This is a genomic window from Psychrobacter submarinus, assembly GCF_904846685.1.
GTDB lineage: Bacteria > Pseudomonadota > Gammaproteobacteria > Pseudomonadales > Moraxellaceae > Psychrobacter > Psychrobacter submarinus.
Genome location: NZ_CAJHBQ010000003.1, coordinates 1 through 57671, shown reverse-complemented (window position 1 = coordinate 57671; position 57671 = coordinate 1). Strand labels below are relative to the sequence as shown.

Sequence of the window (57671 nt, the reverse complement as noted above, 5' to 3'; positions counted from 1 at the left end):
ATCGAATCGCCTAAAAAATAGTCGCTGTCAGTGCCATGGTCGAATGTTCAACACGCCCTAGCTATAATAAAACAGGAAACAGGCTACGCAGAGCATTGACGATGATTTCGATAGAAACAGCTGCTAATAACATACCCATAATTCGGCTCATAATATTGAGTCCGGTATCGCCTAATAAGCGGCTAATCCGGCCTGCTGCCATCAGCGCTAAATAACAAAAGATACTGATCAGTAAGCCGGCGATAAGAATAGCGGATATCTGCAAAATACCAGACACTTGCGATGAGTAGATAATAACCGTTGAGATACCGCCGGGCCCAATCATCATCGGAATGGCGAGTGGTACCACCGCCGCGGCTGTCGTTGGCGGTGCGTCTTGCACATGATCGACATCGAAGTTCTCTTGATCAGGCTTAACGGGATTACCCTCACCGTTCATCATATTAAGGGCAATTAAAAACACCAAGATACCGCCTGCCAGCTGAAACGAGCCGATGGAGATGCCCAAAGCTTTTAGTAGAGTCTCCCCCACTACGGTAAAAAAACTAATAGTAATAAAAATAGTCAAACAAGCGATGCGCGCGACTTTGCGGCGGTTCATCATCGAATAACCGCGCGTCAAATCCAAAAACAAGGTCAAGGCGCTAAAAGGATTAATCAGCACCAAAAAAGCTAAGATAATTTTGATAATTTCAGTATTCACGGCGCGCTCGCTTGTTTTGGATAAACATCGGGCAAAAGATAAGGCCATCGTGCGATTGCAGCGATGACCCCGTGTATTTTTGATGTCATTATTATAGCATGGCAAGAGAGGCGAATTAAATCACTAACTGCCTTTAAGTGTTTCATTTTAAGATATTAATTTAAGGCATCGCTAGTCGCTTAAGCGCTAAAATCCAGGCCAATATCTAGCGCCGTCGTGCTATGCGTCAGATAGCCCATAGCAATAAAATCCACTCCGGACTTTGCTGCTGCTTGCACGGTCTCAGGTGTGATACCGCCAGAAGCTTCAGTCTGCGCGCGGCCTTGGCACATCACTACCGCTTCGCTCAACGTATCAGGACTCATATTATCGAGGAGTACTAAACTGACACCCGCGTCTAATGCCAGCTGCAACTGCTCTAAGGTATCGACCTCCACCTCAATCGGGATGAGATGACCGGCAAAGTCTTGCGCTTGCTTAATAGCCGTTTGGATATCGCCGGCTATCGCAATATGGTTATCTTTGATCAAAATCGCATCATCTAAGCCTAAACGATGATTTCGGCCACCGCCGCAGCGTACGGCATACTTTTGTAATGTGCGTAGCCCTGGAATCGTCTTGCGCGTACAAGTGATTTGCGCCGGATACTCAGCGACGCTATCGACGATTTGCTGCGTGGCAGTCGCGATACCGCTCAGATGGGTCAAGAAATTTAAAGCCGTACGCTCCGCAGTTAATAAATGCCGTGCATTACCGCTGACGATAGCGAGCACACTACCAGCGGCGACGCGCTCACCATCGTGAATTTGAGCGACAAACTCTATCTGCTCATCAACTGCAGCAAACGACAGCCTCGCGACATCCATACCGCAAATCACCCCTGCTTGCCGCGCCCGAATCTGTAGCTGTGCTTGCCTCTCAGCGGGAATGGTCGCTTGCGAGGTCACATCGCCGCGCCGACCTAAATCTTCTACTAGTGCTGCTTGTACTATTGGCTCAAGCAGTACTTTATCTAGCGCCGGCTCTAAGTGAGTGTTCATCGTTTGGTTTATCCTCTGCTTAAAAAGAATCAAGTCTCTAAACGCTTATGAGGCGCTAATTACTTAAACTCAAAATGAGCATAAATATAGCGTAATGTGCTTTTATTTTCAATAAAAAGTTTTTAAGGTAGAAATTGACTTGGGTAAAAGTTACTAAAATTACTAAAGTCACTTGGGTAGACAGTCACTTGGGTAGACAACCACTTGAGCAATGAGTAAAGAGTAAAGAGTCACTTACGCTTCGGTAGTTTACTATCCATAAGCAGACTTTGTAGTTCGATATCATGGCAAAACCGATAGAGCTTCGCCGGACGGCCGCGCTGAGCGCTACTGCTCTCTCCAGTAGGCATGACAAGGTTTTGCGACTCTAGTAGACGCCGGAAGTTCTGTTTGTGCAGCCGCATACCCGATAGCGCCTCGACGCTTTGTTGCAGGTGCGATAAAGTGAAGCTATCTGGCATCAGACCAAAGATAAGTGGACGATATTCTATCTTGGCGCGGAGCCTTGAGATGGCGGTAGCAATGACGCGGCGATGGTCATAATACATCGGCAAGCCTATCTGTTGTGACCAATTAGCAGCGAGCCTATTGGGCTGATAATTCGGCGCTTCTGGTACTAAGTCCGCTTCATAGAGCATCTCATAACGCAGCAGCACATGCTCTGCTACCCAGTCGATTGTGTCTGCTTCATCAGCGTTCGCTCCGTTTTTATGGCTCTCGCTAGTTTGACTGACGCCCCAACATAGCCCGATACGCTTATGCCGTCTTTGCCGGATAGCCTCATCTTCTGCGCTATCGGCCCACATATATAGCGCCGGTAGGATTAGATTGGTAATAATATCCGGCGTACCTGTTAAGTGGTTTTCCCACGGAAAATAATCATACCAATCCTGCCAGCTCGCTTGGCTCTGCGCTTGCTTGGCCTGCTGCTCTTGTACTAAACCTAGGTAGCTGACATAGACCAGCGCATGACCATCTTCATTACGCCTATTGGTATCGACGAAGGTATAGAGCTGCTCCAAATACCCTAGCGGCTGCTGCGTTTGCTCCTCCACCCATTGCCGCACGCCAGCTTGCAGCGAGCGATGCAGCGGCATCAAAGGGCCATTCGGTAACAGCTTACCTTGATCAACAGTGAGCACTTGCGCGGTATTATCAGTGATAGTTATCAGTACCGCCACGACCTCAGTAGTGCCGCTACCTTGTTGATGCGCGTGTGAATAGGACAACGTCATAGTGTTATATTTTTACCCTTTAATCATCTTTGTTTATAACTTCCATCGAGCACTAATGCCAATATGCCAATGTCCTGCAAATGAATGGTTAACCTCTAGCAGTATAACGCGATTTGCTGACTATCCTAGTCTCAGGTTGTAATTCTATCGCTCAAAATGAGTGCTCATCTACAGACTACAGAACCACTCTGCATAATTAGCCTATAAAAAATACTTGTATTTATGCTCAAAATGAGCATAATATAAGACCTCTTACTAATTTGACTATCTACTTATTTCTTTTAAGACCAATATTTTTATAATAAGGCTCACCCTTATGAACACTTATCCCTACGACGCACCAGTATTAAGCGCTGACAAGCGTATCGCGATACAAACGGGTATCGACTACGCCAAAGCCAAACTACCTGCTGATTTGCCACGCTCCGAGCGACTACAAGTCGAAGCGAACATCAAACAGCTCCTGCAAGAGCATAACGCGGTACTAGTTGCGCATTACTACGTTGACCCTTTTATTCAAGATTTGGCGTTAGCCACCGGCGGCTGCGTGGGCGATTCATTGGAGATGGCGCGCTTCGGTCAAGCACATAGCGCTCAGACTCTGATTGTCGCAGGCGTGCGCTTTATGGGCGAGTCTGCTAAGATTCTCAGTATGGAAAAGACGGTCCTGATGCCAGATCTGGAGGCGGAATGCTCGCTGGACTTGGGCTGCCCTGTCGATGAGTTCTCCGCCTTCTGTGACGCGCATCCTGATCGTACCGTTGTTGTCTATGCCAATACTAGCGCTGCGGTCAAAGCGCGCGCCGATTGGGTGGTGACCTCCTCTGTCGGTATCGATATCGTTCGTCACCTGCACGAGCAAGGTGAAAAAATCATCTGGGGTCCCGACCGGCATTTGGGCAAATATATCGCACGCGAAACAGGCGCAGATATGCTGCTTTGGCAAGGTTCCTGCCTCGTGCATAACGAATTTAAAGCAACTGAGCTCAATCAGCTCAAGGCAGAATACCCAGAAGCAAAGGTGCTAGTACACCCAGAATCTCCTGATAGCGTGGTTGCGCTCGCTGATGTGGTCGGCTCAACCAGTAAGCTGCTGCAATCAACTTATGAGCTGGACGCTGATACTTTTATCGTCGCAACCGATCTAGGTATCTTGCATGAAATGCAAAAGCGCTCACCCAATAAGCGTTTCCTCGCTGCGCCGACTGCTGGTGAAAGCGCGAGCTGTAAGAGCTGTGCGTTTTGTCCTTGGATGGCGATGAATGGTCTACTCGGCATTGAGCAATGCTTGCTAAATAAGAGCGGCGAAGTCACACTATCAAAAGAGCTAGCAGCTGCGGCAAGCAAACCTTTACAGCGGATGCTTGATTTTGCCGCCGCAAAAAAACAACGCGTCACTGCTAGCGGTGATATCGTCAAAGACCGTGCACTGTTTAATAATGTGGGAGCCGCCTAATATGAGCGTAGCCGCTAACAGCAAGCCGCTTAATTTACCCAAAACGCATCCTGTTACTGAGTCTATTCGTACTGAGGTACTGATCATCGGGGCCGGTTTAGCAGGTCTTAGTACGGCGCTGGCGCTACCAAAGTCGCTAAATATCATAGTATTGAGTAAGGCTGCGCTTGAGACTTGCTCTAGCCATTATGCCCAAGGTGGTATCGCTGCAAGCTTAGCAGCAGAGGATAGCGTTAACGACCATATCAAAGACACCTTAATCGCAGGCGCTGGACTGTGCGCGCCGGAGCATACTGCAAGTATTTTAAAGTCTGGAAAGCAGGCCGTACAATGGCTATGCGAGCAAGGCGTACCTTTTACGCAAGTGGCTAACCCTAGTGATAATGACCATATTGATGTTGATGTTGATGTTAGTGTCAACGCGAATACCAGTGCTGCCTCTTATCTACAGCCCAATCTGACGACTGATAGTCTGCATCTGACCCAAGAAGGCGGGCATGGTTGTCGCCGCGTTGCGCATGCTGACGATGCGACTGGTCGTCATATTATGGAAGCTTTGACTGCGCAAGCACATGCCGCTAGTAACATTACTATTCTGCCTTTTCATGAAGCTCTGCAGTTATTAACGGATAAAGGAAGTAAAGGAGGTAATCGCTGCCAAGGCGCTATCGTTTTTGATCATAATCATCAGCGCCAACGGACTATTGAAAGTCAGGCGGTAGTGATGGCGAGCGGCGGCCTCGGACAACTCTTCGCTCGTGCTAGCGCGCCAAATGTCTGCGTGGGTGATGGCGTGATGATGGCGTGGCAAGCCGGCGGCCGCTTGGCCAATTTGGAATTTGTGCAGTTTCACCCGACAGGTCTTGCTTTAGGTGAGTCGAGCTTTTTGATATCAGAAGCACTGCGCGGTGAGGGCGGCCGTTTGTATTGTCCGATCACGGGCCAACGCTTTATGCTAGCGGTTGACGAGCGCGCCGAGCTTGCACCGCGTGATATCGTCGCCCGCGCTATTGCCGAGCAAATCGCTAATAACGGCTTAGCTTACGTACACTTAGATGTCAGTCACTTGCCGGCGCCATTTTTGCATGCGCACTTTCCGCAGATTTATCAAACGCTGTTAGCGTTAGGAATAGATATCACCACTGACCCTATACCCGTCGCGCCAACAGCCCACTATAGCTGCGGCGGTATCGTTACCTGCGATCAAGGTCTGAGTGATGTACCTGGATTATATGCTGCCGGTGAAGTGGCATATACCGGTCTGCACGGCGCCAATCGCCTAGCGAGTAATTCGCTACTAGAATGTATCGTCGTTGGTCATAAAATCGCTAAGCACCTACCACGCTATTTGACTGATCATAACTGGTCGACGCCTACAGTCGACAACCCCCAACCTATCCTACTCTCAGAAGATATTGCCTTCCATCAGTCTGCTGATACTGACATTGATGCCAATTCTGAGATTGATGCTGATGCTATAGCCGCCTCATTAAAGACGCTAATGACCACTCATATGGGCATCGTGCGTCATGCTAAGTCCCTTAAGCGAGCTTTAAGTCAACTACAGCAGTGGCAGCAACTGCTCAAAGCCCTTAGCATAAATGATATCAGTCACGCACAAAGCCGAGGTAATCTGAGCGCTTGTTTAGAAGATACAGAACATGCTTCTGAAACTTTATCGCGCTTTAAGCTCGCCCGCCAATTACAACTAGCAACCTTAATTGTGCAATCCGCCCTCCAGCGTCATGAGAGCCGCGGCGGTCATTACCGTCAAGACTACCCTACTTTGGCTACTAAACCTTTGGTCAGCGTTATCAGCCCTTGTATTAGTGAGAGACCTTTAAGAATTGGAATAACAAATAAAATCAAAAATATAGAGCTACTTGAAGAAAACCTTACTCATAGTGAGACTTTATCAGCGCTTGCCCCTATTTAATAGCAGCCTTATCTAGTATAGTAAGTTAAAGGTACAGTATCTTATAGAGTGAATCACTAATGAGCACTGATACGCTATTTGTTATCTTACTTATGCTTACTGTCAGCTCGGTTTGGGCGCTACTGGCGATACCGAAGCTGCGTGCTCGTTTGCCTACGATTTATCTCATCGCGCGCTCTTGGTGGTGGATGCTTGCCGCCTTATGTAGCTGCTATCTTATCGCCAAAACAAACAGCAGTAGCCACCGCTTCGATAGCCATTATCCTTATCAATGGCTACTAGTGGGGTTCTTCGTGCTTATCGGTTTGCGCGGTAGCTATGAGATCAGCCGTCTGTGGCGCTCCGAGAGCAAATCCCGACTGATTAGTAAGCTACAAGCCCGCGGTCTACAGCCCAAAGCGCTAGCGTTACCCATTTCGCAAAAACAGCTGATAGCAGCAGACTCAGCCAACATGCGCTCTAATAGTCCTTCTGGCTCTCACACCATCAACGACCCTCCAACTGACCATAACACCCCGCCTTATATCTATCTCAATCTATTAGACGGGCTCTTTAGTGGCGCTTTTATTTTGCTTATTGTCAGCTTAGTGTTTTTACAGCAGCTGACTTGGCACCGTAGCCAATACGGGGTGTTGTTGTTTGTATTATTCGCTAGTCAGTTTAATGATATTGCGCAGTATTTATGCAGCAAACTGTTTAAAGGCCGACTGTTCAAACGTGGTCTTGCGCCGCGAATCAGCCCAAATAAAAGTATTGAAGGGGCTTTTTTTGGTAGCTTATTGGCCGCGCTATTAGCCAGTTTTTTAGGGGTTTGGTTGACACCATTTGCTTGGTGGATTTGTTTGCTTAGCGCTTATGGTCTTGCCGTTAGTGGTATCGCAGGCGACTTGCTAGAGTCGGCTTTTAAGCGCCAACATGGGGTCAAAGATACCGGTACGATGCTAGCAGGACATGGCGGCGTGCTCGATAGAGTGGACAGTTTATTGATTGGCGTGCCAATATTCACGGTAGCTTATTGGTTATTAGGGTAAATAGACTTAGCAGACCTTTTTCATTATGGCTATTTATCCAACTTGCCGCGCAATACTCGATCCAGCAGCGGTTTAGGTAACTTATTTAACATGTAAGTTAGGTAATAAAGGCGCTTTGGAAAAACAGCGAGCTCCACCCCTTCATCGATGGCTTTCATAATAAGCTGAAGCGCTTTATCTATACTAATAACAAAAGGCTTATGATCGGCACTACCCTGATTTAAGTCCCGTAAGGCTGTTGATCTTGGTAATCTTCGCATCATTATGACCGACCACACGCACTTGCCAGCCAATGGCGCTGTGATGTAAAGCCAAAGCTAGACCTATGCCGCTAGTACCACCTACGACTATCACCTGAGGCGTGCTTTGCTTTTCTGTAGTGTGTTTATGGTCTATGGCAGAGGGGCAGGTTTGCATATTGGATAGCCTTAAACATTTAGCAAGCGGATGGGCGTCTCGCCCCTATAGCAGTTTTATCCGCTAAATTTATTCCTCATTATGGTACAATTGCCGGCTTGTAAAAACGATGTGAATGTCCCACAGTCCCTGCTATTTCGAGCCTGCCCTATGCAAAGCCTAATTACCCTCGTTCTTGTTCTTATGCCGATGTTCATTGGTTTTGCCATTCCTTCTAACCCGAAGATGACGGTCTTTGCCGATAAGGGTTTGTCTTATTTGGTGTTTATTATCCTCACCTTGATTGGCATTGAGCTGTCGCAGGTAGAAGGGTTAGGCAGTCAAATAGGTGAGATTGCCCTGTATGTCATTACATTGTCGATATTGACCATAGGTACGGGGCTATTTAGTTTGATGCTATTTGATCGTCTCAAACCTTGGCAAGCCAAAAAACCAGTCGCTAAATCTAAAGAGCATCGGGTCAGCATTAGAGGCAGCTTGGCACAAGTGGTTTGCGTTGTCATCGGTATGGTGATTGGGTATTTTTTGCCCGAAGGCTATCTACCGCCTGAAAACACCATGACTGTCCTGCTGATGATCTTGATCTTACTCGTCGGTATTGGCCTTAAAGGCTCAGGGATTACGCTTAAAGAAGTACTGCTCAATCGCCGCGGCGTGGAGATGAGCGTTATCTTCACTTTTGCGGTGTTGGCGGGCGGACTATTCTTTGCCTTGCTATTTAGTGAAGTGTCTTGGACCAAAGGCTTAGCACTAGCGTCAGGCTTTGGTTGGTATTCGCTCTCCGCTATCGTTATGACCGAAGCTTATGGCGCAATTTGGGGCAGTGTGGCGTTATTTAATGACTTAATCCGTGAGTTTTTTGCGCTGATATTTATCCCGGTCTTTATGCGTAAATCTCCTTCAGCGTCAGTGGGTCTCGGCGGTGCAACGAGCCTCGATTTTACCTTACCGATTATTCAACAGTCAGGTGGTCTAAAAGTTGTACCACTGGCGATTAGCTTTGGCTTTTTGATTAATATCATCTCGCCAGTGCTGATGGTGTTTTTTTCGGCATTGGGGTGAGTATAGATTTAATAGTCGCTAATTCAGCTGATAGCTAAGACCGATAGCAAATTTACTTAAAACTCAACGTATTAATCTGTACATAAATCGTTTATCGAGATATAAAACAAGTTGCTTTAAGGCTCTTGAGCTAACCCATAAACTCGGCGGTGCATAGACATCTCCTCTTTGCTATCAAAATCTGCAGTAGCTATCCCATAAACACGGCGGTTCATAGACTTACCTTCTTCAGTATCAGAAGAGGCAATAGGCTGATTAGCGCCATAGCTAAAATCATCTAAACGCTCAGGTTCGATTTTATGCTGCATTATTAGATAGTTTTTGACGATAAGCGCCCTATTTCTTGCTAGAGAATTTAGTTGCAAGGCTTTATCATTAGCTGATATTTCATCTGCTGAAGCATGCCCCTCGATACGCATAGTAGCAGTATAGTACTCTTGCAATTTTTTTGCTACTTTATCAAGATCAAGCTGGTACTCTTTTGATAGCTCACTACTACCCTTGGCAAAAAAAGCACGATACTCCATTTTGAGACCGACACCAATAAGAGTAAATGGACAGCCTCTTCGATCTACTACTGTATGAAGTGGCGTTTGTGGACACTCATCTATATCATCAAGGATGTCATCGCCATCTGAATCAGGAATATCCGGTATCAAAGTAACGATATTATCAATCTGAGGTATATCGCTAGGTGGCGCAGTTGAAGTGGTTTGGCAGCCAGCTAACGCTATAGATGTTGCTAGCAGCAATAAATTTCTGTAGTTTCTAGTTGTCATTATTATTCTCTTTTCGTCCAGAATGACTTACAGCTTTATTTATCATCATTTTCAATCTTTTTGAAACGTTCAATATATTACTCAACATTACTAATAAGCGCATAAATACGCTGATTGAGCCAACGGTTTTCGGCATCATTTGGTGCAATTGGGCGATCTGAACCATAATAAGAAGTTTTAATACGGTCAGGACCAATGTTATATTTCATGGTCATATAATTTTTAATCCCTTCCACACGGTATCTTGATAATGTTTGATTGGCGTTAGTTTCTTCACGCTTGGATATATGCCCTTCAACACGCATGACAGCATCCAAATGATCTTGCATTTTCTTGCCTGCGTTATCTAGCTGTTCATAATACTCACTTTTTATCTCACTGCTATTTTCATCATAATAGGCTCTAGCTTCCATCATAAATTCGTTTTCACCAAAAAGTAAGGAGTGCGGACAGCCTCTTTCATCTATTACCACGTTATACGGAGTGCTTGGGCATTGATCCAGCTCATCAGGCACGCCATCACCGTCTAAATCACGAGTCTTTGCTTGCATCTTCTTGATATTTTCATATTGAGATGTATTTTTGAGTGGCGCAGCCGTAGATTTACTCTGACTCTGACAACCAAAAAGACTAAAACCACTTAAAATAACTAAAGCTAATGGCAATACTTTATAAGTTTTCATACATATCCTATTATGACTCAAACCGCTCACAGTACTTAGCGTACTCACCATATATTTCTATATAATAGTCATATTCAAGATTCGTTAAGTCCTGTACTGAACTGCTGGCCTTTAAGGTTACTCGGCTTTGTTTTGACTCAATACTTTCATTATTAAGCGCTTTAAAGTTTCGATCTATATTTTCTGTATTTTCAACAAAAATATTATTTGAGCAATCATAAGTACGCATACGCTTAGCATCAATTCCATGCTGCGATGCTAAAGTATTCTTGACAATAAGCGCCCGATTGCGCGCTAAAGAGTCTTGATTAATTTCATTTGCTGCTACATGACCAAAAATAAAAACATTAGCTTTTGGATACTCATTGAGACTTTTTACCATAGTTATATAATCTTCATTATAAATAGCAGGTAATTGACTGCTCATTGATGGAAAGAAGCCATTAAACTCCATTTCAAGTCCACTGGTATAGACCTCTATAAGACAGCCTTTAGCATCCACTACCGTATGACGTGGCGTTTGTGGACACTCATCTATATCATCAAGAATGCCATCACCATCTGAATCAGGAATCTCTGCTTGCATCGTCCTAATATTTTCATATTGAGGTGGCATAGTTGTGGCAGTTTGGCAGCCAGCTAGCGTTAAGGCTGCTGCGAATAGCAAAGCATTATAGGATCTGGTTATCATTTTTACTCTCTAAACATTTTTAAATGCCACGCTTAATTTATACTACATAGATATTTATCAACCAATAATAGCGCTATTTAAAACTTGACACATATATCTGATTTTTAGTCATTTTGATTATAATAAACCACTCCGTCTTTAGGCTCTGTCGCTACCCCATAAACACGGCGGTTCATAGACTTACCTTCTTCAGTGTCAGAGGGCGCGATAGGTTGTTCAGCACCATAACTAGCGATGCTCAAGCGATCAGGATCAATTTTATGCTGCATTATTAAATAGTTTTTGACAATAAGCGCCCTATTTCTTGATAGAGCATTTGGTTGCAAAACTGCATCAACAGCTGATACTTCATCTGTTGAAGCGTGCGCCTCAATACGCATCGTTGCCGTATTGTACTCTTGCAGCTTTTGGGCTACTTTATCAAGCTCTAGCTGATACTCTTTTGATAGCTCACTACTTCCCTTGGCAAAAAAAGCTCTATATTCTATTTTAACACCTAAATTATCGTCACTATAAGAAGGACATCCCTGTTCATCTGGTACTATGTTTATTGGAGTGCCTGGGCATTCGTCTATATCGTCAGGTACGCCATCACCGTCGCTGTCTAAAATAACTTTAGCAACTGGTAAATCAGTAGTTTTGAGTTGCTTGATTTTGCGAAACAGATGTTTGGCAGGCTGATAAAGTCAAAGTGCTTACCAAAATTAAAAATGTATTTCTCAATTTGGTTTTCATAATATTTTGCCTTTAAAATTCTCTACAATCTAGCAGTATTTGGTCATACCTATCTCGCGCTGATATCCAACCGAACGCTCGCTGATTCATAATAGCTCCCTCCTCGGTATCATTAGGAGCAATAGGATTATCAGCGCTACAATCAAAGGTGCGAATTCTATGCGCTGGCAGGTCAAGATTAACCAAATAATTTTTGATACTTTGCGCACGAGCACTTGCCAATGAGATAGGAACCAATTTCTGACGTAAACCCTTGGAGTTTAAGGTTTTTTCTTCGATGGCTTGTTGTTCTGGTTTAGAAGTATGACCTTGGACGAAAAACGTCAGATTAGAACAGCGGTTTGCGAACTCAACAATTTTGTTTAATTGTGAATTGTACTTATCCTTTATGTCAGAACTATCTCTATCGAAAAATACTCGCAACTCCATAGACAACTTATCTTCTAAAGTCACAATCATAGGTTTACCATTTTTATCAACAGGAGGTGGCTCGGCTATACACGAAGAAGGTGCTACAGTTACTTGGCTAGCACTACTGTCTACAGTCGCTGATTGGCATCCTGATACTACGCCTATAATGAATAAAGCAGTAGTGACTTTTGTAGCCCCAAACTTAGTCATAGAGTATTCCTAATTAGTGATAATCGATCATACTATATCTATCCTATCTTTTGAGAAGAAGCCCTTAAACCCCACTCGCCTGCTTCGCAAACAATCGCATGAGTGGTTTTATCTTACCAACGCGGTACATGCCTTCGCTACGCAGTTGCTGAACTGGACGAGTTTGTGCAAGCGAGCCTGCAAATAACCAATTCAGCGCAGAAAAACTATGCATCATCAGGCTATTATGCGGTCGGCGTAGACGCTCATAAGTGCGTAACGTTTGCGCGCTACCCCACAAGCTGTTACCGCTGCGCTGATAGTCGTATTCTAATTGCGCAAATAGTTCTTTTACATCGAGCATGCCTAAATTTAGCCCTTGTCCTGCCAGTGGATGAACGCCATGCGCGGCATCACCTATTAATACCAGATTATCCGCGATATAGCTTTTGGCTTGCTGCGCGGTGAGCGGGAAGCTGGCGATAGATTCTATTTTGTCGATTGCGCCAAGCTCATAATGGCTAGCGGCTGCTAATTGCTCAGCGATATAGTCTGGCTCTTCTTCTAAAAGAGCTAACGCTTGGTTGCGCGGCAAAGTCCAGACCACTGACTGCCAATGTTGCGGGCGAGCTTTATCTGCCTCAGTAATGTCCGCTAAGGGCAATAATGCCAGCGTCCCTGTCGGCAACATCGCTTGACGTGCCGTAGCCAGATGCGGCATAGCAGTGTGAATCGCGCAGCAAATCGCGGTTTGCTGATAGTCCAAAGTATCAAGCTCAATACCTGCTTGACGACGGACAAACGAGCCGCGGCCATCAGCGCCCACTACCAAATTGGCACTAATCCTTTTGCCATTTTCTAAAGTCACTTGATAGCCTTCAGCCCCTAGCCAATCCATATTGACTACTTTTTGGCCTTTAATCACCGTGAGATAATCACTAATATCGCTATCATTTAAGCGCTGCCAAAGCGCGTGCTCGATGACTAACGGCTCTACCATACTGCCTAATATATTTAGATGTTCTGTATCACTATCGCCAAATAATAGCTCGCCTAAGCCGTTTAATTGCCAAACCTGCATTTGTGAATAGTCGGCTTTACGGCCGCTAGTCTGAATGTTTTGCCAAGCACCTACTTCTTGTAGAAGACCAATACTCGCAAGGCTAAGCGCATAGACCCGCGCATCGCGTTGGTTAAGTAGCTCCTGCCAACTCGCCTCATCGCGCTCAGGAGTCGCATCGACTAAGGTTACGGGACGTTTCGCTTGTGCTAGCTTCAGCGCTAAAGTTGCGCCGACGATACCGCCGCCAATGATTAAGCTATGGTTATTTTTCATATTTGCTCCGAATTTAAAAAGCTTTGAATGATTTACTATTAGCTATCTGTATTTATTAATATAAAAGACTTTTTAACTTAGAGTTTTTATTCTATAGCGTTCAAAAGCTGGGTTAAAAACCTAGCCTACAATAATCTGCCTAAAGTTAAGACTTAAGTCCCATGGCATAAGTGGCGACTAAGGGCTTGATATTCGGCAGCTTATCAAAAGCCACTAAGGCGACGTTACGTGCTAGCTTAATCGCTGGATTGGAATGGGTAAAGCCATGTACCACTGCATCACAGAAGCGAATGACGCGCTTTTGGTCGCTCTGCCGCGCTTTTTCATAGCGCTGTAGCATCTGCTTATCGCCGATATCTGCGCCCTGCTTGACTTGCTCGCTTAGCATTTCTGCCAGGACATGGGTGTCGCGCATACAGAGGTTAAAGCCTTGACCTGCCACTGGATGCAGTGTGTGCGCCGCATTACCCATAATCACGCAGCGGCCTTTGACCTGTCTGTCAGCAAGCACTCGCGTTAGTGGATAAGCGCCGCGGCGACCGGCTTTAATAAAACTGCCGGCGCGCTCGCCAAACGCTTGCTGCAATGTCGCTAAAAAGTGCGCGTCATCTTCTAGATACTGCTGCTCTTCCCCATTAGGACAAACCCAAACTACCGAACGACGATAGCCTTTTTGATACTTATTATTGCCGTCGCCTTCAGGATCAGTCAATGGTAGAACGGCTAACGGGCCAGCGGGGCTAAAGCGCTCAATCGCCACATGATTATGCGCCATAGAAGTTTCCACCACGCCGACGATAGCGGTTTGCCCATAGTCGTAATCGGTGGTGCTTATCCCTAACAGCCGACGCACTGTCGAATCACGGCCATCACAAGCGACCAACACACTGCCTTGCAACTGCTGCTCACCCTCACTACCGTCATAATAGTTAAAGGTCAAAGTAACACCATCCGCTTGTTGCTCAACCGCCACTACGTCAGCATTATCGATTAAGGTAATCAGTGGCTCATCTTGCGCCGCCAGTAATAGCTTACGGCCGAGCCAAGCATTTTCCATCACTTGCCCAAAAGACTCGACCTTTTCTTCTTCCTTTTTAAGCTGCGCGCGCCCAAAGCTTCCTTGCTCGCTGATTTGTACCGCATCAATTCGGCAAGCATGGCTTTGTAGCTCATCCCATAGCCCTATCTCTTGGTAGATCTGCACGGTGCGCCGTGACAAGGCAGTATTACGACTGTCTAGATAGTGACTACGCTTGGCATCGTCTTCAGGGCCGATCTCAGGGTAGCTATTTTTTTCAAGTAAAGTACTTTTGATGCCATGATGCGCTAATAGCAAGGCAAAAGATAAGCCAACATGACCGCCGCCGGCGATAAGTACTTGCTGATCGGTCACTGCATTAGGCTTAGGGTCTAAATTAGACTTAGCGCTATGTTGTTCGAAGTTTTGCATAATTATTCCTATATAAAACTAAAATATTTTAAATTGACTAGGGCGTGTTGAACATTCGACCATGGCACTGACAGCGACTATTTTTTAGGCGATTCGATGTTAAAAATAATAAGTTTAGTCATTCTAAGCGCTTAATTTAACGATGAAGCGGCAAAAAAGAGTCCTGTCCCTGTTGTTGTCGTGAGGGCTGATGCTAAAATTGCCCCATACTGCGTTACAAATCTCGCTAAGGCATCTGCATTATCGTCGCTTTGTGCCTTGTCTGGAACAATTTTAGCGATCAGCAGTGCCTATTTGCGAATGTTCAACACGCCCTAAAATAAAGGCTCAGTTTTTCTCATTATTTTTAACTGTGCTTTTATGCTTAAAGACATCTATTCATGAACATTAATAATGGAGTTTTAGTAGCCATAGGTTACCACAGATTATCTTAAACTCTGTGGGCTTAACGCTACTTACCGCGTCTATCGTTGACGCAATTAGGCGACTTATAGACCATGCCAATTCAATAGTTTTAGTAGCAAATAACTACTGCCAGCTCTTAGCTTAGGTGTTTGCAATCAACATACAAAACAGTCATTACCAATAGGGCTAAAGGCTTGAATTTAAAATATTATCAACCATAATGAATGAAGGATATCTATTAACTCATTACATTATTTTTTGCCTAACAAATACAAGGCATTTATTATAAGGATAATCGCTTGACTGAATCCATTAGCCGCAATATAAAGTTTGAATTTTTGACCCAAGCTCAGCTAAAAACCGTACTAGGTGAATACAATAAGCACCTCAAATATATTCAAGATCGCCTCGATATCAAGATTAGCCAGCGCAAAACCGACTTTTGCTTGAGCGGTGATATTACTGGGGTTGAGCGCGGTGAGCGCATCATATATAAGCTAGTTGACGAAGCGCAAAACTCAAAAGATATCAGCGCCGAAGAGCTGCATCTTATTATTCAAGCCAGCCTGTCCCGTGATGAAGACATGGCTTATGACCAAGATAGCACGGACGACGCTCTCGTTGACGATAGTGAAGATGATGACGACTTGGACGCAAGCAATGAGTTTACGCCGATTAGTCTGCGCACTCGTAAAGGCAAAATTATCCCGCGCGGTGGCAATCAGCAGCGCTACGTCAAAAACGTTTTGACCTCTGATGTCTCTTTCGGTATCGGCCCTGCTGGTACGGGTAAGACTTATCTGGCGGTCGCGTGCGCGGTCGATATGATAGAGCGCAATGAGATTGAGCGTATTTTGCTGGTACGTCCGGCAGTCGAAGCCGGTGAAAAGCTAGGCTTTTTACCAGGAGACCTCACTCAAAAAATCGACCCTTACTTACGTCCACTATATGACGCGCTATATGAGATGCTAGGCTTTGAGAAAGTCGGTAAAATGATTGAGCGTCAAATCATTGAAGTAGCGCCGCTGGCCTATATGCGTGGTCGTACGCTCAACAACTCTTTTGTGATCTTAGATGAAGCACAAAACACCACCCCTGAGCAAATGAAGATGTTTTTGACTCGTTTGGGCTTTGGCTCACGCGCTGTTATCACTGGTGACATCTCGCAAGTTGACTTGCCGCGTGGTACCAAATCAGGACTAGCGCAAGCTTTGGATATATTGAGCGGTATAGATGAGATTCATATTACTAAGTTTGGCTCAAAAGATGTGGTACGTCATCATCTGGTACAAAAGATCGTTGAGGCCTATGATATCTTTGATGGGGAACAATTAGTCATTGATGAGAAGCGTAAGCAGCAGCGCATAGCGGAGCAAGAACGCAAACAAGCAGTTGCTAACGCAGCCTCTAAGCTTTAGTTGTCCGGTTAAATCCTTAGTTATAAGAACAGACGCAACCTTACTGCAACCAGATTATTATTAATAGTCTGGTTTTTTATATTTAATCTGGTCTTTATGCCCACAAACGCTTAGCAAAGAGAATTTTAAAATAAGGCAAAACAGATGACTTATCTCAATGACATAGACATCAGTGCTATTGATACTATTAATGATCATTTAATCGATGAGTTTTACCGCGCAGAAGTACTACAGAATATACTGTCAAAAGCTTTAACTTATATCGACGAGCGTGTTAAAGACGGTTTAACTCTGCCCTACTTTGCAGATATCGATGCTGCATTGTGGCAGAGCAAACCCAAAGCTTTAGATATCTATATTACTGATATGGTTGAAGGAAACGCATTGAATTTAGAGGCGCGCGGTAAAGACTATGCGACCAATATTCTCTCTTATCCAAGCGAGCTGCCCGCCAGCGTTATGGATCTAATGCCAGCGCTACCGTTAGGCGAGCTGATTATATGTCATGAGGTGCTCGTGCGAGAAGCAAGCGAGCAAAATAAAAGCCTAGCGCAGCACATCAGCCACTTAATCATTCATGGCGTACTGCATCTGCTAGGCTTCGATCATGAGCTTGGGCAGGCGGAGCAAGACGAGATGGAGCAGTTTGAGATTGCTATCTTAGCCCGACTTGATTTGCCTAACCCCTATTTGGCTTAATATCTAAAACCGATAAACTCTTTATGATTGTTTATCTATTGGCAGCTTTTGCGATTGATCCATATTATTCATCATCTGATCGAGACCTTTAATATGTACACTGCGCTGCGGGAACGGTATCTCAATCTTCTCGCTATCAAACACTTCTTTGAACCGCTCAAGTAAGTCGCACTGCATCGCCCACCAGTCATCATTAGTGGTCCAGACGTTTAGCGTTAGATCGACTGAGTTGTCTCCTAAGTTCGTCACTCGTACGATAGGCTCAGGATCACTGAAGGCGACTGGGTTTTCTTTGGCTAATCTCAAGATTAGCTCCTTAGCGGTCTTGATATTGGCATCATAGCCTACCCCAATAGTGATATCGACACGGCGATTGGGCAGCGCGGTGTAGTTCGTCACCGCGGAGGTGGTGATATCGCTATTAGGAATAATGATGTCATGATTATTAATCGTAGTCATATGAGTATTGACTAACGTAATTTCCGCCACCGTACCAGTATAGCCACTGATCTGCACATAATCGCCTTTAATGAAGGGCTTAAAAGTGACGATAATAATACCCGCCGCGAAGTTTGAGAGCTGATCTTTTAAGGCCAGACCAATAGCAACGGCTGCGCCGCCTAAAATAGCAACGACCGAGGTGGTATGAACGCCGACTTGGTTTAGCGCGGCTAAAACGATAACGACCAATAAAATGCCATATAACAGTCGACTCAAAAAATTAGCCGCTGTTGTTTCTAAGTGGCCACGCACCATCAGACGATTGGCAAAGGTGACTAGTTTTTTGGCAAGCCAGCGGCCAATGACAAAAATGAGTATCGCAAAAGCCACTTTGAATATCAAAGCGATGGCACTACTGGTCAATGTCGCAACGTCAACCGTAAATCCTAAAAACTCCATAATGATCCTACTCTTTATAATTTTGCCGATGAATATTGATAATAAGGACGCTTAGTAAGTGACCTCAATTTTATCACTATAACGATAAGTACGAATGAGTCTGAGCTCAACGATATCACTCATATCTTCGGTGAACTTGCCAAAAGGCGCGGCCTTACGCACCGACTGCTTCGCCGCTTCATCCAAAATATTGGAATTTGAGCTTTCAAGCAGACGGATGGCTTTGATATTACCATCATTACTGATGATGACCATCAAGCGCACTTCACCGGTGATGCCTTGTACTCGCGCCTGTCTTGGATAATACAAATTACCCACGCGCTCGACATGATCGCGAAAAGTCTCTATATAATCCGCCGCCGCGCCGCGCGTAGTAGAGTTGCTATCGAGGGTGACGACTTTTGACTTAGTGGCATAAACTTGCTGACGCTGAGATAGCTGCGCCTCAAGCGTGGCGATCTGTTTACGCAGGCGCGCCTCTTGCGCCCTAACATCGTCTTTTGCTTGCTGCTCGTCGTTATCAGTATTGTCACTCGCTTGCCGCCAGCTTAAAGTGGTGCGCAAATAGCTTTCTTGATACTGCTGTTGTCGCACTTGCTGCTGCAAATTGATGACATCTTGGGTTTCACTGATTTGCTCAGCTGCGAGCGGACTGGTTTGCGCGCTTTCTTGCCGAATCTGCTCATCTACAGTGCCGCCGCCTATCTGCGAAGCATTAGCGATATAATAGGCATCTTCGTTTGGCTGCATGTTATCAGTGAGCGCTTTTGCCACATCTTGTATCATAGCGGCAGGATGACTGCCCATCGAGAAGCTAATGCCGAAGATAAGCAGCACATGCACGCCAAGCGCGATAATAATCGCTACTGGCATACTAAAGCTGCGAGTAGGCGCTTGGCTTGAGAAATGATAACTTTGTGAATCTTTGATATGCGCCACGGCAGCTCTCAGCTGAAATCAATGAATCTGATGACCGAATAAAGGTATAAAAATAACTGCGCTATGATAACACGAGCGTCAAGCAAATGTTTATTGCTGATTTAACGCAAGCTTAGCTTTCGTTTATGTCGAGCCGGACGACAATGACTGATAATGTATAGTTTTAAAAACGCTTGTCAGCGTTATTTGCTAAAATGAACACCCATGCGTTTTTTGCCTAATGCTTTTGCTATATACTGGCTTTTATTGGCTATGTTATAGCTCGTTTTGTCGCCTGTTTTATAATGATGATTACAAGGATAATGAGTTTGACTGATTCTAGCAACTTTGATGACTTTTATGATTTCGCTGATGCTATAGGAGAGCGTTTTAACCAGTCCTTTCATGAGGGCTGGGATAGCCTGGCCTCTGCGATAAAAAAGCTATATGGCAAAACTTCTGATAAGTTAGAAGATGAGATCCCACTACCAGTCGCCCAAAAGTACGTCAACGACGCTCTACAAAAATTTGTCACCGATAATGTAAAAGCCATTTTGGAGCTGCGAGTCGAGCTGCATGATAACTGGTTTCGCCTGTTCTGCACCATCGATGTCGCCGGTATCTATGCGGAGGTCGCCAGTAACTTCAGCCTAGTGCATGTGCAGCTTGATCGCAATGTCCAACGCTTTGTTTTTGGTCAGCAGACTTATACTGATGTGCTCAACCTGCGCTGCGATTCTTTTATTAAGCGCCAAGGTATCAAGCTGTTTATTTGGTTTTATCATAGCGTACTAAAAAAAGACCCTTTAGGCTTTATTTTATCTTATATCAATATTGCCCGGCCTAAAGACGAGATTATCTATTTAGATATTCATCGCTGGTTAAAGAAGAATAAGAAAATAATGAGCGCCTTGCATAAGGTGCAAGTCAACTATGGTGAAGTTGAAGAAGAGCAATTGGTTCTCAAAGCTCAAGTCAACTACCGCGACTTATTAGGTAGTAATGGCGACGATATTATTAGCGAAAAAGACAAAGTCGATGATGAGCCTGAATTGATGCAAGGGCCTATCAATCCGGTAGATGATGCGACCGAACCCAGTCAAGAGTAAGAGCAAGAACATCCATTGTCTTATAATGACAAGAACATCTCGTCTCACAATGAAAAGCCCCACTCTAAATATTTAGGATGGGGCTTTTCATTATGGACTGAGCTATTTGGCTTACCAGTAGTTCTCTACGGCAATATTACCTTCACCGCGGCGATTCATCACCATACCTAAGGACTTTAAAGTCTCTTTGGTGTCTTCGACCATATCAGGGTTACCGCAAAGCATGACATGGGCGTTGTCGATATCAAGTTCGATACCGGCTTGCTTTTGCAAGCTACCGTCTACTAGCAGCTTAGGCAAACGCTCGCTCAATGCGCCTGCCACCGGCTCACGGGTGACAATCGGCACAAATATCAGCTTAGCAGGATCATCCACTAGCTCACCAAAATCGGACTGCAAACGGTTAATCAGCTCAACGTACGCCAGCTCCTCTTCACTGCGCGCGCTATAGGCGAGTACGATATGCTCATAGTCTTGCCACGTTTGTAGGTCTTGCAGCATCGATAAAAATGGCGCAAGGCCCGTACCAGTCGCTAGTAACCATAAGTCTTTTGGTAGCGGTTTTTGATAGCGCGCTAGCGTTAAAAACCCAAAAGGCATGGTATTGAGTAGCAGCTCATCGCCGACTTGCAAATGCTGCAGCTCGGAGGTGAAAGCGCCGTCTTCGATGACAATAGAGAAAAACTCTAATACCTCATCGAAGGGAGATGAGACGATAGAATAAGCGCGAAAGATATCTTCATTGGGCACCTCATCAGCGCCCTCACTTGATTGCTGCTGATGATAGTTAAGCTTGCTAGGATTGACCCCTAAACGCACGAACTGACCGGCAGTAAACTTAAAGCTATCCGGGCGCGTCACGGTAAAACTAAATAGATTAGGCGTCCAAGTGGTTTTACTTAGTACTGTTACTTTTTGAATATTAGCGCTCATAATAAAATCACTTATCGTTATAGATTAATATGGCTATCGATTTAATATTGTTATTAATTTATTGTTGTCAATTTCTCAGAACTTGTAATGTGAATACAGCACGCAAGGAAAATTTATACCAGTAGCACGCTACTAAAGCTGTACTCTTTTAATTTTGGATTAACGATATAAATATCTATCCATGAGGTTTTGCTAAAGCTGTTGTCACTGTTATACATTATGGCGCTAAGACTCATATTCAAGTTCACAATTTATATCTTCGAGTTTTAGGTTTTAAATAGTCACAAAAAAGGCTAGCCTGCGCTAACCTTTATTTATTAATTAAATGACTTCTCGTTTCATGTTACCAAATACGTGCAAGTGCTGCCCACTCAATCATATTGTTCGGTAAGATACCAAAGCCGATAATAAGAACCGTCACAGCGATTACCATCAGACCACCCATACGCATGCCCCAATGACCGACAACATCAAATTCAACGTAAGCTTTTGGACGTTTGAACAAAGTCAGCATCACGCGTAGATAGTAGAACAGGCCAATAGCGCTACCTAAGATAATCAACGCCGCTAAGAACCACTGCGCGCCTTGTACCGCCGCTAAGATGGCGAACAGCTTAGTAATGAAGCCTGCCGTCAGCGGAATACCCGCAAGCGATAGCATCATAATGGTCATAACCGCAGTCAGTACCGGACGACGCCAGAATAGACCTTGATAATACACCAGCTTGTCCGCTTCACCTGAAAGCCGATATGGGCTAGACATTAGCGTCACTACCCCAAAAGCACCGATCGAGGTAAAGGCATATACTGCCATATACATGCTCGAAACACTATCAGCAGCGGCGCCAATACTGACGACGACAATCAGCACATAGCCCATATGCGCAATAGAAGAGTAGCCCAATAAGCGCTTGAGATTACTTTGACGCAGAGCAAGCATGTTGCCGATCAGAATAGATAAAGTCGCCATTACCATGAGGAGCATCTGTACTGAAGGCAACGCTAGTAGCGCGGTATCGAGTAAGAAACGCACGGCCAATGCCATCATCGCCACTTTTGATACTGAGGCTAGATAAGTGGCAATTGGCGCAGGTCCCCCTTCATAGACATCAGGCGTCCACATATGAAACGGTGCTGCAGATAATTTGAACGCGATGCCGAACATCATCATCGCCGCGCCCAAGATTACCAAAGGTGAGTCATAGGCGTTAACGAGCACAACGCTAATCTGCTTAAACCCTAAAGCGCCCACTTGCGCATAGATAAAGGCCATACCCATCAGTAAGGTGGCAGAGGCCGTCGCTGACAGTACCAGATACTTAAGCCCTGACTCCAAGGATTGGTTGCGCGAAAAAGTATAAGCAAGCAAACCATATAAAGGCACTGATAATAGCTCTAAGCTGATAAAGAACGCGGCCATGTGCTGAGCACAGACCATCAGTAGCGCCCCGACTGTAGAGATGAGAATCAGCAGGTACAGCTCTTCTTTATTATCTTGTAGGTTAGCAAGATAAGCATAGGACAAAGTGCAGCAAGCGAGCGCACAGATAAGAATGACCACCATATTGAACTGGGCAAAATTATCAATGACAAACAGCTGCTCAGCCAAAGGCATCAGCGTGCCAGAGCTTACCATACCAGTCATCTGACCGAGCAAAGTAAACAAAGCTAAGTTCAGACCTATGACGGTAATCGTACCGGTAATAAAATGTGAGCGTTTAATAGTGATCGCAATCATCGTCAAGATAACGGTAATCACTATGATAAGAATCGGTGCGTAAGGCATCAGCCCCATCAAATCATTCATCGTAATATCAGTCATGACTTAACGTGCCTCCATTGCATCAAGCAAACTCGATGCGTCCACTTGAGTGACTTCGCTATAAATATAGGCATTATTGATCCACTGCATCGCATGGCTAGAAGTATCTAACACTGGTTGTGGGTACAGTCCGAGCCAAACTAGACCGGCCGCTAAGGTCAGCAGCAAGGTAATCTCACGCTTGCCTAGATCCTTTAGTGGACGCTCAGGCAGGCCATGTGCCTTAGTATGTTCTAACGCAACTTCTTTAGCATTATTCACACCAAATAAAGTACGGTAAACCAGAATCAGTGAATATAGGCCTGCTAACACTAAGCTAAAGGTCGCCAGTACGACGAATACAGGATACTGAGCGAAAGTGCCAAATAAAATCATGAACTCGCCAATGAAGTTACCAGTACCTGGGATACCAAGTAGCGCAGCACAAAAGAACATCAGCATCGGTGCATAATAGCGGAACTGCCCCCACATACCGCCCATCAATGTGATGTCGCGGGTATGCAAACGCTCATAGAGCTGACCTGCCATAATAAATAACGCCGCTGAGCTAAGCCCATGTGCGAGCATCTGTATCATTAAGCCTTGTAAGCTGAGCAAAGTACCAGCATAAATCGCTAGGACAATAAAGCCCATATGCGAGATACTGGTATAGGCCAGTAGTCGCTTCATATCGGTCTGCATGAAGGCAAGCCAAGCGCCGTAAAAGATACCAATAGCGCCAAGCGTCAACGCAATAGGCGCAAACTCTTGCGAGGCAGCTGGAAATAGCGGCAACACAAAGCGTATCAAACCATAAGCGGCCGTCTTAATCAGTACCCCAGCCAAATCAACAGAACCTGCCGTCGGTGCCTGCGCATGCGCGTCAGGTAACCAGCCATGAAACGGTAAAATCGGCAATTTCACGGCAAAACCGATAAAGAAGCACAGCATAATCGGATATTCCCAGCCACCAAGCGAGGTGCCGAGCAGGTCATTATAGTTAAAGCTAACAACACCTGTTTGCGCACGGTTAAAAATAACCAGCAGCAAAATACCGATCAGCATGATAAGCCCTGAGGCTTGGGTATAAATAAAGAATTTTGTTGCGGCGTATTCTTTGGTCTTACCACCGACCACATCATGACCCCAAAGTGCGATCAAGAAGTAGATAGGAACCAGCATCATCTCCCAAAAGAAGAAGAATAAGAACAGATCAATGGCTAAAAACACCCCGATGACGCCGCCTAGACTCCATAGCAAGTTGAGATGAAAAAACCCAACTCGGCGCTGAATCTCATTCCACGAACAAGCTACCGCTGCCACGCCCAAAAACCCAGTCAAAGCCACCATCAATAGTGACATACCATCCATCGCTAGATGGAAGCTGATGCCCATAGCGGGTATCCAAGGCACACTGAATTCAGCGACCCAAGGTACAGCCGACTGCGGCGCAATGACCTGCTTACTCATGCCGCTAAAATCACCGTAATGCCATAGTACTAACGACAAAACGAAAGTCAGTATCATGCCGAACAAAGCAATCCAGCGCGGCAGGCGCTTATTGAAGCGCTCAACCAACCAACATAACAACCCCGCTATAAACGGAATTGCAATCAATGCTGGTAGCATCCACGTTTGTTGTAACTCTATCATCTTACACCACCGTCATCATTACCAGCACTAGCAATACCGCTACGCCCAAGCCAAAGCTTGCCGCGTAGCCTCGAAGAGATCCTGTCTGCGTCCGGGAAAATACTTTATTACCGATTGAGGCCAGCGTAGGCAGTACCATCCAGCTTTTATCGACAGGATCGGCTTTGAACAAGCGGCCGATGAATAAAAAGGGTTTTACAAATATAATATCGAATAACGCATCGAAGCCTAAACCGTGATAGCACCAGTAATAAAGGCCGCCACCGATAGTCGAGCGCTTGAACTTAGTGAGCATCCGGCCTTTATCAACGACATACAACAGCGCCGCTATAATTAAACCTAACAGCATCGCACCCATAGCGATATATTCAGCAGTATGCTTACCATGTGCCTCACCGCTCAGCTCTAATAGATGGCCAAAGCTCTCTGGCAGCACCCCTTGTAGCGGCGGCGTGATCCAAGCACCAACGGCAGTCGATAGTACTAACAATATGGTTAATGGCAGCCAGTAAGAAATCCCTTTTAGCTTGTGCGCGTGGGTTTTCTCTTCGCCAAAGAATACAATCCAAATCATCCGGAAAGTATAAAGTGCCGTTAAGAAGGCGCCGAATACGCCCATATAAAATAGCACTTGATGACCGGTGGCATAAGTCTCCCAAAGAATCGCTTCTTTAGAATAAAAGCCAACCGTCACCCAAGGAATAGCTGCTAGAGCGCCGCCGCCTACCAAGTAACACCAAAATACTAAAGGTATCTTTTTGCGCAGACCGCCCATCTTAAAGATGTTTTGTTCATGATGTACAGCTAAGATCACCGCACCTGAAGATAGGAATAATAAAGCTTTAAAGAAAGCATGCGTCATCAAATGGAAGATAGCGCCTTGCCATGCGCCTACGCCGAGCGCTAAAAACATGTAGCCGATTTGACTCATAGTCGAATAAGCTAAAATACGCTTGATATCGGTTTGCGCTAAAGCACAGAAACCTGCGACCACAAGCGTCAACGCGCCAACGCCGCCGACCCAGTACAATAAAATCCCTGGGGTCAGCTCAAACAGCGGATGCATACGGGCGATTAAATAAACGCCAGCGGTTACCATAGTTGCGGCGTGAATCAGAGCCGACACTGGCGTCGGACCTGCCATCGCGTCAGCGAGCCAAGTATGTAATGGCAGCTGCGCTGATTTACCCATAGCGCCGCCAACGAGCATCATGGTCGTCAGTATCATGGTTGGATTATTAATATCAAACATTTCTGGCGCGCGCGTGATAATCTCTTGAATATTAAGCGTGCCAAACTCGCGGAATAGCAAGAATAGCCCAAAAGCCAAGAATACATCACCGATACGAGTCACGGTAAAGGCTTTGATCGCTGCCTGACCGTTAGCACGGTCATGGAAGTAATAACCGATTAAAAGGTACGAGCAAATGCCGACCCCTTCCCAGCCGAGATATAACAGCAATAAGTTATCAGCAAGCACTAGCAAAAGCATGCTAGCGACAAACAGATTCATATAGCTAAAAAAGCGCGCAAAACCTGCATCGCCTTTCATGTACCAAGCGGCAAATAGATGAATCAAAAAGCCGACGCCCGTGATAATGCCTGTCATCGTCAGCGCTAAGCCATCAAAGCTCAAGCTAAACCCAGGGGCAAAATCGCCGACTTGAAACCAAGTCCATAGCGGTATTTGCATAACACTGCCAGCAGGATAGCTCGTTAAAAAGCTAAAGCTTGCCACTAAAGTACAAAGCGCCGATAGCGCCATGCTGCCGACACCGACGAAGCCAGCGGCCTGCTCAGATAATTTGTCACGCATAAAGGCTAAAATCAAAAAGCCAATGAGCGGAAATATAAAGGTTAATGGTAATAAACTCATGGCATCATCCTTTCATCTCATTGGCGCTATCGACATCGAGATGTCCACGCTTATGATAAAACTGTAATAGTATCGCAAGCCCAATAGAGACCTCAGCGGCAGCTAGAGTCAAAATAAAGATAAACATCACTTGTCCATCTGGATCGACCCAGCGGCTGCCTGCGACCACAAATGCCAACGCTGCGGCATTCATCATAATCTCAAGTCCCATCAGCATAAATAAGAAATTCCGCCGTACCATGACACCGCACAGACCGATAGTGAATAAGATACCTGCCAATATGAGTCCATGGCTCATCGGTATCAGACCGAGCGTATTTTGCATTGCCATAGCAGGCTCGGCAAGACCCACTACCTCATGCGCAAACGGCACGCTTGATACCTCCCCAGCCACACTTACTGCTTGTACCATCAGTCTAGCTCCTTACGCTTGCTACGCGGCGCTGCCACATAGTCATTAGGATCAACCGTATCGTAAACATAAGGCTTAGCCATTTCGGTCGCATCAGTATTACTCTCAAGCTTATCTTCATCATATTCTTTGATGCTACCCACCGAAGGACGATACGCTAAGCTATCGTTATCGACAATCTCATCATCATTAGACTCTTTACCTAAATGATAAGCAGCAACTAAAGCGGCGAGTAACAAAAAGGCCGCCACTTCAACGAGCATAATATATTTGGTAAATAGTACGGTGCCGACTGCTTTTGCTGGGACATTAACCCCGCCGATAACCGCGGTCTCGTTATGATTAAGACCGATCATGCCATATAGCACTACGGCGATAATCAGGGTAAGCCCAGTCGGTATCGCCCAAGTCTTTGCATCGAGCCAGCGCTCTTCACGCGCCTCATCTGCCATGCCCAAATTGAGCATCATAATCACAAAGACAAATAGCACCATAATGGCACCGGCATAAACAACAATCTCAAGCGCGCCAGCAAAAGGCGCCCCTAAAACAAAGAAAATACCCGACAACGCCAGTAAAGTGACGATCATCGCTAAGATAGCGTGGACGGGATTGGCGTGAGTCACCACTCGTAGACTGGCAAAAATAGCCACTGCGCCTAGAGCATAAAACCCTACCAAATCCGGATGATTCATAAACTCCATCATGGTAGCAAACTCCTTACATCGATAGGTGCCGACTCGTTTTGCGCCGCGCCTTTTGGTTTTTCGTCTACTGCCATACCTGTCACTCGGTAATAATTATAATCAGGATATTTTCCTGGCCCTGAGATCAATAGATGCTCTTTTTCGTAGACTAAATCCTGACGCACATACTCACCAAGCTCAAAATCTGGCGTCATCTGAATCGCAGTCGTCGGACAGGCCTCTTCGCACATCCCGCAAAATATGCAGCGCGAGAAGTTAATACGGAAAAACTCTGGATACCAGCGCCCATCTTCGCGCTCCGCTTTTTGTAGCGAGATACAGCCTACAGGGCAGGCCACCGCACATAAATTACAAGCCACGCAGCGCTCATCGCCATCAGGATCACGCGTCAATATGATACGTCCGCGAAACCTCGGCGGGACTGGTACCGGCACTTCTGGATAAAGTATAGTATCGCGCGGCCTTATGGCATGGCTGTTGACCATCCACATACTGCGGACAATGGTAAACAGACCAATGACCGTCTTTTTTATGGCGTTTAACATGGGATTATTATCCTTATCAGCATTTCTTTGCGTCACCTATAAGACAGCATACAGCTACAGCGTTGGCGAAAAAATCAAAATAACCAAAGCCGTAATCAATAGATTGATTAATGTGACTGGTAGACAGACTTTCCAGCCAAAGTTCATCACCTGATCGTAGCGAGGACGCATCAGTGAGCCCCGTGCCAAGACAAACATAGTCATAAAGAAGAGCGTCTTAATCATGAACCAAAAAGCGGGCGGTATAAACGGAATATCGATATTGAACGGTGGTAACCAGCCGCCAAAGAACAGACAAGTCATCAAGGCTGAGATGAGCACGACGTTGACGTATTCACCAATAAAGAACATCCCAAACTTCATGCCTGAGTATTCAACGTGATAGCCTTCAGCAAGCTCCTGCTCCGCTTCTGGCTGATCAAAGGGGTGTCTATGCGTGACAGCAACGCCTGCGACCACAAAGGTTAAAAACCCAAAAAACTGCGGGATAATGTACCAACCATCAATTTGCGATTCGACAATCTCGCGCAGGTTAAAGGAGCCAGTCAAAGCGACAACGCCCATGAGCGATAAGCCCAAAAACACCTCATAACTGATGGTTTGCGCCGCTGAGCGCAGACCACCTAGCAAGGAGAACTTATTGGCTGAGGCCCAACCGCCGAACATCACCGCATAAACGGCCAACCCTGCCATCGCAAAGAAGAACAGAATACCGATATCCCAATCTGCCACGCCAAGGGTTGGTGAGACCGGAATAATAGCAAAAGAAGCTAAAGCGGTGAACATCGCTACCGCTGGCGCTAAAGTAAAAATGAACTTATCGGTGAATTTTGGCGTCCAATCTTCTTTAAAGAAAATCTTTAGCATATCGGCGACTAGCTGTAACGAGCCAAAAGGCCCGACGCGATTGGGACCGTAGCGATCCTGCCATAATGCTAGCATCCGGCGCTCATAAACAATCATCACCGCCGCGACAATGACTACGACTAAGAAGATCACCAGAGCTTGTAGGACTAAGAATAGAATAGACCAAGTCTCAACGGTTAAGCTATTTGCCAAAAAGCTTGGCACATCAGGAATGATACGAGTGATTTGCATATTACACCTCCTGCGTGCTGCTAATACTGACATTGTCAGCAGTGGCGGTCATCTCACTAGCAATGTCATCAGCCATGTCACCGTTTATTTTAACGTCAGCGGCTGGTGCTTCGACCTTGCGTACTGAAGCTGGCATCGAGGGATGAATAATATTCACTTGCCCTACCGGATAGCCAATACAGCCTTCTGCTAAATAATCAACCACTTGCACCGGCAGCGTCATCTGCTGCTGCTCGATATCGATCGCTAGATAATCACCAGTACCAATGCCCCAGGCGCTCGCATCCTCAGCACCGATATGCCAAGTCGCGATAGGTAGCTGCGCGGCGACAACCGGACTACGCGCGGCCATTATTGAGCTGGCAAAGATATTGTAGATAGGCACTAGCTTGGCTTGACCTTGCTCAATATTTGTACGCTTAGAGGTGCCTGCTTTTGGCGCCACATACTGGCGCGCGACTAAGCGCTCTGCTTGATCGAATAACCGCACGCCCGGATCGCCGCCTTTGAGATGACCACCGACTTTGTCTTGGTACTTATTCCAAGCTTGCGGTGAGTTCCAACCTGCTGCACTGGCAAATGGAATCATAGAACTGGCAGATTGCTTACCACTATAGCCTTCCATCGAAAAGGTCAAACCGGTATCTAAGTCTTTTGGCTGCATCGGCTCATGTACCGAGATAGGCGCGCGCATAGCAGTACGGCCAGAATAACGACGCGGTTGACGGGCTATTTTTAGACCGCTGATACGGTAATCAGCATCGGGCGCGGCGTCTTTGATAGCAGCAAGATTAGGATGGGTGGCGATTAAGGCATTAATCACGTCATCGAGCTGCGTCCAATCGACAGGCTTACCAAGTAGACTATTATGCACTGCATGCAACCAGCGCCAGCCTTCTTTGATACTGCTCATAGGATGATAATAGTCATTATCATAGACTTGGAAGAAGCGCTGCGCGCGGCCTTCCGCTGATACTAGCGTGCCATCTGCTTCTGCAAAGCTTGCTGCTGGTAGCACGATATCGACATCTTTGTGCCAATCTAGCAGTTGATGGTCAAGGGCGATGACCGTTTTATCAGTCAATAATTGAGTTAACTTACTAGCAGCGATAGCATCGCTCAACTGATTTTCCGCCACGACAACAACATCAAAGTCAGTCGCTAACAGCTCTTCTACCGATTGGCCACCGAGCAGGCACACACCAATACTATTGGCATCTGGCACGGTTAAATAAATACCCGCCTGCGCGCTGTAGTTAATATTAGCTTCTTTTAGCTCAAGGGTATCCGCAGGCTCGCGATTGACATCTTCTTGCTCTTGTTTATCCGTACCGGTTTCTGGTTTGCCAGGCTTAGCGGCGAGCTCCTTGTCCTCTTCAGGCTGAGCGGTTTGCGCTTGTTGCTGAGCCGCCTTGACTTTAGCATTGTGGGCATCGATGTGCTGTTGTTCCGTGTTTTTTATAGCAGCACGTTTGTTCGTTAACACTTGCGTAATCTGCGCGGCTGCTTCAATCATAGCGTTAGAGGCTAAGCTGGTGCCCGCGATAACCAAAGGCTTATCCGCTTGTATCAAGTCATAAGCGATCTGTTTGGCTAATGCTTGCATGCCATCGCTATTATTGCCATCTTCGCTATTATTGTTGCCAGTCACATCAGTATCGGCTGAAGCTTGGCTTTGTTGTTCAGCTGGATCGTCTATTTGCTTCAAGTCGTCCGCTAAACTCGCAATCTCATCTGCCACCTTGAACCCTAAGCGGGTGATATCTTCCGGAGTTGCCACTACACTTGCTTTACTGATGTCATCAAGCTTGGTTTGGGTGACGTCGATGACATAGACTGGACTGAGCGCGTCTTGAGCAATACGCTTCACTGGCTCAGCAAGCCAAGCTTGCGTCTTAGCCGCCGCCGCCATTTTCAAACCTTTATTTTTGGCCGCTTGTCGTACCGATAGCGCTACCCGTGAGGAAGTTTGCGTGATATCTTCACCCAAAACTAACACCGCATCATGACTTTCGATATCCGTCATGCTCGGATTATAAATACCTTCGGTGCTCAGCACTTCGATACACTTATTGACGAGCGACTGCTGCTGATGATTCAGACCGGTTGAGAAGTTATCAAAACCAACTAGGTTTTTTAGTGCAAAGTTAGTCTCTAAGCTTGCACGCGGCGAGCCAATACCGACGATTTTTTTATCTTGCAGACGTTTGATCGTCTCATCTAATGCATAATCAATATTGATTTTGACGTGTTTATCATTGATACGTTCAAGCGCTTGCGTTGGACGATCGGCGCGATTGACATAACCATAGCCAAAACGACCTCTATCACATAAGAAGTAGCGGTTAACCTCGCCGTTATAACGGTTCTCAATGCGGCGTAGCTCGCCATAACGCTCGCCGGGCGAGATATTACAACCCGCTGAGCAGCCATGACAGATGCTTGGCGCGTACTGCATATCCCACTTACGGTTGTAACGCTCGGAGTGCGTCTTATCAGTGAATACGCCCGTTGGACAGACTTCGGTTAAGTTGCCAGAGAACTCACTTTCAAACTGTCCGTCTTTTTCACGGCCGAAATAGACGCGGTTGTTCGAAGAGAATACGCCCAAATCCTCGCCGCCGGCATAATCTTTATAAAAACGTACGCAGCGATAGCACGCGATGCAGCGATTCATCTCATGGGCGATAAACGGACCAAGCTCTTGGTTATGGTGGGTACGCTTAGTGAAGCGATAGCGGCGGGTATTATGGCCTGACATATAGGTCATATCTTGCAAGTGGCAATGCCCGCCCTCTTCACAAGTCGGACAATCATGCGGATGGTTGGTCATTAATAGCTCAACCATCGAAGCCCGAAAGGCCTTGGCCTCATCATCTGTCACCGAGATATACATGTCATCGCCTGGCGCAACCATGCAAGACATCACAAGCTTACCTTTACCCGCCTCTAGGTCTTCTTTGTTTTGGTACTGCTTGACGGCGCACTGACGACAAGAGCCGACTGAGCCTAATGCCGGATGATAACAAAAATACGGCACATCAATGCCAAGTGATAGGCACGCTTGCAATAAGTTATCCGCGCCATCAACTTCGACAGTGGTTCCATCAATATGTATGACTGCCATGCCGTTCTCCTTATTTTGCTACTGGCTGTGGATTACCTGCAGCCTCAATCACATCTTCGCCTACCGCCTGAGCAATCTTACTATCGAACTCAGGACGGAAATATTTGATTGCACTCATCAGCGGCTCCATAGCACCAGGAGCGTGAGCACAGAACGTCTTACCGATCCAAAGATCGCGGGTCAGACCTTCAAGCTTCTCGACATCGCCGACTTGCCCTTCGCCATCATTGATAGCAGTAAGCAGCTTGACGCCCCAAGGCAGACCGTCACGGCACGGCGTACAAAACCCGCAAGATTCGCGCTGAAAGAAAACCTCTAGGTTGCGCAGTAGCGGTACCATATCTTGCGCTTCATCAACGACCATAAGCAATCCTGTACCCATCCGGCTACCGGCTTTTTGAATAGTATCGAAATCGACAATAGTATCTAAATGCTCAGCGGTCAAAAAGTCAGTGGATGCGCCGCCTGGTAACCAAGCCTTAAGGGTACGACCCTCCTGCATACCACCGGCAAAATCCTCAATAATCTCGCGCGCGGTGTAGCCAAATGGCAGCTCCCAAAGGCCTGGATCATTGACCAGACCTGAGCAACCAAATAGCTTGGTGCCAGGGGTTTCAACCGTTCCTTTGATCTTTGATAGATCTTGATACCACTTGCTACCATGCAAAATAATAGCCGAGACGTTATGTAGGGTCTCAACGTTATTGACGATAGTTGGTCTGCCCCACGCACCAGCGACTTGCGGAAATGGCGGCTTAGTACGGGGATTGGCACGGCGACCTTCTAAAGAGTTCAGCAGCGCCGTCTCTTCACCGCAAATGTAGCGGCCAGCGCCCGTATGCACATGCAAATCAAAGCTAAAGTCTGAGCCCAAGATATTATCACCGAGCAAATTGTTAGCGCGCATCTCATCAAGCGCCGCATTTAGGCGCTCGGCTGCCAATATATACTCGCCGCGAATAAAGATATAACCTGCTGTCGCTTCAATGGCATAGGCTGAGATGAGCATACCTTCGATAAGCTGGAACGGTAAACGCTCCATAAGTAGTCTATCTTTAAAGGTGCCAGGCTCCATCTCATCAGCATTACAGACTAAGTAGCGCGGCCCGCCATCATTAGGCGCCATGAGTGACCACTTAATACCAGCGGGGAAACCAGCACCGCCACGGCCTTTTACCACTGCTTCTTTGATAGTGCTCAGCGTATCGCCAGCAGACTGATTTAAAGCTATTTTCAGCGCTTCAAAGCCGCGTAGGGACTCATAAGTGGCCAAATCGAGTACAGCATCATGGTGCGCAAGTCGCCACGTCAAAGGCTTCGTTTCACTAGTCGCTGTATCTTTATCGCCATAAACGGCAATGCGCTGCTTGTTTAACTGGCTTGGGGCTTTGCCTTGGCGACGCTGGGCAATTTGCTCTGCAACGGTTAGTCTCATGCGTATAGCTCCAATAGTTGCGCGACCTCATCAGGTTGTACTGGGCCATAAGTATCTTCATCGATCAATACTGCCGGGCCTTTGTCACAGTTACCTAAACAACAAATCGGCAAAATAGTAAAACGGCCATCAGCGGTAGTTTGACCATACTCAATACCCAGCTCAGCTCTAAAAGCCACTGATAACGCCTCATAGCCTGTTAGATAACAGGATACCGAGTCACAAATAAGAATCACGTGACGGCCAACGGGCTGCCGATAAATACGATTATAAAAAGTGGCGACGCCCTCAATATCGGTCACCGGAACTTCTAAGATATTAGCGATAGCGTTGACCTGCGCATCATCTACCCAGCCATTGCGCTTTTGTACTATTTTTAGCGCGTCCAAAGACGCAGCGCGCGCTTGTGGATAATGATGCATAAACTCATTAATAGCGGCAATCTCACTTGTCGTCAAAATACTAGCGACATCTACCTTTGGCGTTTTATCAGAAACAATCTTCATCATCTTCTATTCTATCCTCACTCATCACGCTGCGCCCTAAGGCTTTAGTAATACTGCTGCAGCGGTTTGGTGTGCCTATTGGCGGTAATATCAATGTTGCTTATTTGCCTATTTTTTCTTTACTGGTCTTTTACTTTACGGGTTTATAACCTAAAACAATTAGCGATCACAGTCCGCCATGACGATATCGATAGAAGCTAAGTACATGATAGCGTCTGATACTAGCGAGCCGTTAATCACCGATGGCATCTGCTGTAAGTGCGCAAACGTCGGCGTGCGAATACGGGTACGGTAGCTCATCGTCGAGCGATCTGAGGTAATATAATAGCTATTGAGGCCTTTAGTCGCTTCAACGATAGTCGCGCACTCACCAGCTGGCATCACAGGACCCCAAGAGACAGACAAGAAGTGGTTAATCAAAGTCTCGATATCATTTAGGGTGCGATCTTTTGGTGGTGGCACCGCTAGCGGATGGTCTGCTTTGTACGGCCCTTGCGGCATATGATCCATACACTGACGGATGATACGCATCGATTGGCGCATCTCCTCAATCTTGACCATACAGCGATCATACGCATCGCCGTTATAGCCAATAGGCACCTCAAAGTCGAAGTTCTCATAACCCATATAAGGCCGTGCTTTACGTAGATCAAAATCGACCCCTGTCGCCCGCAGGCCAGCACCCGTCACGCCCCAAGCTAATGCTTGCTTGGCGTTGTACTGTGCTACGTTTTGGGTTCGACCTTTGAGCACGCTGTTTTGTAGCGCCGCTTTGACATACTCATCCAAGCGTTTAGGCATCCACTCCAAAAACTCACGAACCAAACGCTGCCAGCCACGTGGTAGATCTGCCGCCGTCCCGCCAATACGGAACCAAGCCGGATGCATCCGGTAGCCGGTTACCGCCTCAATGACGTCATAAGCTTTTTGGCGATCGGTAAACATATAAAACACTGGCGTCATACCGCCAGCGTCTTGAATAAAGGTACCGACATAGAGCAAGTTGTTAGTAATGCGGAAAAACTCGCTCATCATCACCCGGATAGTCTGCGCGCGATCAGGGATAGTAATACCGGCAAGCTTTTCAACCGACATGATATACGGCAGCTCATTCATGACCCCGCCAAGATAATCAATACGGTCGGTATAAGGGATGTAGGAGTGCCAAGTCTGACGCTCAGCCATCTTCTCCGCGCCGCGGTGATGGTAGCCGATGTCCGGAATACAATCGATCACCTCTTCGCCATCGAGCTGTAGTACTAAGCGAAACGCACCATGAGCGGATGGGTGGTTAGGACCGATGTTCAAGAACATAAAGTCCTCATCGCGGCCTGAGCGCTTCATGCCCCACTCTTCTGGCACAAACCGTAAGTTTTCTTGCTCATATTGCTGCTTAGCGGTATTCAAAAAGTACGGCGTAAACTCGGTCGCACGCGCATGATACTCTTTACGCAGCGGATGACCTTCCCAGTATTTGGGCAACAAAATACGAGTCAGGTGCGGATGACCGCTAAAGACAATACCGAACATGTCCCAAACTTCACGCTCATACCAGTTGGCATTGGGCCATATTTTGGTGGCGCTTGGAAGAGTTAAGTCATCTTCACTGAGCGCGACCTTGATACGCACATCGCTGTTGCGCTCAAGCGACATTAAGTGATAAAACACGGTAAAGTCGCTCTCTGGCAAATCACCGCGGTGCTGACGCAGACGCTCATCCATTGCCGATAAATCAAAGAGCATCACGTAGGGCTTTGGCAGCTTACGCAAGAACAGTAAAATGTCTAGCAGATCGCTGCGAGCGACCCAAACCGTTGGAATCTCATCGACAGTATGCTGCACCACAAACTTACCTGCATACTTATGCTCCAGCTCTCTGATGACGGCTGGTACCGGTTTTATCTTAGGGTTTTTGTTTTCGACTACCGTGACCATGAATGCTGTCTTCCTTCATTAATCATAACGTTTGAGCGGAACTGATTGATCAAAACCAGACTGTGCCAATTATCACTGCGCTAAGCATTACTATGCTAAATATAGTCCACGGACTAAATACTATCTGGACTACGCAAATTTTTCACCGCAATTCGATCCGCCTGCTTGCGATCACGCTCAGCCGTTAACTGCGGCTGATAAATTCCTTGATCGTTGACATGTACGCCTAGCGGGCGGCGCTCTTTGGCGATAGACTCTTGCAATAACATAAGACCTTGGATCAGTGCCTCTGGACGCGGCGGACACCCTGGTACATATACATCGACGGGAATGATTTTATCAACGCCCTGCACTACAGAATAGATATCGTACATGCCGCCTGAATTAGCACAAGCGCCCATCGAGATCACCCATTTTGGCTCAAGCATCTGTTCATACAGACGCTGAATCACCGGTGCCATCTTGATAAAGCAAGTACCAGCGACGATCATCACATCCGCCTGACGCGGTGATGCCCGAATGACCTCAGCACCGAAGCGCGACAAATCATGTACCGCGGTCAAAGTAGTGGCATACTCGACATAACAGCAAGACGTACCGAAGTTAAAAGGCCAAAGTGAGTTTTTACGGCCCCAGTTGGCAGTCGAATGCACAAGATCCTCTAGGCGACCCATAAAAACGTTTTTATGAACCTCATCCTCTAACGGATCATTGACCGTTTCACGAGTTTGCGCAGGATAGGTATCTGCATCAGGATTGGCTTTGGTTAGTGTATATTTCATACCATACAACCTTTTATGAAGAGCAGTTAAGCAGCTATAAACTAAGGCCTTTTAACTCTTAAGCATATAATGCTACGACTGCTAAAAAATAGCGGGTGATGCCCAAGTTATCTTAAGCGTGATAACTCATTTGCATATTAATAACGCCCATAAACCGTTATGAAGGCTCATCATCTGCGGTAAAATCAACAGAAGTGACATTACCGGTGGTATTAATATGATCAATGTTTTGCAAGTGACGACGATTAGCCTCAATGCTATTTGAGACATTGATCTGGCCCGATGACTGCGCCGGTACTTTACCCGTCGGATCGACCATCAACTCTTCAACACCGTTGAACTTAGTAATGTCTGCCAGATTGAACCCTGCAGGCGCGGCATGCAAGCGTGCTTTTTTGCGCAGTTTATCGGCAGGTGACCAGTTCATAGCCCCTAAACTGAGCTCATAAATAAGACCGACGATGAGCACCCCGATAAATATCGCAGCCGCAGCAAAGCCTAGCCAGCCCGTTTCGCGGACTGAGACCGAATAAGCGTATAGGTATAAGGCTTCTAGATCGAAAATAACGAAGAATATCGCTACTAGGTAGAATTTGGCAGACAAACGAATGCGGGCATTGCCAGCTCCGACAACACCCGCCTCAAATATCTCTTCTTTTTGTAAGCCTTTTGCGCGCCCGCCAAGCAAGCGCGGTACGGTCAACATAAAGACAACCAGACCGATGGCGGCTAAAATAAAGGCAACTGCTGACCAACTAAAGGCAGACATGATAATACTTGCTCCTCACCCAATCGAGTGTCAGGACTTGATAAACCATGGTTAGGATACAGAACCTCTTATCATTAAGAGGAGCATGAAGGCTATGCAGCCAATATCCTAAAACAACAATTCTATCAAGCACCGTAACGCAGACGAAAACACAGGTTCACTGTGCTGGTAATGGCCAATTATCAAGATCATTGACACCAAAAAAGAGAGGACACAGAATTTAGGTTTATCTAGCCCTAGGCTCAGATAAAAGCTGGTCATCAACCCCTTGGTATAAAGTAAAAGTGAATTTATTAAATCAATATCATATTGTGACATTTAATTGATTTAATAACTCATTACCTACAGTCAATAATGGCGCGATAACTGGCGTAAACGGTTTACACACTATACGCATATCAACGCTCAAAAGCCAGTTTTTCACTGTATTGCACGGTCATTTTATATGCTACAAAATATATCAATCCATCCACTACCCATGTTACCGCATTTTTACTATCTTCCTTTAGCACGCTAGTCTATGCTAGCTGACTTCCTTATCTATCACCATCAAAACCTGGCAACTTATAGTACGGATGAACCGCTAATATCTTTATTCAAAAACGGCCGCTCAAAGCTTAGAGCAAGCGTCAAATTACGCGGTTATTGTAAACCAAATCCTCTCAATTGCAACCTGCCAAATGTGACGAGTCAACAAAATAAAAAAAAGAGCAGACCTTACATCGGTCTGCTCCCTCTATACACCACCTATCTTTTATTGATTCATAAACAATCAGCAGTGCTTATTGATTGATGACATCAACACCTTTAGGCGGGGTGAATTTAAATTGGTCACTACCCAAATTAGGGTTGAGCTTGATGTTACTAAACTTGATAGACGTGGTTTGTCCTAAGTTATCATTGAGCACCATCATCACAGGCTTGCCGCCACTAAAGCTCATAGATAAGTTTTTGAAACTCGCATCACTCGCTTTTGGATAGAGCACATAGTAGTTTTTATTGGCGTAAGGCTGGGTGATTTTGAAGTTCTGGGCGATTTTATTGGGATCGCCTGATAATAATAGCGCTGGCGTATTACCCACTTGGCTATCTACCGTCTGCTTAGTCGCTTGCTCTAAGTCCTTGTCGTACACCCACATGGTACTACCATTAGCGACGATAAGCTGTTGAGACGGTGATTTTGTCTCCCAGCGAAAGTTATTCGGGCGCTGCACGCTCATTGACCCTTTAAAAGTGCCACTATTAGCGCCTTTCGTGGTTTGTGAAAAATCAGCGCTCATGCTCTTAGTGTTTGTCAATAAGCGATTTAAACGCTTGGCCGCTTGTAGGCTATCTGCTGGTGCAGCATTCGCCGTTTGAGTCATAGCGACCATAGGCGCAGCTACTCCTAAGCTGGTCATCAGCACGCCTGCTAATGCGCCACTCATTATTTTTTGTTTTGTAGTTGGCTTCATTGTCTCTTGCTTGCTCACTGTCATCGTAATTATCCTCTCTAAAGTTATAAAATAAAAATGAGTCATCATTTAAAGGTAATGATAAATCTTAATAGCAACTGCGCTTTTGTGTTGTCATTAGTTTTACATACATTTTGCAAACTTAGGTTTTGAACACTCGCTTTGAATACGTAGTCTTTTAAGCTGCGCTATTAAGCAATGAAGACAGTCTGCCAGTTTTTTTATTACGCGCCTAGTCATGATTTGCAATCTTTACTACGGCTGCCATACACGCTTGTAACTGCTACTAAGACGGATTAAGTCCAGCCATAAAAAAACCCTACTACCAAATAGGCAATAGGGAATTTTTAATCATTTAGCCATCAGCGAATTATTAAAAAACGCAGGCAATATCAATGATTAGGCGCTTTCAACCGTCACATAACGACGGTTAAATTTACCTTTAGTTGCGAACTTTACCACACCATCATTTAGGGCGAATAAAGTATGATCGCGGCCCATGCCAACGCCTTCGCCGGCGTGGAATTCTGTACCACGTTGACGAACGATGATGTTACCAGCAGTGATGGTTTGACCACCAAAGATTTTTACACCAAGCATTTTTGGGTTTGAGTCACGACCGTTACGGGTTGAGCCGGCAGCTTTTTTATGTGCCATGGATAATTCTCCTTGTTAATATGACTTATCACTGAGGTGATAACTCTTAAGCTTTTAGTGCGCTATTTATTATCAATAAATGATAATAGCTAATTAAGCATTAATCGCTTTGATTTTTAACAAGGTGTACCACTGACGGTGACCTTGCTCTTTGTGATAATGCTTACGGCGGTTGTGCTTGATGATACGGATTTTTTCACCGCGACCATGCTCAACCACTTCGGCTTCTACGCTTGCGCCGTCAACGATTGGTTGACCGACTTTTACGTCATCGCCATCAACAACCATTAAGACATCTTCAAATTTGATTGTTTCGCCTTTCTCTGCTTTAAGCAATTCAACTCTTAGCAATTCGTCGGCTACGACACGGTGCTGCTTACCACCACTTTTGATTACTGCGTACATTGTCTGACTCCGTTTAACCCGTGTGCCGTGGTAGATATTATACCTACGCTTCAATAACGAACACGACAGGGAAAAATTAAAGGCGTTATTTTACGTTTTCTGAATGATAAAAGCAAGCCGATTGTCTGGTTTTAGCAGCGCGTATTAGGTCTTATCATCTTAATAATCATAGCGATAGCCTAGCTAGCCTTAAGCGTAGTATTATAGCTCATTAAATCAATAACATATAGCTTATTTTATTCCATACTTATTCAATAGCTATTTCTGTTTTTATTGAGACGGCTTAATAGCTATTACTTAGCAACTACTCTATAAATTTCACTTAGTCTGACGCTATGACGCAATATTGTCGATAGCAATGAGCCGGCTGCGGCCTAGTGACTAAAACCAATAACACATATTAGTCACCAATTAACCAAATAGGCTGTGCTATTATAGGCAAATCTTAAAACCCATCTAATAAATACGACTCTATATTATGACCAGCATTTCTTTAGCTTCTTCAGACCTTGCTTCTCAAGCGCCTAATTATACGGACATTCAAAGCATCGTCGCTCATGATTTTGACATTATGGATGAGCAAGTCTTTGGTAGTCTCAATTCAAAAGTACAATTGGTGATGAGCGTCTCAAAGCATGTGATTGATGCCGGTGGCAAACGCATGCGCCCGCTTATTACCCTATTGTGCGCGCGTATGTTCAACGACGCGCCAAGCGAACAAGCGATGCATCTAGCCGCTATTACGGAGATGCTGCATACGGCCACGTTAGTACATGACGATGTCATCGATGAATCTGGTCAGCGCCGCGGCAAGCCCACTGCTAATGCCACTTGGGATAATGCCACTGCAGTATTAGTGGGCGACTATTTGATCGCTCGCGCCTTTAATTTATTGGTTGGCTTTCAAAGCTTAGAGCTGCTAAAGCTGTTCTCTGATGGCACTTGTGATATCGCTGAAGGTGAGGTATTACAATTACAGCATCAGCATAATCCAGCGGCGACAGAGACCGACTATCTCAATATTATCGACGGTAAGACCTCACGCCTATTTATGATGGCGACCCAAGGCGCGGCTATTTTGCAAGGACAAGAGCAGCATCTACAAGCCCTAGCTGATTTTGGTCAGCATTTTGGTAATGCCTTCCAGATTATCGATGATGTGCTTGATTACAGCGGCGATAGTGAGCTGATGGGCAAAAACTTAGGCGATGATTTGAGTGAAGGTAAGCCAACGCTACCGACTATTAAGGCGCTTGAGCTACTCAAAAACAGCGACAAGCAAGATTATGAGCAGCTGCGTATCGCCGTACAAACGGGGAAAACGCCGAATGCTGAGCAGCTTATCGAGCTCGTCCGCAGCTCCGGCGCATTAGATTACTGTAAACAGCGTGCACTAGAGGAGACGAGATTGGCCCAGCAAGCACTGGGCAGCTTACCTGACAACCGTTATCGTCAAGGCTTGTACCAGCTGACTGAGCTCGCTAGCGCACGATTGGTATAATGACATATGAATCGTCTGTGTTATTAGCTAATTGAGACGGCTCATTTTTTAGCAGCGTTTTTGAGCAACCGAGCCATAAATATTCATTGATCAAAAGCAACAGTCTCTAAAAAGACACCCTCTTAAAACGGGTGTGTCAGCAAATAGTTACCTTTCTTTAAGTTTCATAAATCCTGACGGCACTATAATTGTGTCAGGATTTTTTAATGGTTAAATACTGATTGACCACGCTCATTAGAGGCTACTGACTGGTTTAAGTCGCTATACTTTAAAGGTCATAATTAGGGGTTGATAAATTAGTCAATTTGTTGACAAAGCAGATTTTTGGCGGTTTTAAAACCTCAATAACACTATGGCTTTACAATTATAACAAAAAATTACAATAAATTTGCATATCGGGTTGTGTATCTTCTTATTAGCTGCTGGTTGGTGTAGCGGTTACTATGGCGGGATTTTATTTACTCAGCGAGCACAGTGCGGTCAGTTTTTGTCAGCTTTCCTATCGTGAATCACTTGACTGCGGGGTAAACCCTATAGTTTATAATAACACCTTAAATTTACTTGACGTCCTATAACTAGCTAGCGGTACTGCCCTAATTTATCAATTTTATCAATAGCTTCTTATTTTTTGGCTATAAACTTCTATAAAGTTTATTATTGCTCTTCGAAAAATAAGCTATTTTTTGATTATGATACGCTCTACCTCTATACCATTTATTCTATATTTTACTACTCTACCGAGGACCTTGATGAAGCATTCTTATCTTGCGCTTGTAATAGCATCTGTACTATCGGCTACAGTACTGGTCGGCTGTGACAATAAAGAAGACGCCGCTGCGGGTGAAAACGCTCAGCAGCAGATGCCGCCCGCTGTCGTCAACGTCCAAACTGTCAGCTTCGATACTGTGCCTCAAGTTCAGACTTTCTCTGGTCGTACTGCCGCTTATCAGACGGCTGATGTACGCCCTCAAGTCAGCGGCGTAATTGACGAAGTACTGTTCCGTGAAGGCAGTAACGTCAAAAAAGGCCAGCCGCTTTATCGTATCAATACTGACAACTACACGACCTCGGTCGCTAGTGGTCAAGCGGTGGTTGCGCAAGCACAGGCTAATCGCCAAACCGCTATCGCCAATAATGCCAATGCTAAAGCAGAGCTAGCCAGTCGCCAAGCCTCATTAGCACAAGCGATAAATGACTTTCAGCGTCTAAAAGGCTTGGTTGAGATTGACGCTATCTCCAAGCAGCAATATGACCAAGCGCAAACTCAAGTGCGTACAGCGCAAGCGGCTCTAGAGAGTGCTCGCGCTGCAGTCGGACAAACTGAAGCGAGCATTAGAAGCGCTGAGGCTGGGATTAAAACCGCGCAATCAAACTTAGATGCTAGCGCTTTGGATCTCAATCGTACTATCGTCCGTGCACCGTTGACTGGTCGTAGTGACCGCTCAAGCGTTACTGCAGGAACCTTAGTTAACGCTAGTCAATCTGAGCCTTTAGTGACGATTTCGCGCTTAGATCCTATCTATGTCGATATCAGTCAGTCATCATCCGAGCTATTGCAGCTTCGTCAGCAGATAGCTGAAGGTAAAGCGCAGGCGGGTATGAATTCTGTCGAGCTGGTCCTAGAAGATGGCTCAGTGTATCCAGTGCGTGGCAAGCTTGCGCTGTCTGAAGCTAAAGTCGATCAATCTACTGGCGCGGTGACTCTACGAGCTATTTTCCCAAATCCTAATAACGTGCTACTGCCAGGTATGTATGTCTCAGCGCGTCTGACTCAAAGCGTCATTCCTAATGCAGCCTTAGTGCCGCAAAGCGCTGTAATGCGTACGCCTAAAGGCGATTCACAAGTCTACATCGTTGATGAAAATAATCAAATCCAAGTCCGTCCCGTTACCATTAATGGTACTTATGATGGTCAATGGGTGGTCACCGATGGCTTAAGTAGTGGCGATAAGCTAGTGGTTATAGGCGGCTCTAAAGTTAAGCCTGAGCAGGAGGTCGTGGTCAAGCCGTTAGAAAACGCTAATGGTGCATCTGCAACGCCTACCGCCAAAACACCACAGCAAGCTGCGAAAACGGTAGCTGATGACACTTCTGAGCAGGACACTGCTACCACCACTAACTAATTCCATTCAAAGATAGGAAGACCTAGGGATATACTATGTCACGTTTTTTTATTGATCGCCCTATTTTTGCATGGGTGTTGGCCATTTTGGTCATGCTTATCGGGGTAATCTCGGTTGTTAATTTGCCGATTGAGCAGTATCCGCATATCGCACCGCCCACCGTTTCTGTTAGTGCCACTTATCCTGGTGCAAACGCACAAACGGTCGAAAACTCTGTGGTGCAAATTATTGAGCAGCGCATGAAAGGCCTTGATGGGCTGATGTATATGTCATCGTCGAGCTCCTCAAACGGTAGCGCATCGGTCACGCTAACCTTTGAGAACGGTACCGACCCTGATACCGCTCAGGTACAAGTACAAAACAAACTACAAGCAGCGATGAGCTCGTTGCCTGAATCAGTACAGCGCCAAGGCGTCAACGTCAATAAATCGTCTAGCAGCTTTATGATGGTGCAGGCATTTATTTCTGAAGATGGCAGTATGGATCGCGCTGACATTTCCGATTATATCAACTCCAATGTTCTCGATTCGATCAGTCGTGTTGAAGGTGTGGGTGAAGTGCAAGTGTTTGGCTCCTCTTACGCCATGCGTATCTGGCTAGATCCTGCACGCCTACGTAGCTATAACATGGTGCCCTCTGATGTTGTCAATGCCGTACGAGCACAGAACGCTCAGGTATCTGCAGGTCAGCTAGGACAAGCACCTGCTGACACCGATCAACAGGTGATTAACGCCACCGTCACCGTACAGAGCTATCTACAAACTCCTGAAGAGTTTAAAGATATCTTGCTAAAAACAGACACCTCGGGCGCGCAGGTACGCCTCGGCGATGTCGCAGACGTAGAGATTGGTAGTGAAAACTATAGCGTCAACTCCTTGTATAACGGTCAAGAAGCGGCAGGTCTAGGTATCTCATTGGCTGCAGGCGCAAACGCGCTAGAGACCCGTGAGGCGGTCGGCGCACGTATGGCCGAGCTAGAAACCAACTTTCCAGCAGGCCTAAGCTCTGTTGTGCCTTATGACACAACGCCTTTCGTGAAGCTTTCTATCGAGCAAGTCGTGAATACGCTTATTGAGGCTATTGTCTTGGTGTTTATCGTCATGTTCATTTTCTTGCAGAACTGGCGCGCCACCATCATTCCTACTCTTGCCGTTCCAGTGGTCTTGCTAGGTACTTTTGCTGTGCTTTATATCGCAGGCTTTAGTATCAACGTCTTGACGATGTTTGCGATGGTACTCTCCATCGGTCTACTGGTTGATGATGCGATCGTTGTTGTCGAAAACGTAGAGCGAATATTAGAAGAAAACCCTGATATTTCGGTCAAAGATGCAACCGTTCAGTCGATGGGCGAGATCAGTAAGATCGTTATTGGTATTGCGCTGATTTTGTCTGCCGTATTTGTACCGATGGCCTTCTTTGGCGGCTCAACAGGTGTTATTTATCGTCAGTTCTCTATCACCTTGATCACGAGCATGGCGCTGTCAGCCATGGTGGCTCTAATCTTCACCCCTGCCCTATGTGTGACCTTGCTAAAACGCGGTAAGAGTCACGAAAAAGGCAGTACTGAACAACAAAAAGGCTTCTTTGGCTGGTTCAACCGCGGCTTCTTTAAACTCAGCCGCTCTTATGAAAACTTCGTCGGCAAAAGTATTCGTTTCAAATGGCTATATATGATTGGTTATGCCGCCATCATCGGTATCATGGCGGTGGTGTTCTTGCGTATTCCAGGTTCGTTTTTGCCAGAAGAAGACCAGGGTATTATGTTTACCTTGGTTCAGCTTCCTGCAGGCTCTACGCTAGATGAGACGCAGGATGTACTGGATAAAGTCAGAAATTATTACGACACACAAGAGACGGACAATATTGCCTCTGTCTTTACCATTGCTGGTTTTAGTTTTGCAGGTCAAGGCCAAAACATGGGTCTGGCATTCGTTCGACTGTCAGATTGGGAGGAGCGCTCTGGGGAAGAGAATACCGCACAAGCGGTAGCAGATCGCGCGATGGGTTATTTCTTTACCCAGTTAAATGAAGCGCAAGTTTTTGCTATCGTACCGCCTGCGATTACTGAGCTTGGTAATGCTAGTGGTTTTGATTTGATGATACAAGATGTGGGCAATCTCGGTCATGATGGCCTACTCGAAGCCCGTAATATGCTGCTAGGTATGGCTGCACAAAACGAAAATGTGGCAGGCGTACGTCCTAATGGTCAAGAAGATGCACCGCAGCTCAAAGTCAATATCAATCAAGAACAAGCCGCCGCTTATGGTCTATCTTTAGGCAGTATCAATAGCGTTATCTCGACCGCCTGGGGCTCAAGCTACATCAATGACTTTATCGATCGTGGCCGTATCAAGCGTGTCTATGTTCAAGGTGAAGCCAGTAGCCGTACCAATCCTGATGACATCGGTAAGTGGTATGTGCGCGGCGAAACCGGTAACATGGTCTCTTTCGATGCTTTCTCAAGTAGCGAATGGCAGTCAGGCTCACCGCGTTTGACTCGTTATAACAGCTTACCTTCGATGAATATTCAAGGTAATGCGGCACCTGGTCTTAGTACTGGTGAAGCCATGTCAGCTATGGAGAACATGATCAGTCAGCTCCCTGAAGGTATCGGTTACGAATGGACTGGGTTATCACTTGAAGAACAAAAATCAGGCTCGCAAGCTCCTATGCTTTATGCGCTATCGATTCTAGTTGTCTTCTTATGTCTAGCTGCGCTTTATGAGAGCTGGTCTATCCCCTTCTCTGTCCTATTGGTTATTCCACTTGGGGTATTGGGTGCGGTGATATTTACGTGGTTACGCGGTTTTGCTAACGACATCTACTTGCAAGTGGGTCTACTCACCGTCGTTGGTTTGTCCGCCAAAAACGCCATCTTGATTATTGAGTTTGCCAAAGAGCATCAAGAGGAAGGTTATAGTCTCAAAGAGGCGGTCATGACCGCAGCCCGCCAGCGTCTGCGTCCTATTATTATGACCTCGCTTGCCTTTGGCCTAGGTGTCGTGCCGTTATTTATCGCCAGTGGCCCAGGTTCTGGTAGTCAAAACGCGATCGGTACCAGTGTTGTCGGCGGCGTTCTGACAGCAACCTTTTTGGGTATATTCTTTATTCCTATGTTCTATGTTTGGGTACGTAGTCTGTTCCCGCATAAATATGGCAATAACAAACCGCGTGATCCAGATGATAATGGATATGATGGTCACGATAATGGCCCTAACGACGACCCAACAGATGACACTCAGACTTTAGTCACCTCTGAGAATTATCAGCCTGCAAGCTTTGGAGATAATACACAATGAGTAATCCCTCTATTACTGCCCATACAGTGCCCAAGGCAATCACTACAAAAAAGCGAATGCTCGCATGCAACCCTGTAAAAAAAGCATTTGCAGGGCGCTCAACTCGCCTTTTGAGTTTGAGCGTATTGACACTAAGTATGGCTGCTTGTAACACCATACCAAAAGTAGATACTACGCCTGTGCTGGCGCAGCCAAATATTCCTATTAATGAGTCTTATAGCAACTTTGATAAAGAGACGGTTAGTACGCCGCAGCAGCCAAGCCTAGCGGGTCAGCGCTGGCAGGACTTTTATAGTGACGAGCGCCTGAAAGCACTTATCGCTTTGGGACTTGAGAACAACAAAGACTTTGAGAGTGCGCGCCTTGCGATTGAGCGCGCGCGAGCGCAGTACCGAATCACCGATATTCGCGATTTGCCTACGATTAACGGTCAGGTCGATTACTCTCGTCAAAGCCAAGCCACGCCTCGAACCAGTCTCCCTGGCGGCGGTAGTGTGGGTGGTCGTCAAACAACAGACAGTTATGGTGTCAACTTAGGTCTTGCCAGCTATGAGTTAGACTTTTGGGGTCGCATTGATAGCTTGAAAGATCAAGCGTTGCAGAGCTTTTTGGCAACGACAGCAGCAAAAGATGCCACCAAGATTAGTCTGATCAGTAATATCGCCCAAAGCTATGCTAATTTGAGCTACAGCCTAGCGCAGTTAAAGCTAGCAGAGGCCACTGTCGAGAGCCGTGAGCGCTCGCTATTTATTGCCAATGAGCGCTTTAAAGCAGGTATCGATCCTAAGCTGCCTTCCTTGCAATCTGCAGCAGCTTTAGAGAGTGCAAGACTTGCGGTACTACGTGCGCAAAGCAGTATTTTGACCTCCAGAAATGCTCTGCAGTTCTTATTAGGAGCGCCGGTACCTGCTGAGCTTATCCCAGCACCCGCTGTCAGCAATATCACCAATCACGAGGTGTTTAGTGCCGGCTTGCCAAGCGAGCTGCTACGCTATCGCCCTGATGTATTACAAGCGGAATACGATCTAAAAGCCGCGGGCGCAAATATCGCTGTCGCCCGTGCCGCTTATTTCCCAACGATAAGCTTAGCCAGTAGCGTTGGTGTCCGTAGCGATGGCTTGAGCGACTTGTTCGATAATGATGCAGTCGGCTGGTCATTTGGCCCTAATATCAGCGTACCCATCTTTGATGCTGGGCGTTTGGATGCAAACTACGATGTCGCAAAAGTTGAGCGCGAACAAACGCTTGCCAGCTATGAGCGCTCAATTCAAACGGCGTTCCGTGAGGTCTCCGATGTGCTCGCTACTCGCGCAACTCTAGGCGAGCAGCTCGCAGCTCAGTACCGCCTGCAAGATAACTTTGATCAGACTTATGAGATTGCTGATGCGCGCTTTAAAGCTGGTATCTCAAACTATCTCGATGTCCTTGATGCTCAGCGCTCATTGTTTGACACTCAACAAGGCATTCTAGACTTAGAGCTACAAAAAATCATCAGTCAAATCGAGCTATATCAAGCGCTTGGCGGCGGTGCCAATCTCGATACACCTGTCGCGATTCCGGTTCCGCAATATACTAACTTGGCCCAAGTTGGTACTTTATTAACCAAAGATGCCGAGTCGCAAGCGGCCTATGCTATCGACGCTGCTAGCTCAGCGCGAGTAGCTGCAGCACCAGAAGCCGCCGCTATCAAACAAGCACAGACGCCTGTGAAGGTTGACTTTGAGCCGACTGCGATTGTCGATATCGATAATGACAACGACGCTGATGCAGCGGTTGGGGTATTGACTGAAGAGACACCTACTGAGCAAGTACCAGTGCCACAGATTGTCACTCCATAAAGATGGTTATATAACATCTGGTAACTAGCTAGCGTATTATTTTTATAACAATTAGCTCTACCTTCTTGGTGGGGCTTTTTGTTGTTATGTGCTACCTTTAGTAGTTATATATAGATAGTAGTTATATATAAAAGCTAAAAATTTTAGCTGCATCTGATGCTTTACTTATTTAATGATTACCCCCTCAAACTTACTAAAACTAATAATAAGGAAAAAACAATGTCTTATACGTTTAATCGTCAATTCCCCGAGACTCGCCTGCGCCGCTTGCGCTACAACGATAATATCCGTGCTATGATTCGTGAAGTCGAGCTTCACCCCAAACATTTCATAGCCCCAGTATTTGTATTAGAAGGTAGTAATCAGCGCGAGGCCATCGCCAGTATGCCGGGCGTTGAGCGCTTATCGATAGACCTATTGATTAATTATGCCAAAGAGCTCTTAAGCGAGGGCGTGACGACTATCGATATTTTCCCTGTTATTGACAACTCGCTAAAAACTCCTGATGGCAAAGCGGCCTATGATGAGAATGGACTAAGCGCGCGTGCCGTAGCAGCACTAAAAGACGCAGTGCCTGAGATGGTGGTGATGACCGATGTGGCGCTCGACCCTTATACGTCACACGGTCAAGACGGCTTGCTTGATGACAGTGGTTATGTGGTCAATGATGACACCGTTGAGGTGCTGGTCAAGCAAGCACTCGTCCATGCTAGAGCTGGCGCTGATATCATCTCTCCAAGTGATATGATGGATGGCCGTATCAAAGCCATGCGTGATGCCTTTGAAAGCGAAGGTCTTGTCAATACCGCTATCATGGCTTATTCTGCCAAATACGCTTCTGCTTATTATGGGCCGTTCCGTGATGCAGTCGGTAGCGCCGGCAACCTAAAAGGCGGTCATAAAAAACAATATCAGATGGACTTTGGTAATCGTGCGGAGGCCTTGCACGAGGTCGCAATGGATATCGCTGAAGGCGCTGATATGGTCATGATCAAACCCGGTCAGCCCTATCTCGATCTGATCCGTGAAGTCAAAGACACCTTTGGCGTACCGACTTTTGCCTATCAGGTCTCTGGTGAATACGCGATGCACATGGCAGCTATTCAAAACGGCTGGCTGACTGATGCGGTGATCCTAGAATCGCTTATTGGTTTTCGCCGCGCCGGTGCCGATGGTATCTTGACTTACTTTGCACTTGAGGCAGCTCGGCAGTTGAATAATGCTTAATATGGAGTCAAGATATTAAGTCCAATAAAACAAAATAGCGCCAATTGGTTTCGTTCAGTTGGAGTAATGTTTTACGTAGGCTGTGGCTTTAGCCCAGCACTGAGTTAAATTTCATAAACTTGAAATGCTGGGCTAAAGCACCAGCCTACAATGACTGCCCATCCATTGAGTCCTGAAAATGAAAAGCAATACATTCAAAATATGCCTTCGAATAGCTATATTTATATTAATAGTCTTTTTAATAAACGCTGTCTTCCACTGGTATTCCAGAATACACGTATGTTCTAGTGTTTTCGGTATAGAGACTAGCTTTAAAAATATTATTTCTTGCGATTATCACTTTGTACAATTAGTTGATAAATACTTTTTTAGCATTAGTTCTGGTGACGAAAGGAGCGCCATTGCAAATGATTTAATAGCGTTTAGCGAACGGATTGTTATTGTTAAAAATTTTTTAATACTGATAGTGTTCGTTATATTCGTATATTTCACTTTACCCTTAACAAAATTAGTCAAGGATTAGCATCTGTTTGATATCTTGAAAACAGATCATATCTGTATTGATCGCATATCCGACAGCGCTTTTTATGTGCGCTTCTTTCATCACCTCCTCCCAAAAGTCAGCACTTTTGCTTTATAATAGCTCACCTAATTTTGATAGCTTCTGTTAGCTATTAACCCGTTATCTACCGAATTTTATTACTAAAATTTGTGATCCTTGCTATCTCGCGTTCGTAACCTCTGTCCAAAAGGTAATCTATGAGTCAACTCAATCCTCGACAACAAGAAGCCATGCTCTATGTATCAGGGCCGCTACTGGTATTGGCTGGCGCAGGCTCGGGTAAAACTTCAGTGATTACCCGTAAGATTGCTTATCTTATCGAAGAGTGTAATACGCCAGCCGAGCGTATCACGGCGGTAACCTTTACCAATAAAGCGGCGCGCGAGATGAAAGCACGGGTCAGCAAATTACTGCCTAGTGAGAAGACCCGCGGGCTAACGGTCTCAACCTTTCACCAATTTGGCTTGCAGTTTTTGCGTTATGAGCTGATTCATACTCCGCTCAAGGGTAACTTCTCTATCATGGATAGCGATGATAGTAAGCGCCTACTTATGGAGCTGATGATGCGCGATAATTTATCAGGCGCAGAGAGCCGCGAGCTGGTGGGTAAAGCCATTAAGATGATATCCGACTGGAAAAACGATCTGGTCGAGCCTGAGCAAGCGATGGAGACGCTTGATGATCCAGAGGATATGATTTTTGCGACGCTATATGCGCTTTATGAGCGTAACTTGCGCGCTTATAATGCCGTTGATTTTGATGATTTGATCGTGCTGCCAACCAAGATACTGCGTGAAAATCGCGAGCTGCGTGACAAGTGGCAAAACCGTATTCGCTATTTATTAGTCGATGAGTATCAAGATACCAATACTGCCCAGTATGAAATGATTAAATATCTCGTTGGGCCGCAGGGACGCTTCACCGTGGTGGGCGATGATGACCAGTCTATCTACGCTTGGCGCGGGGCCAAACCTGAAAATATGGCGCTGCTCAAAGAAGACTTTCCAAAACTTAAAATCGTCATGCTTGAGCAAAATTACCGCTCTACCAGTCGTATCCTAACGTCAGCCAACGCGGTCATTACCCATAACGAGCATCTATTCGAGAAAAAACTGTGGTCAGATAAAGGTGAAGGCGAAAAAATTCGCATTATTAACTGCCGCAATGACGATGATGAAGCCGAGCGTGTCGCCAAAGAGATCGCCACGCATAAACTGCGTTTTGGTAATGAGTGGGAAGACTACGCAGTGCTGTATCGCAGTAACTTTCAGGCGCGAATGCTAGAGGCGAATCTGCGTCAGCTACAAGTCCCTTATAAATTATCAGGCGGTCAGTCGTTTTTTTCGCGTAGCGAGATCAAAGATATCATGGGCTATCTGCGCTTGATTCTAAATCCCGAAGACGACAGTGCTTTTTTGCGCATCATTAACACGCCAAAACGCGGTATGGGGCCTGCGACCCTCGAAAAACTAGGCCTGTTCTCGCAAGAGCACAGTATCTCGCTACTTGCTTCGTGTACTCATGGCGGCTTGAGTCATGTATTACCGAGTAAGGCTTATGGTACGCTAAAAGAGTTTGGCGACTTTATCGAACACTATACTCGTGAGCTTGATCAACATCCTGACCCGGTTCCTATCGTTCGGCAAATGATTGATGAGACCGGCTATATTGATTTTGTGCGTAGTGACGCAAAAACCCCGCAGCAAGAAAAAAACCGCATCGATAATATCGAGATGCTTTATGCCAGTATTCAGTCCTTGATCAATCGCGCTGAAGACGATGAAGATCGCACTATCGATACTATCATTCGTAAATTAGTACTGCTTGATATGCTCGAGCAGCAGCAAGAAGAAGAGAATACCAATAAAGTCAACCTGATGACGCTGCACGCGGCAAAGGGCCTTGAGTTTAACTACGTCTATATCATGGGTCTTGAGGAAGAGATGCTGCCGCACCGCAACTCAATCCTCAGCGAAACCATTGAGGAAGAGCGGCGCTTGATGTACGTCGGTATCACTCGGGCGCGCCGCGAGCTGACTTTGACTTTGGCCGCTCAGCGCCGTGCCGGTGGGCAGATGCGCGTCACCTCCGAGTCGCGGTTTTTGGATGAGCTGCCAGAAGATCATATCGATTGGCCCGCTAAGGCGAAAAAGAAAAAAGCCACCAAAGATCCCGCCGCTGTCGCTGATGAGTATCTAGCCAATATTCGAGCACTACTGGGTAATCGTTAGCAGTGCATTAGCCTTACTACTGTCTTTAACCTGTCATCACTTTTGGAACTGTTATGTCTGCACCTACGCCTAATTCTGAACGCGCCACCACCCTACCGGCAGACTATAATCCGTTAGAATATAGTGCAGAATATAAGCTGCTGTACCTGCAAGAGTTAGTCGCAAAAGAAGCTTCCAAAGAGATTGTTGAATTCCTCGCTAAGCAATCAGAGTACGAGATTGCTAACTTGCTAGAGTCCTTCCCTATTCAAGATCGGCACCTGATTTGGACGCATGTGCCAGAGGAGCTCAAAGGCGAAGTACTCGCTGAGCTTGAAGATGAGACGCGCCAGCCTTTACTTGAAAACGTCTCCTCCAAAGAAATCTCCTTATTCACTCAAGATCTCGATGCGCAAGATATCTCCGAGATTTTGGAGACTGTGACCGATACCGTACGTTCATCAGTCATGGCGACCTTAGATGAAGACGTTCGCGTTCAGGTCAATAAGCTGGATACTTATGCCGACTGGGAAGTGGGCAGCTATATGGATCCTGATATTATTCAGGTACATGACGATATTAGCTTGGCTGACGTACAAGGCTGGCTACGAGACAACATAGATCTGCTTGATGATCAAAGCCAAGAGCTATTGGTCGTCGATCAAAGCCAGCAGCTCTTGGGCCTACTTAGCTTAGTTGACTTAATTAAACACGATCAGCAAGCTTTAGTCGCTGACTTTATCGATAACGCCATTACTATCAATGATAGATTAGATATCACTGATGCCGCCGCTATTTTTCGCTCAGAAGATATCCGCTTTGCGCCTGTGATTAACGACTTTGGTGAGCTGGTCGGTCAGCTCAATGGCGAAGACATCATGGAGATTATTCAAGATGATGTCGATAGCACTATGCGTAATCTAGCAGGTGTTAGCCAAGACGATGAGCTGTTTGCGCCTATCCTAGATAGTGCAAAAAGCCGTAGTATTTGGCTCGGTATTAATTTGGGTACCGCGCTGCTAGCTGCTGCGGTCATCGGTCAGTTTGAGGAAGTACTCGCACAAGTAGTCGCTCTAGCTATTCTTATGCCAGTGGTTGCTAGCATGGGCGGTATCGCCGGCTCGCAGACGTTGACGGTGGTGATTCGCGGTATGGCGATGGGTCAAATCGGGGGTTCTAATCGGGTTTGGTTGCTTAATAAAGAGCTGTGGGTCGGCGCGATAAACGGTATTATCTGGGCCATTATTATGGCAGGTATTGCGCAGTTGTGGTTTCAAGATGGTAAGATCAGCGCGGTGATTGGCTGTGCTATCGCTATTAACATGACTGCGGCTAATGTCTCGGGCATCAGTATTCCACTGCTACTCAAACGCATGAATATCGACCCTGCCCTCTCCGCTTCGGTTATTTTGACTACGGTCACTGATATCGTCGGCTTTATGTCGTTTTTGGGGCTCGCAAGCCTTTTGATACTTTAGCGCCCTTTTCGCTTCGTGTTCGCTTAGATGTAGTCATCAATGGCGTCAGCGAACTGCTAACCTTGATAAAGAGCTCAAACATAATCTTAAAACAGCCATTTTAATTCATAAAAGTATTAGGACAAATGATGCAAACTGTACAAGTGAAAGTATTAAACTCAAAAGTAATCGACGACCCAGCCTTTTCGCTACCTACGCGCGCCACTGACGGCTCAGCAGGTATTGATCTGCGCGCTTGTATTGACGAGCCTTTAACGATTAAGGCGGGCGAAACGCATCTAGTAGGTACCGGCTTGGCAGTCTATATTGCTGACCCTAATTTTGCTGGGATGATTTTGCCGCGCTCAGGTCTTGGTCATAAGCATGGTATTGTGCTTGGTAATTTAGTAGGATTGATAGATGCAGATTACCAAGGCGAGCTGATGGTCAGCGTGTGGAACCGTAGCGCTGATGATTTTGTGCTTAATCCAGCGGAGCGGATGGCGCAGTATATTGTGGTTCCAGTCGCGCGCCCAGAGTTCGATATCGTCACCCAATTTAGTGATCAAAGCGCGCGCGGTGCCGGCGGCTTTGGTCATTCGGGTCGTCAGTGATAGTCAGTTTTTTTAAGAAGTAATATTAATACACGTATAACAAGCGACATAATAAGGCCACGGGAACAAAAAGATGCAGAACAAATCGCCTTTTGCTGCCCAAAAAGCCTTATTTCGTGCTTATGATATTCGCGGCGCGCGGCGCTATTTTACGCAAGACTTTGTGCAGGCGTTAGCGCAAGCTTTTATGCAGCTCTATACTACTCAGCGTCATAATCCCAAAGATTATATTCAAGGTCAGACGCAGTCTAGCCCTACCGTGGTCGTTGGCTATGACGTGCGCCACGGTAGCGACTGTATAGCGCAAACGATAGCTGATATTCTACAAGCCAGCGGCCTAAAGGTTATTCATCTAGGCTTAGTCACTACCCCTATGGCGGCGTTTTGGGCGCAGCAATATGATGGTCATAGCATCATGGTCACCGCCAGTCATTCTGCAAAAGACACCTTGGGGATTAAGTGGCTGGTCCATAACGCCTCGCCTAGTCACGCCCAGATTCAAGCCCTCTACCAGCAAGTCGCTAACAGTCAGCTCAGTGCTAATAATAAGCTCAGCGCTATGGCTGATAACACTCATAAAGATAAAGTATCAACCAGTCCCTGCTTGCCCGCCGATACCATCGCAAGCATTTATATCGAAGCGATAGCGCAAGTGATACACGCTATTCATCCGGCTGATAAACGCGTCTCGGACCATAATCGTAACAAAGATAGCTTCTTACGGCATACCGTCTCTCAACCGGCTTTGAACCTAGACAACAAGCTAGACTTGACTCTGGTTATTGACTGTCTCAGCGGCGCGACCAGTAATATCGCCAAGCCTTTATTTGAGCGCTTTTGTCAGCGCGTCATTATGCTCAATGACTGTCCTGATGGCAGTTTTCCTACGGGTAATCCTGATCCGACAGAGCCTAACCGTCTTGCAGAGTTACAGCAAACGGTCATCGTTAATCGAGCCGATATGGGCTTAGCTTTCGATGGTGATGGCGATAGACTCATGATTGTCGATAATAGCGGCAAAGTCGTCACCCCTGATCATTTATTGTACTTATTAGCGCAAGTGGCCATTACTGAGCGACATTCAAAATTAGATACAACTGCTAACGATGAAACTAGCGACCACACTGCTACGGCGCCGCCCGTATTATTCGATGTCAAATGCTCTCATCATTTAGCAAAATTACTCGCCGCTCTTGGTGCTAAGCCCGTTATGACTCAAACGGGCAGTAGCCTATTACGTCAACACTTACAAACTGATCACAAGCAAGCTATCTTTGCCGGTGAGTTATCGGGTCACTTTATCTTTAACGATGGCTATTTTATCGTTTATGATGATGCGATGTACGCCGGACTGCGCTTACTGTACTGGCTAGCGTTTACCGCTGTCCCTACTATCGCGCAAACAGAAAAAGTCATGCTGACCACTGACTTGTGGGGCGAGCTGCGTTCAGTATTACCGCCTTATGCTTTGACAGATATCACAAGGAGCCTACCTACTTTAGTCAGCACCGCTGATCACTATCTACCCTTACCTGCCAAGCAAGTTTGTCAGGCTTCCTTATTAGAGCATCTAACAGTTTGTTGCTGCTACTTACAAGATTTAGCGAGTGGGCACGGTGCTAATACGGATAACACTAAGCTAAGTCCTGTAGATTTATTTAAAAACTTAACACTTTGCAGTTGTTTTAATAATGGCGCTAATACTCGTACTGAGACCCATCTTGCTGTTCATAATATTTGCAATATCAGCATAGAGCAAGCGAAGCAGCTGATGCCATTAGATACGCAGATATCGCTGATAGACGGCGTACGCTTAGACTTTGCGAATGGTTTTGGTGTGCTGCGTGAGTCTAATACCAGTCATAGCCTTACCGTACGTTTCGCTGGCGATAGCTTGAAGGATCTGCAAGCAGTGCAAGCGCGATTCGTCGCTTTATGCGAGCTATTTGATACCCTCTTAGCTCAGCAAATTGCAGCTATCGAGCCGGAATGATACCGTGCAGCTAAGCAATTTAATTTATACTACAAGCTGCGCAGTATTTAGTATCATTGCTATCTGATAATTGCTGCTTAATAGTTATTGTTTAATATAGTGTATTAAATATAAAAATGTTATAAGATAAAACATCTCAACAGATATAC

46 protein-coding genes are annotated in these 57671 nt (G+C 46.0%); 16 read left to right on the top strand and 30 right to left on the bottom strand.

Annotation, left to right across the window (positions count from 1 at the left end; translation table 11 throughout):
- Positions 1-61: 61 nt before the first annotated feature.
- From JMY03_RS09550 to JMY03_RS09540, 3 genes are all read right to left on the bottom strand, one after another.
- Entirely contained in the window at positions 62-703 is a 642-nt protein-coding gene (locus tag JMY03_RS09550; protein WP_025647182.1) for a MarC family protein, read from the bottom strand.
- Positions 704-882: 179 nt separating this feature from the next.
- On the bottom strand, positions 883-1743 hold the full coding sequence (gene nadC / locus JMY03_RS09545; RefSeq protein WP_201603407.1) for a carboxylating nicotinate-nucleotide diphosphorylase: 861 nt from the start codon (positions 1741-1743) through the stop codon (positions 883-885).
- A gap of 230 nt (positions 1744-1973) precedes the next feature.
- The gene (locus JMY03_RS09540; RefSeq protein ID WP_201603404.1) at positions 1974-2978 is read right to left on the bottom strand and encodes an NUDIX hydrolase; all 1005 of its coding nucleotides are present in this window, start codon (positions 2976-2978) and stop codon (positions 1974-1976) included.
- A 316-nt stretch (positions 2979-3294) separates the two neighbouring features.
- Here JMY03_RS09540 and nadA point away from each other — a divergent pair, with 316 nt between their 5' ends.
- The 3 genes from nadA to JMY03_RS09525 are packed head-to-tail and all read left to right on the top strand — an operon-like array spanning position 3295 to position 7401.
- Positions 3295-4434: a quinolinate synthase NadA gene (gene nadA / locus JMY03_RS09535; RefSeq protein WP_201603401.1), complete on the top strand. Its 1140-nt coding sequence runs from the start codon at positions 3295-3297 to the stop codon at positions 4432-4434.
- Between the two features lies 1 nt (position 4435).
- Complete coding sequence (gene nadB, locus JMY03_RS09530; protein ID WP_201603398.1) at positions 4436-6370, top strand: L-aspartate oxidase; 1935 nt, start codon at positions 4436-4438, stop codon at positions 6368-6370.
- A 59-nt stretch (positions 6371-6429) separates the two neighbouring features.
- On the top strand, positions 6430-7401 hold the full coding sequence (locus tag JMY03_RS09525) for a phosphatidate cytidylyltransferase (RefSeq protein ID WP_201603395.1): 972 nt from the start codon (positions 6430-6432) through the stop codon (positions 7399-7401).
- Between the two features lie 210 nt (positions 7402-7611).
- Here JMY03_RS09525 and JMY03_RS09520 read toward each other — a convergent pair whose 3' ends face one another.
- Positions 7612-7818 (bottom strand): hypothetical protein, encoded by a 207-nt coding sequence (locus JMY03_RS09520; protein ID WP_201603393.1) that lies wholly within the window; start codon positions 7816-7818, stop codon positions 7612-7614.
- Between the two features lie 150 nt (positions 7819-7968).
- On the opposite strand from JMY03_RS09520, the gene JMY03_RS09515 reads away from it, so the two are divergent.
- The gene (locus JMY03_RS09515; protein ID WP_201603391.1) at positions 7969-8880 is read left to right on the top strand and encodes a lysine exporter LysO family protein; all 912 of its coding nucleotides are present in this window, start codon (positions 7969-7971) and stop codon (positions 8878-8880) included.
- 116 nt (positions 8881-8996) lie between these two features.
- Here JMY03_RS09515 and JMY03_RS09510 read toward each other — a convergent pair whose 3' ends face one another.
- The 7 genes from JMY03_RS09510 to JMY03_RS09480 all read right to left on the bottom strand — a co-directional run bounded on the left by JMY03_RS09510 (position 8997) and on the right by JMY03_RS09480 (position 15154).
- Positions 8997-9659, bottom strand: coding sequence for an OmpA family protein (locus tag JMY03_RS09510; protein WP_201603389.1), 663 nt, complete (start codon positions 9657-9659; stop codon positions 8997-8999).
- A 77-nt stretch (positions 9660-9736) separates the two neighbouring features.
- Positions 9737-10342, bottom strand: coding sequence for an OmpA family protein (locus tag JMY03_RS09505; protein WP_201603387.1), 606 nt, complete (start codon positions 10340-10342; stop codon positions 9737-9739).
- 10 nt (positions 10343-10352) lie between these two features.
- Complete coding sequence (locus JMY03_RS09500; protein ID WP_201603385.1) at positions 10353-11033, bottom strand: OmpA family protein; 681 nt, start codon at positions 11031-11033, stop codon at positions 10353-10355.
- Between the two features lie 104 nt (positions 11034-11137).
- Entirely contained in the window at positions 11138-11521 is a 384-nt protein-coding gene (locus JMY03_RS13175) for an OmpA family protein (protein ID WP_227675605.1), read from the bottom strand.
- A 259-nt stretch (positions 11522-11780) separates the two neighbouring features.
- A complete protein-coding gene (locus tag JMY03_RS09490) occupies positions 11781-12389 on the bottom strand; it encodes an OmpA family protein (RefSeq protein WP_201603383.1) in 609 nt (202 codons plus the stop codon).
- A 64-nt stretch (positions 12390-12453) separates the two neighbouring features.
- Positions 12454-13704 carry an FAD-dependent monooxygenase gene (locus JMY03_RS09485; RefSeq protein ID WP_201603381.1) on the bottom strand — a complete coding sequence of 417 codons (1251 nt, stop codon included), beginning with the start codon at positions 13702-13704 and terminating at the stop codon, positions 12454-12456.
- A 145-nt stretch (positions 13705-13849) separates the two neighbouring features.
- Complete coding sequence (locus tag JMY03_RS09480) at positions 13850-15154, bottom strand: UbiH/UbiF/VisC/COQ6 family ubiquinone biosynthesis hydroxylase (RefSeq protein ID WP_201603378.1); 1305 nt, start codon at positions 15152-15154, stop codon at positions 13850-13852.
- Between the two features lie 704 nt (positions 15155-15858).
- Between JMY03_RS09480 and JMY03_RS09475 the strand changes: the two genes are divergently transcribed.
- Both JMY03_RS09475 and ybeY read left to right on the top strand, forming a co-directional pair.
- The gene (locus JMY03_RS09475; RefSeq protein ID WP_201603376.1) at positions 15859-16977 is read left to right on the top strand and encodes a PhoH family protein; all 1119 of its coding nucleotides are present in this window, start codon (positions 15859-15861) and stop codon (positions 16975-16977) included.
- A gap of 144 nt (positions 16978-17121) precedes the next feature.
- A complete protein-coding gene (ybeY, locus tag JMY03_RS09470; RefSeq protein WP_201603373.1) occupies positions 17122-17676 on the top strand; it encodes an rRNA maturation RNase YbeY in 555 nt (184 codons plus the stop codon).
- 21 nt (positions 17677-17697) lie between these two features.
- Here the strand turns inward: ybeY and JMY03_RS09465 are convergent, their stop codons facing one another.
- A complete protein-coding gene (locus JMY03_RS09465; RefSeq protein ID WP_201603371.1) occupies positions 17698-18576 on the bottom strand; it encodes a mechanosensitive ion channel family protein in 879 nt (292 codons plus the stop codon).
- Positions 18577-18627: 51 nt separating this feature from the next.
- Positions 18628-19515 (bottom strand): energy transducer TonB, encoded by an 888-nt coding sequence (locus tag JMY03_RS09460; RefSeq protein WP_201557597.1) that lies wholly within the window; start codon positions 19513-19515, stop codon positions 18628-18630.
- A 302-nt stretch (positions 19516-19817) separates the two neighbouring features.
- Between JMY03_RS09460 and JMY03_RS09455 the strand changes: the two genes are divergently transcribed.
- Positions 19818-20603 (top strand): hypothetical protein, encoded by a 786-nt coding sequence (locus JMY03_RS09455; RefSeq protein ID WP_201603369.1) that lies wholly within the window; start codon positions 19818-19820, stop codon positions 20601-20603.
- Positions 20604-20714: 111 nt separating this feature from the next.
- On the opposite strand, the gene JMY03_RS09450 is transcribed toward JMY03_RS09455, so the two are convergent.
- From JMY03_RS09450 to rplU, 17 genes are all read right to left on the bottom strand, one after another.
- On the bottom strand, positions 20715-21536 hold the full coding sequence (locus JMY03_RS09450; protein WP_201557599.1) for a ferredoxin--NADP reductase: 822 nt from the start codon (positions 21534-21536) through the stop codon (positions 20715-20717).
- Positions 21537-21879: 343 nt separating this feature from the next.
- On the bottom strand, positions 21880-23358 hold the full coding sequence (locus tag JMY03_RS09445) for an NADH-quinone oxidoreductase subunit N (RefSeq protein ID WP_201603367.1): 1479 nt from the start codon (positions 23356-23358) through the stop codon (positions 21880-21882).
- Between the two features lie 3 nt (positions 23359-23361).
- Positions 23362-24990 carry an NADH-quinone oxidoreductase subunit M gene (gene nuoM, locus JMY03_RS09440; RefSeq protein ID WP_201603365.1) on the bottom strand — a complete coding sequence of 543 codons (1629 nt, stop codon included), beginning with the start codon at positions 24988-24990 and terminating at the stop codon, positions 23362-23364.
- A 1-nt stretch (position 24991) separates the two neighbouring features.
- Positions 24992-26866 carry an NADH-quinone oxidoreductase subunit L gene (gene nuoL, locus JMY03_RS09435; protein WP_201603362.1) on the bottom strand — a complete coding sequence of 625 codons (1875 nt, stop codon included), beginning with the start codon at positions 26864-26866 and terminating at the stop codon, positions 24992-24994.
- Positions 26867-26870: 4 nt separating this feature from the next.
- Positions 26871-27191 carry an NADH-quinone oxidoreductase subunit NuoK gene (gene nuoK, locus JMY03_RS09430; protein WP_037059904.1) on the bottom strand — a complete coding sequence of 107 codons (321 nt, stop codon included), beginning with the start codon at positions 27189-27191 and terminating at the stop codon, positions 26871-26873.
- An 86-nt stretch (positions 27192-27277) separates the two neighbouring features.
- Positions 27278-27985 (bottom strand): NADH-quinone oxidoreductase subunit J, encoded by a 708-nt coding sequence (gene nuoJ, locus JMY03_RS09425; RefSeq protein ID WP_201603357.1) that lies wholly within the window; start codon positions 27983-27985, stop codon positions 27278-27280.
- Positions 27982-28530: an NADH-quinone oxidoreductase subunit NuoI gene (gene nuoI, locus JMY03_RS09420; protein WP_084212670.1), complete on the bottom strand. Its 549-nt coding sequence runs from the start codon at positions 28528-28530 to the stop codon at positions 27982-27984. The genes nuoJ and nuoI overlap by 4 nt, the downstream gene beginning before the upstream one ends.
- A gap of 54 nt (positions 28531-28584) precedes the next feature.
- Positions 28585-29628: an NADH-quinone oxidoreductase subunit NuoH gene (gene nuoH / locus JMY03_RS09415; RefSeq protein WP_025647205.1), complete on the bottom strand. Its 1044-nt coding sequence runs from the start codon at positions 29626-29628 to the stop codon at positions 28585-28587.
- A 1-nt stretch (position 29629) separates the two neighbouring features.
- Positions 29630-32755: an NADH-quinone oxidoreductase subunit NuoG gene (nuoG, locus tag JMY03_RS09410; RefSeq protein ID WP_201603354.1), complete on the bottom strand. Its 3126-nt coding sequence runs from the start codon at positions 32753-32755 to the stop codon at positions 29630-29632.
- Between the two features lie 10 nt (positions 32756-32765).
- Positions 32766-34190, bottom strand: coding sequence for an NADH-quinone oxidoreductase subunit NuoF (gene nuoF / locus JMY03_RS09405; RefSeq protein WP_201603351.1), 1425 nt, complete (start codon positions 34188-34190; stop codon positions 32766-32768).
- A complete protein-coding gene (gene nuoE / locus JMY03_RS09400) occupies positions 34187-34696 on the bottom strand; it encodes an NADH-quinone oxidoreductase subunit NuoE (RefSeq protein ID WP_025647208.1) in 510 nt (169 codons plus the stop codon). Before nuoE ends, nuoF begins: the two co-directional genes overlap by 4 nt.
- Before the next feature lie 159 nt (positions 34697-34855).
- Complete coding sequence (gene nuoC, locus JMY03_RS09395) at positions 34856-36631, bottom strand: NADH-quinone oxidoreductase subunit C/D (RefSeq protein WP_025647209.1); 1776 nt, start codon at positions 36629-36631, stop codon at positions 34856-34858.
- A gap of 113 nt (positions 36632-36744) precedes the next feature.
- Positions 36745-37413: a NuoB/complex I 20 kDa subunit family protein gene (locus JMY03_RS09390; protein WP_025647210.1), complete on the bottom strand. Its 669-nt coding sequence runs from the start codon at positions 37411-37413 to the stop codon at positions 36745-36747.
- A gap of 157 nt (positions 37414-37570) precedes the next feature.
- The gene (ndhC, locus tag JMY03_RS09385) at positions 37571-38182 is read right to left on the bottom strand and encodes an NADH-quinone oxidoreductase subunit A (RefSeq protein ID WP_201603348.1); all 612 of its coding nucleotides are present in this window, start codon (positions 38180-38182) and stop codon (positions 37571-37573) included.
- 782 nt (positions 38183-38964) lie between these two features.
- Positions 38965-39636, bottom strand: coding sequence for an outer membrane lipoprotein chaperone LolA (gene lolA, locus JMY03_RS09380; RefSeq protein WP_390880213.1), 672 nt, complete (start codon positions 39634-39636; stop codon positions 38965-38967).
- 399 nt (positions 39637-40035) lie between these two features.
- Positions 40036-40293, bottom strand: a complete 258-nt coding sequence (gene rpmA, locus JMY03_RS09375; protein WP_201603342.1) for a 50S ribosomal protein L27 — start codon at positions 40291-40293, stop codon at positions 40036-40038.
- 93 nt (positions 40294-40386) lie between these two features.
- Positions 40387-40698 (bottom strand): 50S ribosomal protein L21, encoded by a 312-nt coding sequence (gene rplU, locus JMY03_RS09370; RefSeq protein WP_025647214.1) that lies wholly within the window; start codon positions 40696-40698, stop codon positions 40387-40389.
- A gap of 478 nt (positions 40699-41176) precedes the next feature.
- On the opposite strand from rplU, the gene JMY03_RS09365 reads away from it, so the two are divergent.
- The 9 genes from JMY03_RS09365 to JMY03_RS09325 all read left to right on the top strand — a co-directional run bounded on the left by JMY03_RS09365 (position 41177) and on the right by JMY03_RS09325 (position 57522).
- Positions 41177-42199 carry a polyprenyl synthetase family protein gene (locus tag JMY03_RS09365; RefSeq protein WP_201603340.1) on the top strand — a complete coding sequence of 341 codons (1023 nt, stop codon included), beginning with the start codon at positions 41177-41179 and terminating at the stop codon, positions 42197-42199.
- Between the two features lie 749 nt (positions 42200-42948).
- Positions 42949-44322, top strand: a complete 1374-nt coding sequence (locus JMY03_RS09360) for an efflux RND transporter periplasmic adaptor subunit (RefSeq protein ID WP_201603338.1) — start codon at positions 42949-42951, stop codon at positions 44320-44322.
- A 35-nt stretch (positions 44323-44357) separates the two neighbouring features.
- Positions 44358-47621, top strand: coding sequence for an efflux RND transporter permease subunit (locus JMY03_RS09355; RefSeq protein ID WP_201603336.1), 3264 nt, complete (start codon positions 44358-44360; stop codon positions 47619-47621).
- A 137-nt stretch (positions 47622-47758) separates the two neighbouring features.
- Positions 47759-49459: an efflux transporter outer membrane subunit gene (locus JMY03_RS09350; protein WP_265089635.1), complete on the top strand. Its 1701-nt coding sequence runs from the start codon at positions 47759-47761 to the stop codon at positions 49457-49459.
- A gap of 219 nt (positions 49460-49678) precedes the next feature.
- Complete coding sequence (hemB, locus tag JMY03_RS09345; RefSeq protein ID WP_201603334.1) at positions 49679-50686, top strand: porphobilinogen synthase; 1008 nt, start codon at positions 49679-49681, stop codon at positions 50684-50686.
- Between the two features lie 759 nt (positions 50687-51445).
- Positions 51446-53479 carry a UvrD-helicase domain-containing protein gene (locus tag JMY03_RS09340; RefSeq protein WP_201603332.1) on the top strand — a complete coding sequence of 678 codons (2034 nt, stop codon included), beginning with the start codon at positions 51446-51448 and terminating at the stop codon, positions 53477-53479.
- A 53-nt stretch (positions 53480-53532) separates the two neighbouring features.
- The gene (locus JMY03_RS09335) at positions 53533-54936 is read left to right on the top strand and encodes a magnesium transporter (protein WP_201603330.1); all 1404 of its coding nucleotides are present in this window, start codon (positions 53533-53535) and stop codon (positions 54934-54936) included.
- 128 nt (positions 54937-55064) lie between these two features.
- On the top strand, positions 55065-55529 hold the full coding sequence (dut, locus tag JMY03_RS09330; RefSeq protein WP_201603327.1) for a dUTP diphosphatase: 465 nt from the start codon (positions 55065-55067) through the stop codon (positions 55527-55529).
- 73 nt (positions 55530-55602) lie between these two features.
- Complete coding sequence (locus JMY03_RS09325; RefSeq protein WP_201603324.1) at positions 55603-57522, top strand: phosphomannomutase; 1920 nt, start codon at positions 55603-55605, stop codon at positions 57520-57522.
- Positions 57523-57671: the final 149 nt, after the last annotated feature.

What these genes read in the sequence shown, in the direction of transcription:
- nadC (WP_201603407.1), bottom strand. Translation starts at nt 1,743, where the DNA reads ATGAACACTCACTTAGAGCCGGCGCTAGATAAAGTACTGCTTGAGCCA.
- JMY03_RS09540 (WP_201603404.1), bottom strand. Translation starts at nt 2,978, where the DNA reads ATGACGTTGTCCTATTCACACGCGCATCAACAAGGTAGCGGCACTACT.
- nadA (WP_201603401.1), top strand. Translation starts at nt 3,295, where the DNA reads ATGAACACTTATCCCTACGACGCACCAGTATTAAGCGCTGACAAGCGT.
- nadB (WP_201603398.1), top strand. Translation starts at nt 4,436, where the DNA reads ATGAGCGTAGCCGCTAACAGCAAGCCGCTTAATTTACCCAAAACGCAT.
- JMY03_RS09525 (WP_201603395.1), top strand. Translation starts at nt 6,430, where the DNA reads ATGAGCACTGATACGCTATTTGTTATCTTACTTATGCTTACTGTCAGC.
- JMY03_RS09520 (WP_201603393.1), bottom strand. Translation starts at nt 7,818, where the DNA reads ATGCAAACCTGCCCCTCTGCCATAGACCATAAACACACTACAGAAAAG.
- JMY03_RS09515 (WP_201603391.1), top strand. Translation starts at nt 7,969, where the DNA reads ATGCAAAGCCTAATTACCCTCGTTCTTGTTCTTATGCCGATGTTCATT.
- JMY03_RS09510 (WP_201603389.1), bottom strand. Translation starts at nt 9,659, where the DNA reads ATGACAACTAGAAACTACAGAAATTTATTGCTGCTAGCAACATCTATA.
- JMY03_RS09505 (WP_201603387.1), bottom strand. Translation starts at nt 10,342, where the DNA reads ATGAAAACTTATAAAGTATTGCCATTAGCTTTAGTTATTTTAAGTGGT.
- JMY03_RS09500 (WP_201603385.1), bottom strand. Translation starts at nt 11,033, where the DNA reads ATGATAACCAGATCCTATAATGCTTTGCTATTCGCAGCAGCCTTAACG.
- JMY03_RS09490 (WP_201603383.1), bottom strand. Translation starts at nt 12,389, where the DNA reads ATGACTAAGTTTGGGGCTACAAAAGTCACTACTGCTTTATTCATTATA.
- JMY03_RS09485 (WP_201603381.1), bottom strand. Translation starts at nt 13,704, where the DNA reads ATGAAAAATAACCATAGCTTAATCATTGGCGGCGGTATCGTCGGCGCA.
- JMY03_RS09480 (WP_201603378.1), bottom strand. Translation starts at nt 15,154, where the DNA reads ATGCAAAACTTCGAACAACATAGCGCTAAGTCTAATTTAGACCCTAAG.
- ybeY (WP_201603373.1), top strand. Translation starts at nt 17,122, where the DNA reads ATGACTTATCTCAATGACATAGACATCAGTGCTATTGATACTATTAAT.
- JMY03_RS09465 (WP_201603371.1), bottom strand. Translation starts at nt 18,576, where the DNA reads ATGGAGTTTTTAGGATTTACGGTTGACGTTGCGACATTGACCAGTAGT.
- JMY03_RS09455 (WP_201603369.1), top strand. Translation starts at nt 19,818, where the DNA reads ATGAGTTTGACTGATTCTAGCAACTTTGATGACTTTTATGATTTCGCT.
- JMY03_RS09450 (WP_201557599.1), bottom strand. Translation starts at nt 21,536, where the DNA reads ATGAGCGCTAATATTCAAAAAGTAACAGTACTAAGTAAAACCACTTGG.
- JMY03_RS09445 (WP_201603367.1), bottom strand. Translation starts at nt 23,358, where the DNA reads ATGACTGATATTACGATGAATGATTTGATGGGGCTGATGCCTTACGCA.
- nuoM (WP_201603365.1), bottom strand. Translation starts at nt 24,990, where the DNA reads ATGATAGAGTTACAACAAACGTGGATGCTACCAGCATTGATTGCAATT.
- nuoL (WP_201603362.1), bottom strand. Translation starts at nt 26,866, where the DNA reads ATGAGTTTATTACCATTAACCTTTATATTTCCGCTCATTGGCTTTTTG.
- nuoK (WP_037059904.1), bottom strand. Translation starts at nt 27,191, where the DNA reads ATGCAAAATACGCTCGGTCTGATACCGATGAGCCATGGACTCATATTG.
- nuoJ (WP_201603357.1), bottom strand. Translation starts at nt 27,985, where the DNA reads ATGATGGAGTTTATGAATCATCCGGATTTGGTAGGGTTTTATGCTCTA.
- nuoI (WP_084212670.1), bottom strand. Translation starts at nt 28,530, where the DNA reads ATGTTAAACGCCATAAAAAAGACGGTCATTGGTCTGTTTACCATTGTC.
- nuoH (WP_025647205.1), bottom strand. Translation starts at nt 29,628, where the DNA reads ATGCAAATCACTCGTATCATTCCTGATGTGCCAAGCTTTTTGGCAAAT.
- nuoG (WP_201603354.1), bottom strand. Translation starts at nt 32,755, where the DNA reads ATGGCAGTCATACATATTGATGGAACCACTGTCGAAGTTGATGGCGCG.
- nuoF (WP_201603351.1), bottom strand. Translation starts at nt 34,190, where the DNA reads ATGAGACTAACCGTTGCAGAGCAAATTGCCCAGCGTCGCCAAGGCAAA.
- nuoE (WP_025647208.1), bottom strand. Translation starts at nt 34,696, where the DNA reads ATGAAGATTGTTTCTGATAAAACGCCAAAGGTAGATGTCGCTAGTATT.
- nuoC (WP_025647209.1), bottom strand. Translation starts at nt 36,631, where the DNA reads ATGGTCACGGTAGTCGAAAACAAAAACCCTAAGATAAAACCGGTACCA.
- JMY03_RS09390 (WP_025647210.1), bottom strand. Translation starts at nt 37,413, where the DNA reads ATGAAATATACACTAACCAAAGCCAATCCTGATGCAGATACCTATCCT.
- ndhC (WP_201603348.1), bottom strand. Translation starts at nt 38,182, where the DNA reads ATGTCTGCCTTTAGTTGGTCAGCAGTTGCCTTTATTTTAGCCGCCATC.
- lolA (WP_390880213.1), bottom strand. Translation starts at nt 39,636, where the DNA reads ATGAAGCCAACTACAAAACAAAAAATAATGAGTGGCGCATTAGCAGGC.
- rpmA (WP_201603342.1), bottom strand. Translation starts at nt 40,293, where the DNA reads ATGGCACATAAAAAAGCTGCCGGCTCAACCCGTAACGGTCGTGACTCA.
- rplU (WP_025647214.1), bottom strand. Translation starts at nt 40,698, where the DNA reads ATGTACGCAGTAATCAAAAGTGGTGGTAAGCAGCACCGTGTCGTAGCC.
- JMY03_RS09365 (WP_201603340.1), top strand. Translation starts at nt 41,177, where the DNA reads ATGACCAGCATTTCTTTAGCTTCTTCAGACCTTGCTTCTCAAGCGCCT.
- JMY03_RS09360 (WP_201603338.1), top strand. Translation starts at nt 42,949, where the DNA reads ATGAAGCATTCTTATCTTGCGCTTGTAATAGCATCTGTACTATCGGCT.
- JMY03_RS09355 (WP_201603336.1), top strand. Translation starts at nt 44,358, where the DNA reads ATGTCACGTTTTTTTATTGATCGCCCTATTTTTGCATGGGTGTTGGCC.
- JMY03_RS09350 (WP_265089635.1), top strand. Translation starts at nt 47,759, where the DNA reads ATGGCTGCTTGTAACACCATACCAAAAGTAGATACTACGCCTGTGCTG.
- hemB (WP_201603334.1), top strand. Translation starts at nt 49,679, where the DNA reads ATGTCTTATACGTTTAATCGTCAATTCCCCGAGACTCGCCTGCGCCGC.
- JMY03_RS09340 (WP_201603332.1), top strand. Translation starts at nt 51,446, where the DNA reads ATGAGTCAACTCAATCCTCGACAACAAGAAGCCATGCTCTATGTATCA.
- JMY03_RS09335 (WP_201603330.1), top strand. Translation starts at nt 53,533, where the DNA reads ATGTCTGCACCTACGCCTAATTCTGAACGCGCCACCACCCTACCGGCA.
- dut (WP_201603327.1), top strand. Translation starts at nt 55,065, where the DNA reads ATGCAAACTGTACAAGTGAAAGTATTAAACTCAAAAGTAATCGACGAC.
- JMY03_RS09325 (WP_201603324.1), top strand. Translation starts at nt 55,603, where the DNA reads ATGCAGAACAAATCGCCTTTTGCTGCCCAAAAAGCCTTATTTCGTGCT.